This is a genomic window from Pseudomonas sp. GM25 (assembly GCF_000282255.1).
GTDB classification, from domain to species: Bacteria; Pseudomonadota; Gammaproteobacteria; order Pseudomonadales; family Pseudomonadaceae; genus Aquipseudomonas; species Aquipseudomonas aphyarum.
Genome location: NZ_AKJQ01000006.1, coordinates 1 through 57,671 on the forward strand (window position 1 = coordinate 1; position 57,671 = coordinate 57,671).

Consider the following 57,671-nt stretch of genomic DNA (forward strand, 5'->3'; position numbering starts at 1 on the left):
TCCCGGAGGGAGAGGGAGCCGATTGGGGGATGCTTCAGAGATACATCGACCTGAAAGTGTTTTGCTGAATCCATAATCGACTGGCTTTTTCAGGTCGATGTAGAGCGTGAGACAGCTCGGTCAGTCCCCTCTCCCTCCTGGAGAGGGCTAGGGTGAGGGAAAGCTTTTGATCCCGGCGCCTTCCGTCACCCCACCCAAAATATCCCTTGCCCGCTCCAGCCCGTTTCGGTTATCACTTTGTACATGATTAGACAGGTACGATTTGACAAGAAACAACGGGTGGTCGACGAGCTCGTCCGACGCATCGAAAGCGGCCTCATGGAGGACGGCTTTCTGTTGCCCGGCGAGCATCAGTTGGCTCAGGAATTCAACGTCAGCCGTGGCACGTTGCGCGAAGCGCTGGCCGAACTGAAGCGGCGCAATTACATCGCCACGCAAAGCGGGGTCGGCTCCATCGTCACGTTTGACGGTGTGGTGCTCGACCAGCGCAGCGGCTGGGCCCAGGCCCTGGCCGACAGCGGGGCGCTGATCAATACCGATGTGCTGCGTCTGGAAGCCGTGACCCGCGAGGATCTGCTTCCGCGTTTCGGCTCCGATCAATTCATTCTTCTCGAGCGCCGCCGCCGTTCCAACGACGGCACGGCGGTGTCCCTCGAACGTTCTCTGATGCCCGCCACCGGAGGCCTGGAAAGCCTGCCGAGGGTCGGCCTGATCGACAATTCCCTGACCATCACCCTGGCCGCCTACGGCTACGTCGGCGAGCGCGGCGATCAATGGATCGGCGCCGAACCGCTCAACGCCGTGGACGCCGAACTGCTCGGCCGCCCGGAAGGCACGGTGTTCCTCAAGGCATTGCGCACCACCTACGACCGGCAGAACCGTTTCATGGAACAGGTCGAAAGCCTGCTCGACCCGGTGCATTTCCGCCTGCACCTGCAATTTGGAGAATCGAAATGACCGCCCTCGACCGTGCCCTGGGCGCGTTTTACGGCCTGGCCCTCGGCGACGCGCTGGGCATGCCGACCCAATCCCTGAACCGCGAAACCATCAAGCAGCGCTTCGGCCAGATTACCGATCTGCAGGACGCCGGCCCCTTGCAGCCGATTGCCGCGAACATGCCCAAAGGCTCGATCACCGACGACACCGAACAGGCGATTCTGGTCGGCGAGTTGCTGGTTGAAGGCAAGGGCCGGATCGAACCGGCGGTGCTCGCGCAACGGCTGATCGAATGGGAAGCCGAGATGCAGGCCAAGGGCTCGCAGGATTTGCTCGGCCCGTCGACCAAACGTGCGATCGAAATGATCCTCGCCGGCCATTCGCCGGAAGAGGCCGGGCGTTATGGCACCACCAACGGCGCAGCGATGCGCATCACCCCGGTGGGGATCGCGGCGGATGTCGCCGACCCCGAGCGTTTTATCGCGGCGGTGGTGCAGGCCTGTCAGGTCACTCACAACACCACGCTGGGCATTTCCAGCGCGGCGGCGGTGGCGGCGGTGGTTTCGGCCGGCATCAACGGTCTGGATCTGGGCGAGGCGCTGAACCTCGGCCAGCAGATCGCCCAGCAAGCGGAGTCTCACGGTCACTGGGTGGCCGGTGGGCGCATCGCGTCGCGGATCAGTTGGGCGCGCAGCATCAGTGTCGAAAGCGACCCTGTGTTGCTCGCGGATCTGCTGTACGACGTGATCGGCACCTCGGTGGCCTCGCAGGAATCGGTGGTGGTGTCGTTCGCCCTCGCGCAGCAAGTCGCGGTCGGTGAAATGACGCCGTTCGATGCGCTGTGCATGGCCGCGAGCCTCGGTGGCGACACCGACACCATCGCCGCGATTCTCGGCGCCATGCTCGGGGCCTGCCTGGGCCTGCAGAGCTGGCCGGCGCCGATGATCGAGACGGTGAAGGCCGTCAATGGTCTGGAGCTTGAACCGTTGGTGACAGGGCTGTTGGCCTTGCGTTGACCGGGCTGACGCCATCGCGAGCAGGCTCGCTCCCACAGGGGTAACGCCGTACTTGTGGGAGCGAGCCTGCTCGCGATGGGCGCACCACAAGTCTTGAATATTCACCCGCAATGGATCGCGCAGACAGGCCCAGGAAGGGCGGGATGTCTTGTCGTTCTGCGTCATTGCCACAACCACAATAAAGGCAAACAGGAGCATTTTTCATGAGTTCATCGAACGCCGGGCAAAGCGCCGGGCAACTGGAAACCCGGGGCATCGAACCGGTGCCGGAAGGCGAGTGCAACGGCCATCCGCTGCAACTGTTCTGGGTCTGGTTCGCTGCCAACATTTCCATCCTCGGCCTGCCGCTGGGCGCCACGCTGGTTGCGTTTCGCGGCCTGGCGATCTGGCAGGCGATCATCGTCGCCATCCTCGGCGCTGCCGGTTCGTTCGCGGTGGTGGGGATCATCTCGATTGCCGGCCGTCGCGGTCGTGCGCCGAGCCTGACCCTGTCGCGGGCGATCTTCGGTGTGCGCGGCAATATCGGCCCGACGCTGGTGTCGCTGATGTCGCGCCTGGGCTGGGAAACCGTCAACACCACCACGGCTGCGTTCGTGCTGTTGTCGTTGTGCTCGATCCTGTTCGGCTCGCCGGTGGAAGCCAAAAGCGCGCCGGTGCTGACCCTGATCTTCATCGCGATTTTCGTGCTGCTGACCCTGTCGGTGTCCGGCCTCGGCCACGCCACGTTGCTGGTGATCCAGAAGTGGGCGACCTACGTGTTCGGCGCGTTGAACATTCTGGTCGGCGGCTTCCTCTGCGCGACCATCGACTGGAGCGCGGTGTTCAGCGCCACACCGGCGCCGATGAGCGCAATGATCATCGGCATCGGCACCATGGCCGCCGGCACCGGGATCGGCTGGGCGAATGCTGGCGCCGACATGTCGCGCTATCAGCATCGCAGCGTCAAAGCCGTGCGCCTGGTCGCTTCGGCAGCGTTCGGCGCGGGGATTCCGCTGGTGCTGCTGATCACCCTCGGCGGCCTGCTGTCGGTGGGCAACAACGACCTTGCTTCGGCGACTGACCCGATCGTGGCGATCCGCGACATGCTGCCGACCTGGATGGCCGTGCCGTACCTGATCACCGCATTCGGCGGCCTGCTGCTGTCGAATAACCTGTCGGTGTACTCCGCCGGCCTGACCACGCTGACCCTCGGCCTGAAGGTCAAACGCGTGTACGCGGTGGTGGTCGATATCGTTGCGATCTTCGCCGGTTCGATCTACTTCATGCTGATCGCCGACAGTTTCTACGGCCCGTTCATTACCTTCATTTCCCTGCTGGCGGTGCCGATCACCGCGTGGGTCGGGATCTTCGTGGTCGACCTGATTCACCGTCACTACTACAGCCCGAAAGACCTGCTCGACGTCAGCCCGAGCAGCGCCTACTGGTACAGCGGCGGCATCGAATGGCGCGCGTTCGGCGCGTGGGCAATCGCGATCGTGCTGGGCTTCAGTTTCACCACCATCGGCACCACCGCCGAGAACGTCTGGTTCAAGGGCTTCCTGTCCGACTCGTGGCTGGGCCACAACGGACTCGGCTGGATCGTGACGTTCGTGGTCGCCGGCGGCATTTACTTCGTACTCGGCGGGGCGAGAGATCGCCGCGCTGCGCAATCCGAGAATGCTCATGCCTAAGATGTTGCACACCGGCCAGGTCATCATCGACCTGGTCATGGCCGTGGAGGCGCTGCCGCAAATCGGCGGCGACGTGCTGGCGCAGTCCGCCAGTTTCGAAGCTGGCGGTGGCTTCAATGTGATGGCTGCCGCCGCGCGAAACGGCTTGCCAGTGGTCTACCTCGGTCGCCACGGTAACGGTCGTTTCGGTGATCTGGCGCGGCAGGCGATGAACGTTGAAGGCATCCGTATCGGCATCGAACAGCCTGCGGAACGCGACACCGGGATCTGCGTGGCGCTGACCGATGCGTCGGCCGAGCGCAGTTTCATTTCCTACATCGGCGCCGAAGGCGAGGTCACTGCGACTGAACTGAACAGCGTTGCCGCCGAGGCGGGAGATTACGTCTACGTCAGCGGCTACAGCCTGCTGCACAGCGGCAAGGCCCAGGCGTTGCTGGACTGGACGCTGGCGCTGCCGAAGACGATCAACGTGGTATTCGATCCGGGCCCGCTGGTGGAATCGCCGGACTCACCGATGATGCAGGCGCTGCTGCCGCGCATCGATGCGTGGACCAGCAACAGTGTCGAGGCGCTGCGTTTCACTGGCGCGGCTGACATTGAAACCGCGTTGGACCGGTTGACCGTGCACCTGCCACAGAATGTGCTGATGGTGGTGCGCGACGGCCCGCAGGGTTGCTGGATTCATCAGCGCGGCGAGCGACAGCATGTGCCGGGCTTCAAGGTGCAGGCGGTGGACAGCAACGGCGCAGGTGACGCGCATGCAGGCGTGTTCGTGGCCGGGCTGGCGCAAGGACTGACGGCTCACGAAGCCGCCCGGCGCGCCAACGCCGCCGCCGCGTTGGCCGTCACCCGTTGGGGCCCGGCGACTTCACCGGGCACGGCCGAAGTCAATGCGCTGATCCGCGAATCTTCCGCCTACTGACCAGCCCCCTCGGAACCCGAGCCACCGGTGGTGGTTTTCGAGCCCATGCCGGAGCCGGAGTTATCCGGCGGAACCGGGTTGCCGGAAGTACCGCCCTGGCGTCCTGGGTCATTGCCCTGGGTGCGCGGGTCGGTACCGGTGGCGGGCGGCAGAGCGTTCTCGACGCCTGAGCCGTCGGTGTTCATGCCCGGGGCACTCTGGATGGCCGGAGCTTTCGGGCGCTCGACCGGATCGGTGGGGCCAGTTCCGGTGGCCGTCGCAGCGAAGGCCACGGGAGAGAGCAGGGCGGCGAAAACGAGAGCAGTCAACCTTGACGAGATCATGGGGTTTCTCCAGTGATTGGAATCCTTACCTGATCTTGGGCCGCCCTCGCGTCGCATAGGTGCCGGATGAGCGACGAACGGTTCAGTTCGTCAGCGCGTTTTCTACCGTGATCCGCCGCCACATCAAGCGGCCGACGGTGATCATCCAGTTCAACGCCGCTACCGCCAGCACCGTCAGCAACAGCGTCGGCATGCCGTGCTCGACGATGATTTTTCCGGCCAGAAGCGGGAAGCCGAACACGCCGATGAAGTACGAAAGGCTGAACAGCAGCAACGCCTGCGACGTGGTGCCGGCCGGGGCTTCGTTAGCCGCCAAACCGTTGATCACCGAGTAGGTGAGGCCGTAACCGACACCGAGCATCACCGCCGCCAGCAGATAGCTGAAACCGCTCTGCACGCCGAACGCGAACAGCACGATCGAGCCCAGCATCAATCCCGACAGCAGGCACGACGCGCGCAGCGGATCACGCTTGACCACATAACCTGCGATCAACATCCGGCTGCTGATCGCAGCGCTCATGAAGCCCAGAAAGAACAGCGAATAGTCCAGCGAACGGGCGGCGGCATAGCTGGTCTGGAAGCTCGACAGCCCGCCGAACACGCAACCACCGAGGCAGACCATGATGATCGGAAACACAGCGCGTGAGCCGAGCACCTGTGTCGTCGCGCGCCAGCTGATTTTTGCCGCTGACGCGACTTGTGTACTTTTCAGACGGGCACCGAGACGCCAGAACAACAGCACGCCGATCAGGCTCGCCGCAGCCGCCAGATAGAACGCCGACGTCACCGGCAAACCCAGCGCACTCGCCGCACGTCCGAGCAGCGGGCCGCTGCCGATCCCGGTCATCATGCTGCCGGACAGCAGCGCAAAGTATTTCGCCCGCTGTACCGGGCTCACCAGACTGGCGACGATGATCGGCCCCAGTGTGTAGAACACGCCCCAGCCCAAACCAAGCAGCAATCCGAAAAACAGCAGCCAGTGGCCGAACCCCGGCGTCATCGCAAACCCCAGACTCGCCGCCACCAGCAACAGCCCGAACAACGCAATCGAACGCGCCGCGCCCAGCCAGTCGGACAGGTGCCCGGACACCAGCACCGCAACGAAGGTGCTGAGCATCGCCACACTGATTACGCTGCCGGCGTCGTGCTCGTTGCCGCCGCGAGAACCGATCAGCAACGAAAGCAAAAACGTCGCGCCATAGGACAGCGACAACAGATAACTGGCGAGGCAGAACAGGCCGAACAGTTTGCCCGAGACCTGGGGTGTTGCTTGAGGCATGACGCGGTTCCTTGACCGGAAAAATTGAGCGTCATCTATCTAACACGTCATGCCTGCGGCTTAGGTCTGAGCTTGGTGATCTCAGGATCGTGAATGACCGGAGTAACGCCGTCAGACCACGCCGATCTCTTCCTTGAATTGCTCCATGAAACCCTTCAGGCGTTGATGACGAATCTGTGCCAGACGTTGTCCGGCAGCGGTCTGGAAACCGTCGGCGAGGTGCAGCAGTTTGGTCTGGAAATGGTCGAGGCAGAATCGCTTGTCGTCGTAGTCCCTTTCCCGGGCCTCGGGATCATGCGGGTCGTACAGCGCACTGCCCATGCGCCCGGCGATGTAGAAGGTGCGGGCGACGCCGAGCATGCCGAGGGAGTCGAGGCGGTCGGCGTCCTGCATCAGTCGGGCTTCGAGGGTTAGCGGGGTGATGTTGGCGGAAAAGCTGTGGGCTTCGATGGCGTGGGTGACGGCGCCGATTCTGGCTTCGGGCCAGTTCAGGTTCTTCAGCACCTTTGACGCTTTTTCCGCTGCCAGGCGTGATGCTTGTGAACGCAGCGGCGAGTTCTTTTCCACGGCCACACAATCGTGCAGCAACACTGCCGCCAGCAGCACCTCAAGGTCGCCACCTTCCTCGGCCTGCAAGGTGCGCGCGTTGTGCCAGACCCTTTGCAGGTGCGAAAGGTCATGGGCGCCATCCTCCGACGGTTCCAGGGCGTGGGGCAGCAGTTCGGCGGCGAGTTCCGCGAGGGGCGAGAAAGCGAAGTTGTTCATGGGCGTCCTTTCGATTGTTCGGCGGCGCTAGCCTAATCTGTGGATTGCCATGTGACGAGCGCCGCGCGGCGCCTTAGTATGGCGTTTTCCTTTTTCCGACAAGGCCCGTCCATGACGATCGAAATCCGCCCGGCGACCCCCAGCGATGCTCCGCAAATCCTCGCGTTCATCACCGAATTGGCAGACTTCGAAAAGGCCCGTCACGAAGTCATCGCCAGCGTCGCCGACATCGAGCGCAGCCTGTTCAGCGAAGGCGCCACCGCCCACGGTCTGATCTGCCTGCGCGACGGCGTACCGATCGGTTTTGCGGTGTTCTTCTTCAGCTATTCGACCTGGCTGGGCAGCAATTGCCTGTACCTCGAAGACCTCTACATCACCCCCGAACAACGGGGCGGCGGCGCCGGCAAAACCCTGCTGCGCCACCTCGCGAAAATCGCCTGTGCCAACGACTGCGGCCGCTTCGAATGGAGCGTGCTGGACTGGAACACCCCGGCCATCGAATTCTACAAATCCCTCGGCGCCCAGCCGCAGGAAGAGTGGGTGCGTTACCGCATGGATGGCAAGGTGTTGCGCGAGTTTGCCGAGGGCAACTGAGCCGCGCCAGAAATATCGCAGCCCGAGACGGTTCCTGCAGGGAAGGTGAATTTCTCTGAAGGCGCTGTTTCTGTCTGCGGTATTTTTTTGCCATCGTCCCATAATATGGGAATGATATTTATATATTGAGATTTTGCGTTCGCCGGGTTTATAGTCCGTTTCACTCACTGCCAATAACAAAACAGGTGAAGCGATGCTGGCGCAATTGATCGCGCTCGATTGGGGGACGACCTCTCTACGTGCTTACAAACTCGCGGCGGGCGGGCAGGTGCTGGCGCAGCGGTCGCTGTCGTTCGGGATCATGCAGTTGCCGAAGACGCCGCGGGTCATCAACGGTCGTGAATGCGCCGATGGTTTTGAACTGGCGTTCGACGAGGCGTGCGGCGACTGGCTCGACGCGCAGCCCGATTTGCCGGTGATTGCCTGCGGCATGGTCGGCAGCGCCCAGGGCTGGCGCGAAGCGTCCTACCGCGATACGCCGGCCAACGTGGCCGATCTCGGAAAATCCCTGCAAACCGTTCGCAGTATTCGCGGTGTCGACGTGCATATCGTGCCGGGTGTGATTCAGCGTTCGACGCTGCCGAACGTGATGCGCGGCGAGGAAACCCAAGTCCTCGGCGTTTTGCAGAACCTGCCGGTCGAGGCGGGCAGTGATCTGCTGATCGGCCTGCCGGGCAGTCATTCGAAATGGGTGGAAGTGGCCGACGGCTGCATCACCCGTTTCGACACCTTCATGACCGGCGAAGTGTTCGCCGTGCTGAGCGAACACAGCATTCTCGGCCGTACCCAACAGCACAGCGCGACGTTCGACGCCGAGGCGTTTGATCGCGGCGTGCAGGTGGCGTTGTCGGCTGAAGGCGAGATTGGCGTGCTGTCGACCCTGTTCAGCGCCCGCAGCCTGGGCCTGACCGGTGAACTCAGCGCCACCGCGCAACCGGACTATCTGTCCGGCCTGTTGATCGGCCATGAACTGACGGCGCTGGCCGCCGTGCAACGACGCCGGCGCAACAGCACACATCTTCCTTCGATCATCCTCATCGGCAACGTGCAGTTGTGCGCCCGCTACAGCCGGGCCCTCGACGCCTGCGGCTTCGCCCGGGTGACCCTGGCCGAGCAGGCCACCGAACGTGGTCTGTGGCAACTGGCGCTCGCCGCCGGACTGATCGATTCCTCATCCCGTTAACCCTGACTGGAGGCCTGACATGCTCAAGCAAGCACTGGCGCAAAACGGTCTGATCGCGATTCTGCGCGGCCTGCATCCGCAGGAAGCCGCCGCTGTCGGAGAAGTCCTGTATGCGGCCGGATTTCGCGTCATCGAAGTACCGCTCAATTCCCCCGCGCCGTACGAAAGTATTCGCATCCTGCGTAAGACCCTGCCGGCCGATTGCCTGATCGGTGCCGGCACGGTGCTGACCCCGGAACAAGTGGAATTGGTGAAGGAGGCCGGCGGCCAGGTCATCGTCATGCCACACAGCGATGTCAAGGTGTTGCGGGCAGCGAAAGCGGCGGGGTTGTACCTGTCGCCGGGCGTTGCCACACCGACCGAAGCCTTCGCGGCGCTGGAGGAGGGCGCGGATATTCTCAAGCTGTTCCCGGCCGAGCAGATGGGCCCGGCGGTGGTGAAAGCCTGGCTGGCGGTATTGCCGGTCGGAACGATTCTGGCGCCGGTCGGTGGCATCACGCCGGACAACATGCAGGCGTTCATCGACGCTGGCGTCAAAGGCTTCGGCCTCGGGTCCGGGCTGTTCAAGCCGGGCATGACGACTGAACAAGTGGCGGCCAATGCCAAGGCCTACGTGGCGGCCTGGAAAGCCCTTCGCTAAGACTTTTCCGGCGCTGCGTGCGCTGCATCTAACAAGAGAGACAAGCAGATGAAAATCACCAAACTCACCACCTTCATCGTCCCGCCGCGCTGGTGCTTCCTGAAAGTCGAAACCGACGAGGGCGTGACCGGTTGGGGCGAGCCCGTGGTCGAGGGCCGTGCCCACACGGTTGCTGCAGCGGTCGAGGAATTGTCCGACTACCTGATCGGCAAAGACCCACGCAATATCGAAGACATCTGGACCGTGCTGTATCGCGGCGGCTTCTACCGGGGTGGCGCGATCCACATGAGCGCACTGGCCGGCATCGATCAGGCGCTGTGGGACATCAAGGGCAAGGCGCTGGGCGTATCGGTCAGCGACCTGCTCGGCGGTCAGGTGCGGGACAAGATCCGTGTGTATTCGTGGATCGGCGGCGACCGTCCGGCGGACACCGCGCGGGCCGCGAAAGAGGCGGTGGGCCGTGGTTTTACGGCGGTGAAAATGAACGGCACCGAAGAGCTGCAATTTCTCGATACCTTCGAAAAAGTCGATCTGGCGCTGGCCAACGTTGCCGCCGTACGTGATGCGGTCGGGCCGAACGTCGGCATCGGCGTCGACTTCCATGGCCGGGTGCACAAACCCATGGCCAAGGTGCTGATGAAGGAGCTCGACCCGTACAAACTGATGTTCATCGAAGAGCCGGTGCTCAGCGAAAACTACGAAGCGCTGAAGGAGTTGGCGCCGCTGACCAGCACGCCGATTGCCCTCGGTGAGCGGCTGTTTTCGCGCTGGGACTTTAAACGGGTGTTGAGCGAAGGTTACGTCGACATCATCCAGCCGGATGCCTCCCACGCCGGTGGCATCACCGAGACCCGCAAGATCGCCAACATGGCTGAAGCCTACGACGTGGCGCTGGCGCTGCATTGCCCGCTGGGGCCGATCGCGCTGGCGGCGTGTCTGCAACTGGACGCCGCTTGTTACAACGCGTTTATCCAGGAACAGAGCCTGGGCATCCATTACAACGAGAGCAATGACCTGCTCGACTATGTGAAGGATCCACGGGTGTTCGACTACGACAAAGGCTTCGTGAAAATCCCCAACGGCCCGGGCCTGGGGATCGAGATCAACGAGGAATACGTGATCGAACGCGCGGCGGTCGGCCACCGCTGGCGCAACCCGATCTGGCGCCATGCCGATGGCAGTTTTGCCGAGTGGTGAGTCGCTGACTCTCTGCCGCATCCAGTAAGTCAGATCTCCAGGGAGCGGAGATCTGCATACCCTCGACCTCAATAAACATAAGAAGAGGCGCTCCCCATGCAACCGCAAACCCTCACCGGGCAAGCGACGTTAGTCACGCCCAGCCGCAAGCGATTTTTCATCATGGTGTTGCTGTTCATCACCGTGGTCATCAACTACCTCGACCGCAGCAACCTGTCGATTGCCGCCCCGGCACTGACGACGGATCTGGGCATCGACCCGGTGCACGTCGGGCTGATCTTCTCGGCGTTCGGCTGGACCTACGCCGCCATGCAGATTCCTGGCGGCTGGCTGGTGGATCGGGTGCCGCCGCGCATCCTTTATAGCGTCGCGCTGCTGCTGTGGTCGCTGGCCACGGTGATGCTCGGTTTCGCCGCCAGTTTCATCGCACTGTTCGTGCTGCGCATGGCGGTCGGTGCGCTGGAAGCACCGGCGTATCCGATCAACAGCCGCGTGGTGACGACCTGGTTCCCCGAGCGTGAGCGGGCCACGGCCATCGGTTTCTACACTTCCGGGCAGTTTGTCGGGCTGGCGTTCCTGACTCCGGTGCTGGCCTGGTTGCAACATGAATTTGGCTGGCACATGGTGTTTGTCGTGACCGGCGCGGTGGGCATCGTGTGGGCGGCGATCTGGTACGCGGTGTATCGCGAACCGCGTGATTTCAAAGGCGCCAACGAAGCGGAAATCGACCTGATCCGCGAGGGCGGTGGGCTGGTGGATATCGCGGCCGAAACCGCCAAGGTGAAGGCGAAATTCAGTTGGACCGATCTCGGCATCGTCCTGAGCAAACGCAAGTTGTGGGGGATCTACCTCGGCCAGTTCTGCCTGAACTCGACGCTGTGGTTTTTCCTGACGTGGTTCCCGACTTACCTGGTGAAATACCGCGGCATGGACTTCATCAAGTCCGGTCTGCTGGCGTCGCTGCCGTTTCTCGCCGCGTTCATCGGTGTGCTGTGTTCCGGGTTCTTTTCTGACTTCCTGATCCGTCGCGGCTGCACCGTCGGGTTTGCGCGTAAGCTGCCGATCATTGGCGGGCTGCTGATTTCCACCTCGATCATCGGTGCCAACTTCGTCGAATCGACGCCATTGGTGATTGCCTTCCTGGCGCTGGCTTTTTTCGGTAACGGGCTGGCGTCGATCACCTGGTCGCTGGTCTCGACACTGGCGCCCGCGCGGTTGCTGGGCTTGACCGGTGGGGTGTTCAACTTCATCGGCAACCTGTCGGCGATTGCCACGCCGATTGTCATCGGCTTCCTCGCCAGCGGCGATTCGTTCGCACCGGCGATCACCTACATCGCGGTTCTGGCATTGATTGGTGCTTTGTCCTACGTGCTGCTGGTGGGCAAGGTCGAGCGCATCGAGTTGTAGTCGGCCATGCCGGGCGACCATAATGCCGCCCGTTCCCTCGCTCAACGCTAAAGGCTGGATATGCAGGAAGACGCCCCAAAAACCGCCAAGGACGCCGCGCCGACCGGCACCCAGACCCTGCTTCGCGGGTTGGGTGTGGTGCAGGCCGTCGCCAGTGGCGCCCGCGATCTCAAAGAGATTGCCCGCCTGATCGGCACCACGCGCAGCACCACTCATCGTCTGGCCAGTTGCCTGGTGGACGAGCGCTACCTGCGCGTCGTGCCGCAAGTCGGTTATCTGCTGGGGCCGAAGCTGATCGAACTGGGGTTTCAGGCGCGCGAAGAGTTGCCGTTGGTGACGTTGGCCGGGCCTTATCTGGACGAGTTGTCGGCGCTGACCGGCGACACCGTTCACCTGGGAATTCGTGAAGGCGACGAGGTGCTTTATTTGCTGAAGAATCCGGGACGCAACGGTCCGGAAATGCGCTCGCGGGTCGGCCATCGCATGCCGTTGGCGCGGACCGGGATCGGCAAGGCCTTGATGCTGGATGACGCGCCGCAGGACTGGCAGCGTCTGTACGACATCAGTCTGCCGGCGGGTGGGAAAAGTCAGTTCTGGCCGCAGCATCCCCAGCAGTCGTGGGAGCAGCTGGAGCAACGGATGACCGAATACGTGGCCGGCGGTTACGCGTTCGATCTGGAAGACAACGAGCCGTCGATCCGCTGCGTGGCGGCGCCGATCCGCGACGCGAGCAAGCGCATTGTCGCGGCGATCAGCATCGCCAGCACCGTGCCGTACATGCCGCTGGAAAAAATGGCCGAGCTGATTCCCCTGATCAAAGGAGTCACAGCCCGGCTCTCGGCGGAGCTAGGCTTGAAGGTCTGAGGAATCAGAGCTTCAAAGTCGCCATATCGATCACGAAGCGGTACTTCACATCACCGGCGATCATGCGGGCGTAGGCTTCGTTGATCTGGCGGATGTCGAGCATTTCGATGTCGCAGCTGATGTTGTGCTCGGCGCAGAAATCCAGCACTTCCTGGGTTTCGGCGACGCCACCGATCAACGAACCGGCCAATACGCGACGACCCAGCACCAATTTCGCGGCGTGGACCGGCGGATCGATCGGTTCGATCAGGCCCACCAGAATGTGCACGCCATCGAAGCGCAGGGTGTCGAGGTACGGGTTCAGATCGTGCTGCACCGGAATCGTGTCGAGCAGGAAGTCGAAACGACCGGTCGCGGCTTTCATCTGATCGTCGTCGGTGGACACGATCACATGATCGGCGCCCTGACGACGACCTTCCTCGGCCTTGCTCGCCGAGCGGGTGAACAACGTCACTTCAGCGCCCATGGCCTTGGCGAACTTGATGCCCATGTGGCCGAGGCCGCCCATGCCCAGAATCCCGACCTTGTCGCCGGCCTTTACGCCGTAGTGCTTGAGCGGCGAGTAGGTGGTGATGCCGGCGCAGAGAATCGGTGCGGCAGCCGCCAGATCCAGCTTCTCTGGAATGCGCACGACGAAGTGCTCGCTGACCACGATGCTGTCCGAATAACCGCCCATGGTGTTGCTGCCATCGACCCGGTCTGGAGTGGCATAGGTCATGGTCGGGCCTTCGAGGCAGTATTGCTCGAGGTTCGACTGGCAGGCTTCGCAGGTGCGGCAGGAGTCGACCATGCAGCCGACGCCGACCAGATCGCCGACCTTGTGCTTGGTGACATTCGCACCGACGGCGGTGACTTTTCCGACGATCTCGTGGCCGGGCATCAACGGGTAAACGGCGATGCCCCATTCGTTGCGCGCCTGGTGGATGTCGGAGTGGCAGACGCCGCAGTACAGAATTTCGATGGCGACGTCGTCGGCCCGTGGGCTGCGGCGTTCGAACTTCATCGGGGCGAGGGGCGTGGTGGCCGTTTGAGCGGCATAGCCGATGGCGGTGTACATGTGAAACCTCGCAAAAGCAGTGACAGGTGAGGCGGCGCATTCTGGGCGCCGTCCGCTCGTCCGGCCATGGCGATTCCTCCGGGTGTCATGCCTAATCCTCCGGCATGCGGGGTTGATCGGTCGCATTGGCAAAAGGATCTGCGATGATGCTTTCATCCCTTTTTCCGTGATTTTTTCTGAAGAGCCACCCGATGCAATTGACCCGTCACCTTGATGCCAACGCCACCCTGGTTTCGCTGATCGAACCGCTGGCGCTGCGCGATGGTTACAGCCAGACCGGGCTGCCGGGCGTGCAGGTGTTGCGCGCCAGTTGCGACGTCGCCCGTGGCCCGCACATTTATGAGCCGAGCCTGATGATCATCGCCCAGGGCAGCAAACTGGCGTATCTGGGGCCGCGCACTATGGAGTACGGCGCCGGGCATTACCTGATTCAGGCGTTGCCGGTGCCGTTCGAGTGCGAGACCTACGCGTTGCCGGACGCGCCGTTGCTCGGCGTGTCGGTGGCGATCGATCGGGTGCTGCTCGGTGAACTGGTGCTGGCCATGGGGCTGGCGCCGGGACGGCATATTCCGGCGCAGACACCGGAGTCGATGACTTCGGTGGTGCTCGACGATGACATGCGCGGTTGCGTCGAACGCCTGCTGCGCTGTCTGCACGATCCGCTGGAATGCCAGATTCTCGGGCCAGCACGGGTGCGGGAGTTGCTGTTCGTCGCGTTGCGCGGACCTCAGGCTGATGTATTGCGGGCACTGGTGGAGCAGCAGGGGCAGTTTGCCCGGGTCGCGGCTTCGATCAGCCATTTGCACTCGCACTACACCGAACCGTTGAACGTCGAGACGCTGGCCAGTTGCGCGAACATGAGCGTTTCGACCTTTCATGAGCATTTCAAACGCAGCACGTTGCTGTCGCCAGTGCAGTATCTGAAGCGTTTACGTTTGTTGAAGGCGCAGACGTTGTTGATCGCCGAAGGACTGGGAGTGGCGCAGGTGGCGCATCGGGTGGGGTATCAGAGCACGTCGCAGTTCAGTCGCGAGTACAAACGCTATTTCGAGCGCAGTCCGGGGGATGAGCGAGCGGCTTGATTTTCACCAAATCGCAGGCAACAAAAAGGCCCCCATAAAGGGAGCCTTGATGTTCAGCAGATCGACTTACATGTTCGGGTAAGTTGGGCCGCCGGCGCCTTCCGGCGTCACCCAGGTGATGTTCTGCGAAGGGTCCTTGATGTCACAGGTCTTGCAGTGCACGCAGTTCTGGGCGTTGATCTGGAAGCGCTTCTCGCCGTCTTCCTTGGTGATCACTTCATACACGCCGGCCGGGCAGTAGCGCTGCGCCGGCTCGTCATACAGCGGCAGGTTCTTGCTCAGCGGGATGGTCGGGTCGGTCAGTTTCAGGTGGCACGGCTGTTCTTCTTCATGGTTGGTACCGGAGATGAACACCGAGCTCAGCTTGTCGAAGCTGATCTTGCCGTCGGGTTTCGGGTAGTCGATCTTCTTGCAGTCGGCCGCGAGCTTGAGGCAGGCGTAGTCAGGCTTGGTGTCGTGCAGGGTGAACGGCAGTTTGCCGCCGAAGATGTTCTGGTCCAGCCAGTTGAAACCGCCGCCGACGATAGCGCCGAACTTGTGGATCGCCGGGCCGAAGTTGCGGCTGGCGAACAGTTCTTCGTAGAGCCAGCTCTTCTTGAACGCGTCGACGTAGGTGGTCAGCTCTTCGGTGCCATCCTTTTCTGCGAACAGCGCGTCGGCCACGGATTCAGCGGCGAGCATGCCGGACTTCATCGCGGTGTGGCTGCCCTTGATCTTGGCGAAGTTCAGGGTGCCGAGATCGCAACCGATCAGCGCGCCGCCCTTGAACACCATCTTCGGCAGCGAGTTCAGGCCACCTTTGCAGATTGCACGTGCGCCGTAGCTGATGCGCTTGCCGCCTTCCAGATATTGCTTCAGCACCGGGTGATGCTTGAGGCGCTGGAATTCGTCGAATGGCGACAGGTAGGTGTTGCTGTAGGACAGATCGACGATCAGGCCGACTACAACCTGGTTATTTTCCAGGTGATAAAGGAAAGAACCGCCGGTGTTCTCGGTGCCCATGATGTCCATCGGCCAACCGGCGGTGTGCACCACCAGGCCTGGCTGGTGTTTGGCCGGGTCGATTTCCCAGATTTCCTTCAGGCCGATGCCGTAGTGCTGGGCGTCGGCATCACTGTCGAGGTTGTAGCGCTTGATCAGTTGCTTGCCGATGTGACCACGGCAACCTTCGGCGAACAGCGTGTATTTGCCACGCAGTTCCATGCCCGGGGTGTACAAGCCTTCTTTAGGATGGCCTTCGCGGTCGACGCCGAGGTCACCGGTGATGATCCCGCGCACCACACCGTTTTCATCGATCAGCGCTTCCTGAGCAGCGAAGCCCGGGTAGATTTCCACACCCAGGTTCTCGGCCTGCTGAGCGAGCCAGCGGCACAGGTTGCCGAGGGAGATAATGTAGTTGCCTTCGTTGTGCATGGTCTTGGGCACAAAGAAGTCAGGAATTTTTTGCGCGCTTTCGGCGTTTTTCAGCACGAAAATGTCATCGCGGGTGACTGGCGTGTTCAGCGGAGCGCCGAGTTCTTTCCAGTCCGGGAACAGTTCGTTCAGGGCCCGTGGTTCGAATACGGCACCGGACAGGATGTGCGCGCCGACTTCGGAGCCTTTTTCGACCACGCAGACGCTGATTTCCTTACCGGCTTCGGCGGCCTTCTGCTTCAGACGGCAGGCGGCGGACAGGCCAGCGGGGCCGGCACCGACGATGACCACGTCGAATTCCATGTATTCGCGTTCCACAGGCTATCTCCTACTCAAGGCTCAACAGTTTTTTTTCTAATTTGGAGGTTCGGTGTCGTATCCGTTATTGCCTTTACGTTAACGTCAAGGCTAATAATGGGCAAACCACCTTTCTCTCTAGGCGGCGCATTATATCTACACCACTCTTAGCGTCCAATACAAACGTTTGTTTGAATCGGCTCCAGCCCAGAGAAATCAAAGAAGCGCGGCTTATGACAGGGCATTTTGGCGTATTGACCAGAATGGGCGTTCCGGTCAAGATACGGGCGGTTTTGCGCTCGCCGTAGGCTGAATGGTGGTTTCAAGAGCACCTCTAAAGACAGGGCGTAGGCGGTAACCGGTGATGCGCAGCGCAGGTTCGGCGCGCAGTTTACACACCGCGAAGCGGCATGACTCGTCGGTCACGACTGACGAACGGTCATCCCGCTCAGCCGGCGTTTTTAGAGGTGCCCTTGTGCCCGATGAGCATCAACCGCCAGGTTCGCCTAGGCGACTTTCTTTTCACCGGAGAGTAACGAGGAATCCATGAAGGTTCTTGTAGCTGTCAAACGCGTTGTGGATTACAACGTCAAGGTTCGCGTCAAGGCGGACAATTCCGGCGTAGACCTCGCCAACGTCAAGATGTCGATGAACCCGTTCTGCGAAATCGCAGTGGAAGAAGCCGTACGCCTGAAAGAAAAAGGCGTTGCGACTGAAATCGTCGTCGTCTCCATCGGCCCGTCCACCGCTCAGGAACAGCTGCGTACCGCACTGGCTCTGGGTGCCGACCGCGCCATCCTCGTCGAATCCGCTGAAGACCTGACTTCCCTGGCCGTGGCCAAGCTGCTCAAGGCCGTGGTCGACAAGGAACAGCCTCAACTGGTGATCCTGGGCAAACAGGCCATCGACAGCGACAACAACCAGACCGGCCAGATGCTCGCTGCACTGAGCGGCTACGGTCAGGGCACTTTCGCCTCGAAAGTCGAAGTCTCCGGCGACAGCGTTGCCGTGACCCGCGAAATCGACGGCGGCGCGCAGACCGTTTCCCTGAAACTGCCAGCGATCGTCACCACCGACCTGCGTTTGAACGAGCCGCGCTACGCGTCCCTGCCAAACATCATGAAAGCCAAGAAGAAGCCTCTCGAGACGCTGACTCCGGACGCTTTGGGCGTTTCCACCGCCTCCACCAACAAGACCCTGAAAGTCGAAGCGCCGGCTGCACGCAGCGCTGGCATCAAGGTCAAGTCGGTGGCTGAACTGGTCGAGAAACTGAAAAACGAAGCGAAGGTAATCTGATCATGACTATCTTGGTAATCGCTGAACACGACAACAAGGTGCTGGCTCCGGCCACCCTGAACACCGTGGCTGCCGCTGCCAAAATCGGCGGCGACATCCACGTTCTGGTTGCAGGCCAGGGCGCTGGCGCCGTGGCTGAAGCCGCCGCGAAAATCGCTGGCGTGAGCAAAGTCCTGAACGCTGACAATGCTGCCTACGCGCATCAGCTGCCGGAAAACGTTGCTCCTCTGGTAGCAGAGCTGGGCGCTGGCTACAGCCACATCCTGGCTGCCGCCACTTCCAACGGCAAAAACATCCTGCCGCGCGTTGCCGCTCAGCTGGACGTTGACCAGATCTCCGAGATCATCTCGGTAGAAAGCGCTGACACCTTCAAGCGTCCGATCTACGCCGGTAACGCCATCGCTACCGTGCAATCGACCGCTGCGATCAAAGTGATCACCGTGCGTGCCACCGGTTTCGATCCGGTTGCCGCTGAAGGTGGTTCGGCTGCCGTTGAATCGGTTGCCGCTGCTCACAACGCCGGCACTTCCAGCTTCGTCAGCGAAGAACTGGCCAAGTCCGATCGTCCTGAGCTGACCGCTGCCAAGATCGTCGTTTCCGGCGGCCGCGGCATGCAGAACGGCGACAACTTCAAACACCTGTACGCTCTGGCCGACAAGCTGGGCGCTGCCGTCGGTGCTTCCCGCGCCGCGGTCGACGCAGGTTTCGTACCGAACGACATGCAGGTCGGTCAGACCGGCAAGATCGTTGCGCCACAGCTGTACATCGCCGTCGGTATCTCCGGCGCGATCCAGCACCTGGCCGGCATGAAAGACTCCAAAGTGATCGTTGCGATCAACAAGGACGAAGAAGCGCCGATCTTCCAGGTGGCCGATTACGGCCTGGTAGCGGATCTGTTCGAAGCCGTACCTGAGCTGGAGAAGCTGGTCTAATCCGGCCGCTTCACTTATAAAGAGCCCGACCTTTTGGTCGGGCTTTTTTTTGTCTCGGATTTGAGTGGGAGCGTTTCGCCATGGATCTGCATCGTCGGTTGGGCTGCTTGTGGTTGCTGGGGCTGGCATTGTTGCCGGGCCTGTCGGTGGCGGCGGGCAAGTGCGAGCGGCTGGTCGTCACCGGCAGCCCGGATGCACCGCCGTACCTCTGGCAGGATCCGCAGAACCCCAAACAACTGATCGGTGCCAGCGCCGACCTGTTGCAACAGGTGGCGAAAGAGCTGGGGATCAAAGTCGATCTGCTGTACGCCGGCAAGCGTTCTCAGGCCCTCGACGAAGTGCGCAGCGGGCGCATGGACATGTTGGCCGACGCACCGCTGACCTTCAACGAGCTGGAAAACCTCGATTACATTCACCCGCCGTTGCTGGAAAACGACTATCTAGTTTGGACCCGCAAGGGGTCGACTCTGGTCTACAGCGAAGCGAAGGATCTCCAGGGCCATCAAGGAGGCTTGTCGGAAAAGTCTCGAATGACCCCGGCATTCGGCACTTTCGCCGAGCAGCAATTGACCCTGACCCGTACGGCAAACCTGACCCAGGCGTTTCAGAAACTTCTGCTGGGCGAGGTGGAATATGTACTCGCCGGTCGCTACTCGGGCATGGCGGCCGCGCAGGCACTGGGCATGGCCAATGATCTGCTGGCCTTTGAACAACCCATCGACCGCCCCGGTCTGTTCCTCGCGGTTTCGCACAACTCGGCTTGCAACGATCCGTGGTTGCGCGGACAGCTGGCCAAAAAGATGACAGAATTGCCCGCGTCCGGCCTGACGGAAGCCGCGCTGCAACGCAACATCGAGCGCTGGAAGGCGCAGCAGCAACAGCCGCCGCAACAACCTGTCAGCGCCCCAAAACAGTAGGGATTCTTAGTGAGTAATCGACTTCTTTTCGCGGCCATGGCCGTTCTGGCCCTGGCCGGTTGCGCCAGCGATCCGGCACCCAACGAACAAATGCGCCTGACCGAGCAGGCCCTTGAGCAAGCCAAAGCCGTGGGCGCCACCGCTGAAGACGTGCCGGAAATGAAACTGGCAGAAGACAAGTTCAACCGGGCCAAAGGCAGCATGGCGGGTGAGTCCTACAAGAATGCGCGGATGCGATTCGAACAGGCTGAACTCGACGCACGTCTGGCGGAAGCCAAAGTGCTGACCCAGAAGAGCGAAGAGCAAGTGAATGTGCTCAACACCCGCATCGTCCGACTGCGCAAGCAACTGGGGGATGCCCAATGAGCCTGAAGTCCAAAGCCCTCGGCACTCTGATCCTCGCCGGTTGCGCCAGTCTTTACGGCTGCGCCGGTCAGCACAGCGAATCCGCATTGCAGCAGGCCAGCACCGACTTCCAGAAGGTCAAGGAAGATTCCAACGTGCTGCGTATTGCGCCGAAAGACGTGATCCGCGCCGGTGAGTCCCTGGCCCGTGCCGATCGTCTGTCGACGTACTGGGGCAGCGGCTCGGACGTGGTGCATTACGCCTATCTGAGTCAGCGCTACAGCGAAATCGCCCGTGAGCACACCAATCAGGTGCTCAACGAAGAGCGTGTGGCGAAGCTGGAACTTGAGCGTCAGCGCCTGCAACTGGCCTTGCGCGAATCCAAACTGCTGAGCGTGCAACAGCAGGGCAAATGGCTGGAAGAGCAGATCGTTGCGCTGGCCACCACCCAGACCGATCGTGGTCTGGTGATGACCCTCGGTGATGTGCTGTTCGATACCGGTGAAGCCGAGCTGAAAAACTCGGCCAACCGCGTGGTGCTGAAAATCGTGCAGTTCCTGCAACTCAACCCGAAACGCATCGTGCGCATCGAGGGCTACACCGACAGCACCGGCGGCAAGCAGGAAAACCTCAAGCTGTCCCGTGATCGCGCGCAGTCGGTAGCGGACGTGCTGACGGACCTGGGCATCGACGAAAAACGCATTCAGGTCGAAGGCTACGGCGACGAATATCCGGTGGACGCCAACGCTTCCGAGCGCGGGCGTGCGCAGAACCGTCGGGTGGAAATCGTGTTCTCCGACGAAAAAGGCCAGCTCGGCGCCGCCCGCTGAGGGTGGCGTTACTGGAAAGCCCGGGCTGTCAGGCAGCGCCGGGCTTTTTTACGTCTGTCGATTACCTCACAAAGCAGTACAGATTTAACCGACACAGCACTGTATGGTTGACTAATATGGCAACTGTCCCAGTACACTTCCAAACTGTTCCGGTATTGTTTCACACAAGAATAAAACGCCCGTGAAATCGAGTGCTGCGTCATGACCAATCTCTTGCTCTACCAACGTATTGCTCAACAGCTGGCCGAAGATATCCGCCGTGGCGTCTATCAACCGGGCGAGCGCGTGCCTTCGGTGCGCAAGATGAGTTCGCAGCTCAACGTCAGCCATGCCACCGTGTTGCAGGCTTACGCCAACCTCGAGGATCAGGGCCTGATCCGCGCGCGGCCGCAGTCCGGTTACTATGTCCACCAGACTCCCGCACTGACGGCGCCCACGCCGGACATTGCCCGGGTCGAGCGGCCAGGCCTGGTCACCCGCAGCAGCATCATTCAACAAGTATTGGTCGAGTCCCGTCGCGAAGGCGTGTTCCCGCTGGGGGCGGCGGTGCCGAGTGTCGATTACCTACCGGTGCGCGCCCTGCATCAGCAACTGGCCAAGGTCACTCGCTTTCACAGCCCTCGGGCGTTCAGCTACATGTTCAGCCCCGGTTTCGAACCGCTGCGCCGGCAGGTGGCGATTCGCATGCGCGATGCAGGTGTGGTGGTTGACCCGTCGGAAGTGGTGATCACCCACGGCTGTGTCGACGCATTGCAGATGTCGTTGCGAGTGCTGACCCGCCCCGGCGACCTGATCGCCGCCGAATCGCCAACCTATTACGGTTTGCTGCAACTGGCGGATCTGCTGGGCCTGAAAGTCATCGAGATCCCCAGCGACCCCGCCACCGGCATGAGCCTCGAAGCCCTGCAACTGGCGGCCAATCAATGGTCGATCAAGGCGCTGGTGCTGACCACTCGCCTGAGCAATCCACTCGGCGGCACCATGCCCGAAGAGCGGCAGAAACAACTGCTGCGCCTGGCCTCGGACTTCGATATCCAGATCGTCGAAGACGACATCTATGGCGAGTTGATGTTCGAACAGGGTCGCACCAAGTCGCTCAAGGCCTACGACCGGCTCGACCGGGTGATCTACTGCTCGAGTTTTTCCAAGACGTTATCGCCCGGTGTACGCATCGGCTGGATGATCGCCGGCAAGTACCAGCAGGAAATCCAGCGCTTGCAGACTTTCAGCACCCATTCGGCGTGCAGCGTCACGCAAATGGCCATCGCGGCGTACCTGGAAAACGGCGGCTATGACCGGCATTTAAGGTACATCCGCCAGGAGTACCGAAAAAATCTCAGCGCGTTTCAACTGGCAGTTCAGCAGTACTTTCCCGAAGGCACACAGATGACCCGGCCCACCGGCGGATTCATTCTGTGGGTCAGTCTGCCGGGGCGGGTCAACACCCAGGAATTGCACGTGCGGGCGCTGCAACAGGGCATAAGCATTGCGCCGGGCCTGATCTTCAGCAACACCGAACAGTTCAACCACTGCATCCGGTTGAACTGTGGCATCCCGTGGAATCGCGAGGCGGAACGGGCGCTGATGACCCTCGGAATGCTGGCGACACAGCTCTGCCAGGAGATGGCCGGCGGATTTTGAAACAATGGCGGAGCTTGTCATGTGGCGTCCAACAGGCGAGCATATGGCCCTCTGCCGTTAGCTTCGTTGGGTTCATGAAAGCGAAATTTTCTGCCGTCTGGGTTGTGCTCTGCCTGTTGATGATGGGTCATGTGCCTGGCGCCATGGCGGCCGCGGCTCAGGAAAAGACGCCGGCCGCTGCCGCCGCGAAAAAACCGGTCACGGCCAAGAAAACCGTTCCAGCGAAAAAAGCTCCGCAGAAAAAGGCTGCTGCCGCCAAGAAGCGCGCTCCGGTCGCTTCCAAGTCGAAGTCGGCGAAAGAAGTGGCCAAGACGCCATTGCCGTCCGCGAAGCTCGATTTGAGTCTTCCCAAAGACATGGTTCAAGAGTTGAAGCCGCCCGGCTCAGTGACGCTGCCCAAGCGCGAACCGATCCTGCCGCAGATGTTCGGCGACAAGAACAGCGGGTTCCAGCTCAACGGCCGTTTGCTCAGCAACGAAATGCAGTTGCAGCTGCGTAACGAAGAGCGCCGGGAAGTCGAAGGCGCGGCGCTGGATTTCGAGTTCAAGCAATAAATCGTCCCCGTCGGTGACCCGCAGACCAGACGCTTTGTCGGAGACTGGTCAGTCACTTTCGTTTCTGCGTAAAAACCCCGGTTCAGGCAATTTAAAACAGCCGTTTAAGCGGTTACCCTGTTCCGCGTCCCTTTAACACATTGCCCGCTGCGAGGAACGCGTCGTCATGAAATGCCGTGAAGGCTGTGGCGCCTGCTGCATTGCCCCTTCCATCAGTTCGCCGATTCCAGGCATGCCCGATGGCAAACCTGCCGGTGAACGCTGCGTTCAGTTGTCGGTCGATAACCTGTGCAACATTTTCGGCCGACCGGAACGTCCGGCGGTCTGCTCAGGATTCAAGGCCGATCCCGAAGTCTGCGGCAGCAGCCAGGAAGACGCGATCAGACTGCTCGGCTGGTGGGAGCAGATGACGGCGGCGTGATGTGTCAAACGAACGGAACTTCAACAATAAGGAATAAGACTATGGGTTCGCTGCATCGTATCGCTGTGTTGTGTGGTTTGACTGCCGTGCTGGCCACCTCGGCCGCCCAGGCTGAAGACTGGAAAGTCGCCAAGAACGAGGACGGCATCAAGGTCTCCCTGAGCGAAGTGCCGGGTTCGGACTACAAGTCCTATCAGGGCGTGACCGTGATGAAGACCACCATCGCCAAACTGCGCGCCTTGCAGGAAGACGTTTCCGGTGCGTGCGCCTGGATTCACGAATGCAAGACCCAGAAACTGCTCAAGCACGAAGGCGACCAGAGCTGGACCTACACCCAGTTCAACACCCCATGGCCGGTGACTCCGCGCGATTCGATCCTGCATGTCACCACTGTTGAAGGCGCCGATGGCAGCCTGACCCGTAACCTGGAAGGCGTGCCGAAGTACCTGCCTGAAGAAAAGGGCTTTGTGCGGGTCGCGCAGGTCAAAGGCTTCTGGAAGTTCGTGCCAAAAGGCGACCAGGTTGAAGTGACCTATCAGGTTCACACCGAGCCGGGCGGCAGCGTGCCGTCGATGATCGCCAACAAGTTTGTGGTCGACGCACCGTTCAACACCCTGAAAGCCTTGAAAGAACGCGCCGAGAAGTAACTGTCGCGTTCATCTGTAAACGCCCCGAAGAACTCGGGGCGTTTTGTTTTCCAGGTTTATTGTGTTTCCGGATATGCGTTGAACGAAATTTTCACAAAGTCTCCAAGACAATTCGCCCGCGCTGTCTGCACCTGTCCCGGTGCGCCGTGCCTTGAATGAAAGCGTCCGGCAGCGGGCACTAATCAATGGCAATGCCGCCGGTGATCGTGCAACATTTGCGCTCCGCGCAAGCCCCGGGGCCTGGATAGGCCAACAGAGGGCAGGGCGCAGCTGAATTTTTGCAACTTCAACTTCCAATGGGTCCTAAAACGACATGGCAAACCCGGACGCCCTGAGTCAGCAGCGATCTTCCAGTCGCCTGCTGCAACCGACCGTCAAATCGCATCTGGCCTACACGCTCCTGTGCGCGCTGGTCATGATGGTGATGTTTTCCGTGCTGCGCCTCGCGCTGCTGGTCTACAACCGCGAGATGATCCTCGACACCCCGGCCTCGACTTTCCTCGAAGCCTTCGCCAACGGCCTGCGCTTCGATATTCGCCTGGTGGTGTATGTCTGCATTCCGCTGGTGCTGGCGCTGTTCAGTGCCCGGGCCATGGCAGCGCGCGGGTTCTTCCGTCTGTGGCTGACCGTCGCTTCGAGCATCGCGCTGTTCCTCGGCCTGATGGAGATGGACTTCTATCGCGAGTTCCACCAGCGCCTCAACGGCCTCGTGTTCCAGTACGTGAAGGAAGACCCGAAAACCGTGATGAGCATGCTCTGGTACGGTTTCCCGGTGGTGCGTTACCTGCTGGCGTGGGTCGTGGGCACCTTGATCCTGACCCTGGCGTTCAAGGGCGCTGATCGTCTGACCCGTCCGCGTGGCCCGTTCAGCGGTGGCAACGTCGGCACCCGTCAAGTGGCGCCATGGTATGCGCGTCTGGCGGTGTTCGTGGTGTGCCTGCTGATTTGTGTGGTCGCCGCTCGCGGCACCCTGCGTCAAGGCCCGCCGCTGCGCTGGGGTGACGTATACACCACCGATTCGAACTTCGCCAACCAGCTCGGCCTCAACGGTACGCTGTCGCTGATCGCAGCGGCCAAGGACCGGATGGGCGAGGATCGCGACAACATCTGGAAAGCCACGCTGCCGCAGGATCAGGCGCAGAAAGTGGTTCGCGAAATGCTGATGACGTCGGACGACAAACTGGTGGATGCCGATATCGCTGCCGTGCGTCGTGAATACACGCCGCCTGCCGACAAGACCCTGCCGATCAAGAACGTCGTCGTGATCCTGATGGAAAGCATGGCCGGTCACTCGGTGGGCGCACTGGGCGCGCCGGGCAACATCACGCCGTACCTCGACAAGCTGTCGAAGGAAGGCCTGCTGTTCGACCGTTTCTTCTCCAACGGCACCCACACCCACCAAGGCATGTTCGCCACCATGGCGTGCTTCCCGAACCTGCCGGGTTTCGAATACCTGATGCAGACCCCGGAAGGCAGCCACAAGCTGTCCGGCCTGCCGCAGTTGCTCAGCGCTCGTGACTATGACGACGTGTACGTCTACAACGGCGACTTTGCCTGGGACAACCAGTCCGGTTTCTTCAGCAACCAGGGCATGACCAACTTCGTCGGCCGCAACGACTTCGTGAACCCGGTGTTCTCCGATCCGACCTGGGGCGTGTCCGACCAGGACATGTTCGACCGTGGTCTGGTGGAGCTCAAGGCTCGGGAAAACGGCAAGCCGTTCTACGCGCTGCTGCAGACCCTGTCCAACCACACGCCGTACGCCTTGCCGACGCCGTTGCCGGTCGAACGCGTCACCGACCGTGGCCCGCTCAACGAGCACCTGACCGCCATGCGTTATTCGGATTGGGCGCTGGGCCAGTTCTTCGAGAAGGCCCGCAAGGAGCCGTACTTCAAGGAAACCCTGTTCGTCATCGTCGGCGACCACGGCTTCGGCAACGAGCGTCAGATCACCGAAATGGACCTGGGCCGCTTCAACGTGCCGATGCTGATGATCGCACCGGGCATCCAGGAAAAATTCGGTACCCGTGACCACACCGTGGGCACCCAGATCGACATCGTGCCGACCATCATGGGTCGCCTCGGTGGCGAAGTGCGCCATCAGTGCTGGGGTCGCGATCTGCTGAACCTGCCGCAGGGTGACACCGGTTTCGGTGTGATCAAGCCGTCGGGCAGCGAGCAGACCACCGCCATCGTCACCGCCGACCAGATCCTGGTGCTGCCGAAAGAGAAGGAAATGGCACCGAAGATCTATCAGTACGAACTGGGCGCCAACCCGCACGCCGAAGTGGTACCGGATGCACCGCGCACTGCCGAGCTGAAACTCAAGCTCGAAGCGTTCCTGCAAACGGCCACCAAGAGCCTGATCGACAACACCGCCGGTGTGATTAACGGCAAGCCGGACTGATCATTCGGCGCAATAAAAAAGAGGCCCTTCAAGGGCCTCTTTTTTTTGTCGGTCAAACAGTCATATCCGACCGAGTAACAACAGCACCAACAGTACTACCAGCACCACACCGATAATGCCCGAAGGGCCATAACCCCAACTTCTGGAGTGCGGGAAGACCGGCAGACCACCGATCAGCAACAGGATCAGGATAATGATTAGAATTGTGCCCATGTCTATTTCCTTGTTGATAGTGTCTGTGAAGTCTTGGTGTTCAAGGGCGGCTGGAAGTTGAACTAAATCCAGACGGCTTACAAATTCCGACTGGTGAGCATGAAAGAAAATTCAATGTTTTTTTAAGGTATTTGGCTCGCGTGCTTATTTCGTTTGTTGTCGCGGTTTGCCCTCGCCATTCAGCAATCTGATGGAGCGTGGGTCGCTGCGGATCCTTCGCTACACTCCGCGCATCTTCCCCGGAACAACAAGGCTGTCTGCTATGCAAAATCGCATGATGATCACTGGCGCGGGCTCAGGCCTGGGTCGCGAAATCGCGCTGCGCTGGGCGCGTGAAGGCTGGCAACTGGCCTTGTCCGACGTCAGCGAGCCCGGTTTGCAAGAGACCCTGAAACTGGTTCGCGAGGCCGGCGGCGACGGCTTCATCCAGCGCTGCGACGTGCGCGATTACAGCCAGCTCACCGCGTTCGCCCAGGCCTGCGAAGTGAAACTTGGCGGCATCGATATCATCGTCAACAACGCCGGTGTGGCCTCGGGCGGTTTCTTCAGCGAGTTGTCGCTGGAAGACTGGGACTGGCAGATCGCGATCAACCTGATGGGCGTGGTCAAGGGCTGCAAGGCGTTCCTGCCGCTGCTGGAACAGAGCAAGGGCAAGATCATCAACATCGCCTCGATGGCCGCGCTGATGCAGGGCCCGGCGATGAGCAACTACAACGTGGCCAAGGCTGGAGTGGTGGCGCTGTCGGAGAGCCTGTTGATCGAACTGGCTCAACAGGAAGTCGGGGTTCATGTGGTCTGCCCGTCATTCTTCCAGACCAATCTGCTGGATTCTTTCCGTGGCCCGACGCCGGCGATGAAAGCCCAGGTCGGCAAGTTGCTGGAAAGTTCGCCCATCACCGCCAGCGATATTGCCGATTACATCTATAAGCAAGTCGCAGCCGGCGAGTTCATGATTCTGCCCCACGAACAAGGGCGCATGGCCTGGGCGCTCAAACAGAAGAACCCGCAGTTGCTGTACAACGAAATGACCGCGATGGCCGAAAAGATGCGCGCCAAGGCCAAACAGAACAACGGCTGAACTTGCCCGGGGTTCGTCGCATCGTTAGGGTGGCCGCAACAGTCACCCTGACGAGATGTCTTGCATGCTCAACTACCTGTGGTTCTTCCTCGCCGCGCTGTTCGAAATCGCCGGCTGTTTCGCGTTCTGGATGTGGTTGCGCCAGGGCAAGAGCGCCCTGTGGGTGATCCCGGCGCTGATCAGCCTCACCCTGTTCGCGCTGCTGTTGACGCGCGTCGAAGCGACCTACGCCGGTCGCGCCTACGCCGCTTATGGCGGCATCTACATCATTGCTTCGATTGGCTGGCTGGCGGTGGTCGAGCGCATCCGCCCGTTGGGTTCGGACTGGATCGGTGTGGCGCTGTGCGTGATCGGGGCGAGTGTGATCCTGTTCGGACCACGGTTTTCCGCGAGCTGAATCTTGCAGGCCTGAAGGAAATGTCTGAAGGCTTGCGCGACCTGATGCGTAGGGAATGACTGAATTGCCCGGCGTGCATTGTAGGGCGGTCGAAACCCGCGCATCTTCAAGGCTCGCAAACCTTGAAGGACACCTCCCATGCTTGTACTCAGCCGTGTTGTCGGTGAACTGATTTCCATCGGCGACAACATCACTCTGCGCGTTCTGGCGGTCAACGGCTCCAGCGTGCGGTTCGGCGTCGAAGCGCCGGAGCAGGTCGGCGTGCATCGCGCCGAAGTCTACGAACGGATCCAGCGCAAGCAGGCCAGCGGCAAGGGCCGCTGACCGTTTTCAGTCGAACAGATGCTTGGGTACGTCGTGCTTGAGCATCAACTGGCATTGCTCGCTTTCCGGATCGAAAACGATGAGCGCCTGGCCTTTGGTCAGCGCCTGGCGAACCCGCAGTACGCGGGTTTCCAGCGGCGTATCGTCACCGTTGTCGGTACCGTCGCGGGTGACGAAATCCTCGATCAGGCGGGTGAGGGTGTCGACTTCGAGCACGTCGTAGGGAATCAGCATGGGCACCTCGGCTAAATCAATGTCGGGATGCTACGGCGAATGATCGCCGAGGGCCAGACTCAACTGTCCGAGCGTTGCCCCACCAGGCTGTCCACCGACGGCACACGGGTGTCGCTCTCCATCTGCGTCTCGTGTTCGATCTGGTGACTGAAGCGGTCCAGTGATCCGGTGGCCGGTTGCGCATCGCTGGCAAATACCGGCGGACTCAGAATGTACGCCCCCAACAAGCGACTGAGCGCCGCGAGGCTGTCGATGTGCGTGCGTTCGTAGCCGTGGGTTGCGTCGCAGCCGAACGCGAGCAGGGCGGTGCGAATGTCGTGACCGGCGGTGACGGCCGAATGGGCGTCGCTGAAGTAATAGCGGAACAGGTCGCGGCGCACCGGCAGTTCGTGCTCACCGGCCAGACGCAACAGGTGCCGCGACAGGTGATAGTCGTACGGCCCGCCGGAATCCTGCATCGCCACGCTCACCGCGTGTTCGCTGGAGTGCTGGCCCGGCGCGACCGGGGCAATGTCGATGCCGACGAATTCGCTGACGTCCCACGGCAACGCCGCCGCTGCGCCGCTGCCGGTTTCCTCGGTGATGGTGAACAGCGGGTGGCAATCGATCATCAACTCCTGACCGCTGTCGACGATGGCTTTCAGCGCTGCCAGCAGCGCGGCGACACCGGCCTTGTCGTCCAGATGTCGGGCGCTGATATGGCCGCTCTCGGTGAACTCGGGCAAAGGGTCGAAGGCCACCACATCGCCGACGCTGATGCCCAGCGAATCGCAATCGGCACGGGTCGCGCAGTAGGCGTCCAGACGCAGCTCGACGTGATCCCAACTGATCGGCATCTCGTCCACGGCCGTATTGAAGGCATGCCCGGACGCCATCAGCGGCAACACGCTGCCGCGAATCACACCGTTGTCGGTGAACAGGCTGACGCGGCTGCCCTCTGCAAATCGGCTCGACCAGCAGCCCACCGGCGCCAGGGTCAGTCGCCCGTTGTCTTTCACCGCGCGCACGGCGGCGCCGATGGTGTCCAGGTGTGCCGAGACCGCCCGGTCGGGGCTGTTTTTCTTGCCCTTGAGGGTGGCGCGGATCGTGCCGCGACGGGTCATCTCGAAGGGAATGCCAAGTTCCTCCAGACGTTCGGCGACGTAACGCACGATGGTGTCGGTGAATCCGGTAGGGCTGGGAATGGCGAGCATTTCCAGCAGGACTTTCTGCAGGTAGTTCAGATCCGGTTCGGGAATTTGGGTGGTCATGGAAACTCCTGATGAGTTGGGCGCATCGATGGTTTCGATGAGAAAGATTGGTGAAGTCTGCCAGGCCGTCATCGCCAGCAGGCTGGCTCCCACAGAGGAAACGCGGTCACTTGTGGGAGCCAGCCTGCTGGCGATGGGGGTTGGTCAAACGGCCGGCTGACTGTGCGGAAACAACAGATCGACAAACCGCTCGGCCGTCGGTTGCGGCTCATGGTTGGCGAGCCCCGCCCGTTCGTTGGCTTCGATGAACACGTACGCCGGTTGATCCGCCGCCGGCACCATCAGGTCGAGGCCGACCATCGGGATCTCCAGCGCCCGGGCCGCGCGCACGGCAGCGTCGGCCAGGGTCGGGTGCAGAATCGCCGTGACGTCTTCCAGCGTGCCGCCGGTGTGCAGGTTCGCCGTACGCCGCACGAACAGATGCTCACCGGCCGGCAGGATGCTGCTGTAGTCGTAACCGGCCGCGTGCAGGGTGCGTTGGGTTTCTTGGTCCAGCGGGATTTTGCTTTCGCCGCTGGTGGCTGCTTGTCTGCGTCGGCTCTGCGCTTCAATCAACGCGCCGATGGAATGGTGACCGTCGCCAACCACTTCCGCCGGCCGGCGGATCGCCGCTGCGACCACCTCGAAACCGATCACCAGAATCCGCAGGTCGAAGCCCTCGTGGAAGCTTTCGAGCAGCACGCGAGTGTCAAACTGTTTGGCGGCTTCGATGGCCTGCTGCACGTCCTCGATGGTTTGCAGATCCACCGCCACGCCTTGGCCCTGTTCGCCATCCAGCGGTTTGACCACCACGCGCTGGTACTCGTCGAGAAACGCCAGATTGTCGTCCGCATTCCCCGCCAACTGTTGTGACGGCACATTCAACCCGGCGGCTTTCAGCACGTTATGGGTCAGGCTCTTGTCCTGGCACAGGTTCATGCTGATGGCGCTGGTCAGGTCGCTGAGGGATTCGCGGCAACGCACCCGGCGCCCGCCGTGACTGAGGGTGAACAGCCCGGCGTCGGCGTCATCCACTTGCACGTCGATGCCGCGCCGATGGGCTTCCTCGACGATGATTCGCGCGTAAGGATTGAACTGCGCCTCCGGCCCCGGACCAAGGAACAGCGGCTGATTGATGCCGTTCTTGCGCTTGATGGCGAACGTCGGCAGGTTGCGGAAGCCGAGTTTGGCGTAGAGGTTTTTCGCCAGGCGGTTATCGTGCAACACCGACAGATCGAGGTAGCTCAGACCGCGACTCATGAAGTGCTCGATCAGATGGCGCACCAGCACTTCGCCGACACCGGGGCGCGAGCACTGCGGGTCGACCGCCAGGCACCACAGGCTGCTGCCGTTTTCCGGGTCGTTGTAAGCCTTCTGGTGATTGAGGCCCATGACGCTGCCGATCACCGCGCCGCTGTCGTCGTCTTCGGCCAGCCAGTACACCGGGCCGCCCTGATGGTGCGGAGTGAGCAGGGTGGCATCGATCGGCAGCATGCCGCGCGCCTGATACAGCTGATTGATAGCCTGCCAGTCCGCGTCACTTTGTGCACGACGGATGCGGAAGCCGCGAAACACCCGGGTGGCCTGACGATAATCGCTGAACCACAAGCGCAGAGTGTCGGACGGGTCGAGAAACAATTGAGTCGGTTCCAGCCCGAGAATCTGCTGCGGCGCGGCGACGTACAAGGCAATGTCGCGCTCGCCCGGCTGTTCGTTGAGCAGTTCCCGGGCAAGGCTCACCGGATCGGGAAAAGTGTGGCCAATCAACAACCGGCCCCAGCCGCAATGCACCGCAATCGGCTCGGCGGCCGGCTCGCTGCCGTCCTCGGCCAGACGCGCCTGCAAGCGTTCGTAGGACGGTGTCTGACCGCGCAGTAGCCGTTGGCTGTAAGCCGTGGCGTGAGGTTTCATCGATCAGATTCCTTGTTCGCTGAGCCAAAGGTTCAGGGCCGCCAGTTGCCACAGCTTGGAGCCGCGCAGCGGGGTCAACTGGCCTTGTGGATCGGTCAGCAATTTGTCGAGCATGGCGGGGTTGAACAGGCCGCGATCCTGACTCGGATCGAGCAACAGCTCGCGCACCCAGTTGAGGGTATCGCCCTGCAAGTGTTTGAGGCCGGGCACCGGGAAGTAACCTTTCTTGCGGTCGATCACTTCGCTCGGAATCACCAGTCGCGCGGCTTCTTTCAACACCTGCTTGCCGCCGTCCGGCAGTTTGAATTTGCCCGGAACACGGGCCGACAATTCCACCAGTCGGTAGTCGAGAAACGGCGTACGCGCCTCCAGGCCCCAGGCCATGGTCATGTTGTCGACGCGTTTGACCGGGTCGTCCACCAGCATCACTGTGCTGTCCAGACGCAGGGCCTTGTCGACCGCTGCATTGGCGCCGGGCTGTGCGAAATGTTCCTTCACGAAGTCACCGGCAGCGTCATTCGCTGTCAGCCATTTAGGCTGCACCGTGGCGGCGTAGTCGTCGTAGCTGCGGTCGAAAAACGCCTCGCGATAGGCCGCATACGGATCGGCCGCGCCGTCGACTTGCGGATACCAGTGATAACCGGCGAACAACTCGTCGGCGCCCTGGCCGCTCTGTACAACCTTGCAGTGCTTGGCCACTTCGCGGGACAGCAGATAGAAGGCGATGCAGTCGTGGCTCACCATCGGCTCGCTCATGGCGCGGAACGCGGCCGGCAGTTGTTCGATGATCTCTTTTTCGTCGATGCGCAGTTGATGGTGCTGGGTGCCGTAGTGCTTGGCGATCAGGTCGGAATACTGAAACTCGTCACCGCGCTCGCCGCCGGCATCCTGGAAACCGATGGAAAAGGTCGACAGGTTTTCCACGCCGACTTCGCGCAGCAGACCGACGAGCATGCTCGAATCGACGCCGCCGGAAAGCAGTACACCAACATCCACCGCCGCCCTTTGGCGGATCGCCACGGCTTCGCGGGTGCTGTCGAGCACGCGGTCTCGCCAGTCTTCGAGAGTCAGGTTTTTCTCGTCGTCGTGTGGGCCGTAGGGCAGGGTCCACCAGGTTTTCTGCTCGGTGGTGCCGTCCGCTTCAATGCGCATCCAGCTCGCTGGCGGCAACTTTTCAATGCCCGCCAGCAAGGTGCGCGGCGCAGGCACCACGGCGTGGAAATTCAGGTAATGGTTTAGCGCCACCGGATCGAGGATCGGGTTGATGTCACCGCCCTTGAGCAGCGCGGGCAGAGCCGAGGCAAAACGCAAACGCTGGCCGGTGCGCGACAGGTACAGCGGCTTCACACCGAGACGGTCGCGGGCGATGAACAGGCGCTGGGCATCGCGCTCCCAGATGGCGAAGGCGAACATGCCGTTGAGTTTCGGCAGCAGCGCTTCGCCCCAGGCGTGATAACCCTTGAGCAGCACTTCGGTGTCGCCGCCGGAGTAGAACGCATAACCGAGCGCTTCGAGTTCGGCGCGCAGTTCCGGGAAGTTGTAGATCGCGCCGTTGAAGGCCAGGGACAGGCCCAGTTGGCTGTCGATCATCGGCTGCGCCGAGCCGTCCGACAGGTCCATGATTTTCAGGCGTCGATGGCCCAGGGCAATCGGCCCCTGAGCATGAAAGCCCCACGCGTCGGGGCCGCGAGGCGCCAGGTGATGGGTGATTCGCTCGATGGCTGCAAGGTCTGCAGGTTGTTGATCAAAACGTAACTCGCCAGCTAATCCGCACATAAAGTCCTTACCGGTTTTTCCGTTGGGGAGGGTGTCGCTGCACCGCGCCGAAATGGCCGGTACCCAGAAACTGACCCGGTGCGGATGTGGGAGTTTTAGAACGATCAGTTATAAGCGTGTTGGCCTGACCGGTGGCCCATTAACAGCTTGGGTGAAGGGGGAGGTAGTAGATTAGTATTCGAAACATACGGATTGCTGGTTGTTTCCCGGCCCGAACGGGCAGTTATTCGTATTTTTTATTCGGCGGCGGGATCGATAGGGTGGAAGGGACTCAACAGCAATAAAGGAATATTGCCCATGTCCACTACACCCGCGTCGATCGCACCGATCGCCCTGACGGAAAAACAGAAACTGAGCTTTTTGCTGGAAGCCACTGGCGATCTGGACACTGCCAAGGCATTGCAGAAAAGCTTCCCCCCTGTGCTGTTCAAAGCCAGTGCCGACACATTGGCAGCGCTGGACAACAGTGCGCGTGACTTGCATACCACCCAGGCTCAGGTCGAGACAGACTTGAGCCGGCTGCAATCGCTGAAAAGCTTTTGCATCGCGCAATTGAACTGCGCCCTGACCAAACGCTGGTCAGCTGTGTTCGATGTCGAGAAAGACCACCTCGAGTTACCGGGAAGCTATTGCGGTTGCGAGCCGGTAACGCCACCGGGCGGCGGAGCGAAGGTCATGCCGTCCGCTACCCCGACTCTGCTGGAAGCGGCGATGCAGAACTTCACGCAAGACGAGGCGCAGGCCGGTTATTTCCCCGAGGGCAGCGTTGTACGGATTGCCAGCACGCCTGACGGTTTACCCGGCCTGACCCCGGCGGCGTTCGCCGCGCTCTGTCGGGAGCTGGATCTGGGGCAGCAATACCAGGCGCATTTTCAACAGGTGTTTGGCGTCAAGGAGGTCGATGGCAGCAGGGTCGCCACCGGTCCGATGGTTCGCAATATCACTGTGATGAAAAAGCAGATGCTGCAACTGGATCTGCACCTGGCGCTGATGAAGGAACACGTCTCCCGGGACGGTTTTCAGACGGTTCAGCGCCTGATCGACGCCGGTGGCATAGCTGATGCCAAAAGCCTTCAGTTCAAGGGCCGGCCGCTGATCATGCAGGGCATTGAAGCGCTGGACAGTTGCCTCTGGGGTGTTGTGGTCTTCTCCGAAAAATCGGTCGAGCTGGATCCGGATCAATGGTGTCTGGTGTACATGCCCGGGAAACCCGACCAGCCCCTCTACGAGTACGCGAGTTTCACGGCGTTCATCGCATATCTGGAGTTCAAACTGGGAGTCGGCAGTTACAAAAGCTACTTCACCCACTGCATCGGCGAGGTCGACAAGGTCGAGTTTTTCAAAACGTTGGCCGACACCCGAAGTCTGGGGCACGTCAAACAGTTGGAAATGCCCGGCCCGCTGTTCGATTTCATGCTCAAAAGTCATGTCGGCAAACTGCAACTCGACGCCCGTGCGCTTGCCGTGCCGACTGCCGATGTCGATGAGGAAGAGCGCAAGAAGCGTTTGATCCAATACCTGGAAATCGGCATGACGGTCGCCAACGTGGCGGGGTTCGTCGTCCCGGTATTGGGGCAACTGATGATGGGTGTCGCGATCGGGCAAATGCTCGCGGAAGTGTACGAAGGGGTCGAGGACTGGAATCGCGGCGACCGCCAGGAAGCTTTTTCGCATTTGCTCAGTGTCGCGGAAAACCTTGCCCTGATGGCCGCCGTGGGTGCCGGCGTCAAGGTCCTGAAGTCACTGGCGATCAAGACCGTTCAAAAACACCCGGATTTCTTTCAACCCTTTACCGCCATTCTCGACCGCAGTGGTCAGTCCCGATTATGGAAGCCGCAACTGAGCGCCTATGAACAGCCTCTGCCTGTCGAGGAAGGCCTCGAACCGGACGCAACAGGCTTGTATCAGGCCGACGGCAAGACTTTCGCCCGCATTGACGACCGCACCTATGCCGTGGCGCTGGATCCGGCTTCGAAGACCTGGCGGATTCAGCACCCTGTCCGTCCACAGGCGTATGCGCCGACGCTCAAGCCCAGCCGACACGGCGGCTGGCGTCATGCCTCGGAGCCGAGCGAGCAATGGTCCGGCGCCTATACCCTCAAACGCATCGATCCGCAGTTGGCGCGTTTCGAAGACAGTCGCCTGGAGATGATCCGGCGGCTGACCGACACCCGCTTCGACGAACTGCATCGCCTGAGCGATGACAGCCTGCCACTGACTCCCCGTTTGCGGGACACTCTCGAACGGTTCGGCCTTGAGCGCCGGGTGCGTGACTTCGTTGCCGCCATGGAGCGTGGCGAGGCGACCGAAGCCCGTCATGTCCAGGAACAGTTAAATGCGCTGCCAAGGCTTTCCCGCTGGCCTCAGGATCGCTACATCGAAGTCGTTGATGACAGTGGAAACATCACCGAGACCTTTCCGCCGGGTTCGGTTGAAGATGACACCCTGAGCGTCGTCGTCAGCACCACCCAACTGCAAAAGGGCGAGTTGTTGCAGACCGTCATCGACGGACTTTATCCCAAAGAAGTCGAGGCTTTGATCGGTCCGAATGTTGCGTCGGCCGACCGAGGGGCGGAGTTGGCAAAAGTCATTGGAAGGGCCGTCAAGGCGGATAGTCGTTCAACCTTCGACCACCTCTATCGGCGCTATGACCTGACCCTGGACAGTGAGGTGCTCAAGACCAGAGCGGCTTATCCCGACGTACCGACGCGTTACGCACAGGAACTGATCCGTCAGGCTTCGAGTGTCGAACGCGCGCTTCTGCGCACCACCGGACGAGTGCCAATGGGCCTGGCGCAGCGCTTGAGCGAGGCCGCGAACAATGTTCGCCTGGATCGGGCGCTGACCGGGTTCTACCTGGCTGAAGTCCCCAACGCCGATACCGAAAAACTGGCCATCGGCTTGTTGCCGCAACTCGAGGGTTGGGATCCGCAGCTTTACCTGGAACTGCGGGCTCAGTCACTCAAGGGAGACCTGCTTGAGACCCTCGGCAAGAAGCCTCTCACTGCCGGGAACTCGCTCACACTGGTCAGGCTCGACAACGGCTTCGAGGTGTTCGACAGCCAGGCCAGGTCTCTCGGAAAAGCGCTGGGGCCGGACAGTCTCTATCAGTCGATCCTGAAGGGGCTTTCACCTCGTCAGCTGAAGTCCATCGGGCTGGAAGGCATCAACCCCGAGGATGGCTGGCGTCTGCGAAGCAAGTTACTCGACAGTGCATTGGATGAACGGGAAGGATGCAACCGGTTGTTAAGCGGCGAGCGGTTCGAGCCACCGGCCCCCGAGCCGGCATGCAGGCTTTCCGATCCACCCGCTGAAGCCACGCATCATCCGCAACGCCTGTTGCGCAAGGTGAAAAAACTCTACCCCTTGTTTTCCGATATTCAGGCCCGGGAGTTTCTTGATCAGTTGGGCGCAGACCATCTGACACGCGCACTTCGGGTCAGGCAATTGCAGGATGACCTGGCGCGCTTGCGAGAGGTGCTCGATACCTGGATGGACGATGCCGCGGCCATCAAGGCTCAGGGCGGGATATCGACTGAAGTGCGCGAATGCCGGCATCTCGTGGCGTACGAGATCGAAGACAGTTTTCGCCTGCTGGTTTTCCTGCCCGACGAGTATTACCGTCCGGCCTATGGCCTGAAGCTCGATGGCATGCGGTTCGGAAAGCTGCCGATCCTGCCGCCCGGGCTGAGCTTCGATCACGTGAGGCATCTGTCACTGCAAAACATGCAGCTGGACAATGATGTCGCGTATTTCCTCAAAGCCTTCAAAAACCTCGAGACACTTGAGCTGGGTCACAACAGGCTCACCCAGTTACCGGAGGCGGTCACGCTCATGCCGAACCTCAGGCGTTTGGGCCTGATGCACAACCGGCTCCAGCTGACCGAACATGCCCTGGTGAAATTGTCGCGAATGCGCAATTTGCAAAGCCTGGACCTCAGCGAAAATCCTTTGGGGGCGACGGTTGATGTCAGCGGGATGTTCGAACTGTCTGACCTGAGCGTGCGCAATACCCGCACCACGGAACTACCCAAGGGGTTGCACCATTTGCCGAACCTGGATCGGGTAGATCTGCGCGACAATGACATTCGCGATTTACCACAGTGGCTGTTTGAAACACCGCGGCGCTTCAGTGAAACGATCAATCTGCGCAACAACCCGATTTCCGCTCTCAGCAGTACTCATCTGGAGAACTACCGCAAGAAAGTCGGGGTCGGCATGGGGTATCTGGAAAACGATATCGCGCGCCTGGATGAACACCAGGCACGTTCGATCTGGCTGACCGAAACCGGAGGAACGGTGGGTTCCAGGCGGCTGCAAACATGGAACGCGATCAACGACGATCCGATGGCTGAAGGCCTGTTTCATTTGCTGGCGGAGCTGGGCAATACCGCTGACTCCGAGTTCGTGCGAGAGGATATGTCCAGGCGGGTCTGGGCGGTGCTTGAGGCGACGCAGGCCAACGCCGAACTGCGCGAGCAGATTTTCAATCTGGCGGCCAACCCGATCAATTGCACGGATAGCGCAGCGCTGAACTTCAGTCATCTGGAGGTCGCCGTGCATGTGCGCAATGTATTGCGCTTTGCCGGTGAGAGGCAGGTCTCCCCGACGGTCCTGATGAAGCTTGCCCGAAGCTTGTTCCGGCTTGAGCAAATCGACTTGATAGCGGCGGAACACGCCCGGGATCAAGGATCCTCCGACCCTCTGGAAGTGACCCTTGCGTATCGCACGGGGCTGGCACGGGCGTTCGACCTGCCTGGGCAGGCGGCGCATATGCGTTACAGCGAACTGGCTGATGTGACGGGTGATGAATTGATAGCGGCGCTCCACCGAATCCAGACGGCTGAACTGTCCTCCAGCTGGGTGAAGTTTCTGGTTCGCCAGCCGTTCTGGAGTGACTACCTGAAAACCCATTTCGCGCAGCAGTTCGAAGACGCCATTGCCCCTCACCATGAGGAAGTTCAGGCACTGTTCGAAAAAGCTGAGGAGCTCACTTCTGCCGACTACCTGAGTGAAATGGGTCTGTGCACCTCGCGTAAGCAACAGACCGAGAACGCCCTGTTGCAACGCTTGACCCAGCGTATCGCGGAGCAGATCGAGCGGGGCACCTGCATCGTGCCCGGTGACTGACGGCGACCGAACGGTGCGCCCGGTTCACTTGCCGCGAATCAACTGGCGCAGGGCGAAGCGGTTGGGGTGACAAGCCTCGGCCACGGCTCTGGGCAGCGGCAGCGGTTCGTTGTCCAGCCACGCGGCCAGCAGCTCGCCAGACAGTGGCGCGGTGATCAAACCGCGTGAACCGTGACCGCTGTTGACGTACAGGCCGTCCAGCCACGGGCAGGGAATGTCCGGCACTTGCCGGGCATCCTTGCTCAAGGCGCGATAGGCCTCGGTGAAGGCTTCGCGATCGGCGAGCGGGCCGACAATCGGCAGGTAGTCGGGGCTGGTGCAACGGAACGCGGCGCGACCCTCAAGGCTGTCGGTGTCGAGTTCGCCGATGTGCAGGCGCGCGACCAGATCCGTGGAGATCTCTTCGAGCATCGCCAGATTGCCCAGGTGTTCGGCGGTGGTCGGTGTCAGGTCGTCGCTGTTGAAATCGAAACTGGCGCCGAGGGTGTGTTCGCCCAAGCGTGCCGGTGCGACATAACCTTCGGCGCACACGACGGTGCTCAGCGCCTGGCTTTGTGTGGTCTGCGCCAGCCGGGTGATCTGCCCGCGAATGCGCTTGAGGGGCAGGTCGGCACTCTGGGCAAAACGCTTGATTTCGGCAGCACCGGCCAGCACCACGACGGGTGCTGTTGCGATCAATTGTTCACCGTCGAAGGCTTGCCACTGACCATCGATTTTGCGCAGCTCCACGGCTTCCTGATGGGTGAGCAGCGTGACGCCCGGTTGTGCGGATTGCGCCTGACACAGCGCCGGCGGATGCACCCAGCCGCCCTCGGGATAATACAAACCGCCATGGGCCAGACCGATGCCGGCGCGGGCCTGCGCTTCGGGTTGATCGAGCCATTGCAGAAGGTCTTCGGGAAACGCGGCCGCCAGTTGCGCCTGACGCTCACGTTCCTTTTCATTGAACGCCAGTTGCAGCACGCCGCAGTCGTCCCAGTCGGTGCCGCGTTGCAGGGTTTCCAGCAGACGTCGGGTGTAGCCGAAACCGTTGACGATCAGCTGCGACAGTGCGGTGCCGTGGGCGGACAGTTTCAGGTACAGCACGCCTTGCGGGTTGCCCGAAGCTTCCTGGGCCACCGCGTCATGCCGTTCCAGCAGACTGACCTGCCAGCCCCGCGCCGCGAGGCTGGCAGCGGTGGCGCAACCGGCCAGACCGGCGCCGATCACCAATGCCCGTCGCTCACTGCTCAATGGAGCCGGGCGGGCGAACCACGGTTTTTCGGCGGCGGGGGGCTCAACGTCCTCGGGCCAGCCGAGAAATTGGCCGCGCAGGATCTCCCACTTATGGCCGATGCCCGGCGTGCGCTTCATCTTGAAGCCGGCGGCGTTCAGCAGGCGCCGTACCCAACCGGTGCTGGTGAACGTGCTGATGGTCGAACCGGGCGCCGCCAATCTCGCCAGTTCGGCGAACAGTTCGGCAGTCCACATCTCCGGGTTTTTCGCCGGGGCGAAACCGTCGAGAAACCAGGCGTCGATCTGGCCGTCCAGTTGCGGCAACTGCTCCAGTGCATCACCGATCAGCAGCGTCAGGGTCACACGACCGTTATCCAGAACAATGCGCTGGAAACCTTGATGAATTGCCACGTAATGCTTGAGCAACTGGTCGGAGAAATGCTTCAGGTCGGGCCACAACGCCAGCGCCCGCTGCAGGTCGGCAGGGCTCAACGGAAATTTTTCGACGCTGACAAAATGCAGCCGCGCACCGGCCACCGCATGCTGTTCGAACAACTGCCAGGCGCAGAGAAAATTCAGCCCGGTGCCGAAGCCGGTTTCACCGATCACCAGTCGCCCATCCGCCGACAGCGCGGCAAAACGCTCGGCCAGACGGTTCTGTTCGAGGAACACGTAGCGGGTTTCATCCAGCCCCGACTGGTCGGAAAAATACACATCGTCGAACACTCGCGAGCGCGGGCGTCCCTGGTCATCCCAGTCGAGTTGGGCGTGGGGCATTACAGGTTTCATGGCAGGCTCGGCAACGACAAGGCGGCCATTCTAGCCGATCACGCAGGCGGCGCTTGATCCATGGCAAGCCTTGCCGACGATCACTCAAGGACAATCCGCCGCCGGCGGGAATTTCTGTGCCGCGTCAGAGCCCAATCCGCTAGTCTTGCTGAATCCTGGAAGGAGCCGTCCCTATGTTCGAATCCGCTGAAATCGGTCACGCCATCGACAAAGACACCTACGAAGCCGCCGTGCCCGCCCTGCGTGAAGCGTTGCTTGAAGCCCAGTTCGAGTTGCAGCAGCAGAAGCGCTTCCCGGTGATCATTTTGATCAACGGCATCGAAGGCGCCGGCAAGGGCGAGACGGTGAAGTTGCTCAACGAGTGGATGGACCCGCGATTGATCGAAGTGCGCACCTTCGATCAGCAGACTGATGAAGAGCTGGCACGGCCACCGGCCTGGCGTTACTGGCGGATGCTGCCGGCCAAGGGGCGGATGGGGATTTTCTTCGGCAACTGGTACAGCCAGATGCTGCAGGGCCGGGTGCACGGGTTGTTCAAGGATCCACGTCTGGATCAGGCGATTGCCGGCGCCGAGCGCATGGAAAAGATGTTCTGCGATGAAGGCGCGCTGATCTTCAAGTTCTGGTTCCACCTGTCCAAGAAACAGATGAAGGCGCGGCTCAAAGCTTTGGCCGATGACCCGTTGCACAGCTGGCGCATCAGTCCGCTGGACTGGCAGCAATCGCAGACCTACGACAAGTTCGTCAAATACGGCGAGCGCGTGTTACGTCGCACCAGTCGCGATTACGCGCCGTGGCATGTCATCGAGGGTGTCGACCCGTACTACCGCAGCCTGACGGTCGGCAAGATTCTGCTCGAAGGCCTGCAAAACGCGCTGAAGCGTCCCGATGTGCACCCGCACGATGTCAGTGCCCAGCCGCTGGGCTCGTCGGTGGATCAGTTAAATCTGCTCGACAGCCTCAACCTGACTCAGCGTCTGGAAAAGAAAGATTACGAAGAGCAATTGATCACCGAGCAGGCGCGGCTGTCCGGCCTGATGCGTGACAAGCGCATGCGCCGTCATGCGCTGGTGGCGGTGTTTGAAGGTAATGATGCCGCGGGCAAGGGCGGTTCGATTCGTCGAGTGGCGGCGGCGCTCGATCCGCGCCAATACAGCATCGTGCCGATTGCCGCGCCGACCGAAGAGGAACGGGCGCAGCCGTATCTTTGGCGTTTCTGGCGGCACATCCCGGCGCGGGGCAAATTTACCGTGTTCGACCGTTCCTGGTACGGCCGGGTGCTGGTGGAGCGGGTCGAAGGCTTTTGCAGCACCGCCGACTGGATGCGTGCCTATGGCGAAATCAATGACTTCGAGGAGCAACTGGCCGATGCCGGGGTGATCGTGGTCAAGTTCTGGCTGGCGATCGACAAGGACACGCAGATGGAGCGCTTTCAGGAGCGCGAAGAAATCCCGTTCAAGCGTTTCAAGATCACCGAAGACGACTGGCGCAACCGCGACAAGTGGGATGCCTATCGCGCCGCCGTGGGCGACATGGTCGACCGCACCAGCACCGAAATCGCGCCGTGGACCCTGGTCGAGGCCAATGACAAGCGCTGGGCCCGGGTCAAGGTGCTGCGCACGATCAACCGTGCGCTGGAAGATGCTTTCGAGAAGTCCGACAAGCGAGCCAAAAAGCACAAGGACTGAACCGATGGGCCCGCATACGCGAGGTGAATGATTGTCGCGGTCGGCGATTGGGTGGACTTATGCTCGGTCCACTCTCAACCGACTGCAACAATGAGGTATGCCATGCGTGAAGTGGTGATCGTCGACAGCGTACGGACCGGCCTGGCCAAGTCCTTTCGCGGCAAGTTCAACCAGACCCGTCCCGATGACATGGCGGCCCATTGCGTCAATGCGTTGCTCTCGCGCAACGACATCGACCCGGCCAGCGTCGAGGATTGCATCGTCGGCGCCGGCTCCAACGAAGGCGCCCAGGGCTACAACATCGGCCGCAACGTGGCGGTGCTCTCGCAACTGGGCACTGGCACTGCCGGCATGACCCTCAACCGGTTCTGTTCGTCGGGATTGCAGGCGATTGCGATTGCCGCCAACCAGATTGCTTCGGGTTGCAGCGACATCATCGTCGCCGGCGGCGTCGAGTCGATCAGCCTGACCCTGAAAAGCGTCAACACCGATCACTTGATCAACCCGTTGCTCAAGCAGCAGACCCCGGGCATCTACTACACCATGGGCCAGACCGCCGAGGTGGTGGCGCGCCGTTATGGCGTCAGCCGCGAGGCGCAGGATCGTTACTCGCTGCAAAGTCAGATCCGCACCGCTCAGGCGCAGGCAGCCGGCCTGTTCAACGATGAAATCGTGCCGATGGCGGTGAAGTACCGCGTTGAAGACAAAAACAGTGGTGAAGTGCAGATCCTCGACGGCATCGTCGATCACGACGACTGCAACCGCCCGGACACCACCTTTGAAAGCCTCGCCGGGTTGAAACCGGTGTTCGCCGAGGACGGTTCGGTGACCGCCGGCAACTCGTCGCAGTTGTCCGATGGCGCCTCGATGACGCTGGTGATGAGCCTGGAAAAAGCCCTGCAACTGGGGCTCAAGCCGAAAGCGTTTTTCCGTGGGTTCACCGTGGCCGGTTGCGAGCCGGATGAAATGGGCATCGGTCCGGTGTTCTCGGTGCCGAAACTGCTCAAGGCCAAAGGCTTGCAGGTGGCGGATATCGATCTGTGGGAATTGAACGAAGCGTTCGCCTCGCAGTGCCTGTACGCCCGTGATCGTCTGGAAATCGACAACGAGAAGTACAACGTCAACGGCGGCTCGATTTCCATCGGTCACCCGTTCGGCATGACCGGGTCACGCCAGGTCGGGCATCTGGTGCGCGAGTTGCAGCGGCGCAATCTGCGTTACGGGATCGTGACCATGTGCGTGGGCGGCGGGATGGGCGCGACCGGGTTGTTCGAAGCGGTGCGTTAAACCGGCCTGCCGGAATCCATCAATCGCATCCGCGCGATGTACGCGCGGATTTCCTGCTCGGCTTTCTCGGGGCTGTCGAACGGCCCTTCGAGGGTGTTTTCCCGGGTGCTGAAATACAGTTCGCCGTTGACCCGGCACACGCGGTCGCTGCGAAAGTGCGTGGCGGGGGCGGGGTCCTGGGCGCGCATGCCTAACATGACGGGGTCTCCTTGGTGAGTGATGTCCCGGGCTGGATCCAATCAGCTTATGCCTGAACCACTTACCTTGCCCGGGCAGCCGATCAACGGCCCATCGTCAATTTTTTGCTGCGACCTGCACAGTTTCATTTGCGGCTGGAGCGCAACTGTCCCTGTGTCGGGCAGGGTCTGTGCGCCTAGAATGAGCGCTCCTGTCTCTGGCGCTTGGGGTTCTCATGCACGTTTCATCGGGTCGTTGGGTGTACGGCATGTTCCTGGCGTTGTTGACGGCGTTTCTGTGGGGAATCCTGCCGATCAAGCTCAAGCAGGTGCTGGTGGTGATGGACCCGGTCACGGTGACCTGGTTTCGCCTGCTGGTGTCCGGCGGCTGTCTGTTCATTTATCTGGCGGCGACCAAACGCTTGCCGAGTCGCAAGGTGCTCGGGCCGAAGGGCGGCTGGCTGGTGCTGATGGCGGTGCTCGGGCTGGTAGGCAATTACGTGCTTTATCTGATGGGCCTGAACCTGCTCAGCCCCGGCACTGCGCAACTGGTGGTGCAGATGGGGCCGATCATGTTGCTGATCGCCAGTCTGTTCGTGTTCAAGGAGCGCTTCAGTATCGGTCAGGGCATTGGCCTGGCGGTGCTGTTGATCGGGTTTGCACTGTTCTTCAATCAGCGTCTGGCTGAATTGCTCACCTCTTTGTCTGACTACACCGCCGGCGTGTTGCTGGTGCTGTTGGCGTCGACCGTCTGGACCTTCTATGCGCTGGGGCAGAAGCAACTGCTGACGGTATGGAATTCGTTGCAGGTGATGATGGTGATCTACCTGTTTTGCGCCATGTTGCTGACGCCTTGGGTGCATCCGCTCGAAGCGCTGTCACTGAATCCGTTGCAGGGCTGGCTGCTGCTGGCGTGCTGCATGAACACCCTGATCGCCTACGGCGCCTTTGCCGAGGCGCTGGCGCATTGGGAGGCTTCACGGGTCAGCGCGACGCTGGCGATCACGCCGTTGGTGACGTTCGGTGCGGTGGCCGTGGCGGCGGGGGTGTGGCCTGAATATGTGCATGCCGAGCAAATCAATCTGCTGGGGTATGGCGGGGCGGTGCTGGTGGTGCTGGGGTCGGCACTGGTGGCGCTGGGGCCTTCGCTGATTGCCGGGCTCAAGGCCCGGCGGGCGAAACTGTTGGTCGGATGACCTTCCCGTGCCGGGCACGGGAAGGATCGGGATGACTCAACCCTTGGCCCCGGCCTCGATCATGTTCTCCGGCCGCACCCACGCATCGAACTCTTCATCGGTCAGATAACCCAGCTCCAGCGCCGCTTCGCGCAAGGTCTTGCCTTCGCCGTAAGCCTTCTTGGCGATTTCCGCCGACTTGTCGTAGCCGATATGCGGATTCAGCGCCGTCACCAGCATCAAGCCGCGTTCCAGATGTTTCGCCATGACTTCGGCATCCGGTTCCAGCCCGGCAATGCAGTGCTGCTGGAAGTTGCTGCAACCATCGGCCAGCAGGCGGATCGATTGCAGCAGGTTATGGATGATCACCGGTTTGAACACGTTCAGTTGCAGGTGACCCTGGCTGGCGGCGAAACCGATCGCTACGTCGTTGCCCAGCACCTGACAAGCCAGCATCGACAGCGCCTCGCACTGGGTCGGGTTGACCTTGCCGGGCATGATCGAGCTGCCCGGTTCGTTGGCCGGCAGGCGCACTTCGGCAAAACCGGCACGCGGACCGGAACCCAGCAGGCGCAGATCGTTGGCGATTTTCATCAGCGCCACGGCGAGGGTTTTCAGGGCGCCGGAGAGGGTGGTCAGCGGCTCATGACCGGCGAGGGCAGCGAACTTGTTCGGCGCAGTGACGAACGGCAGGCCAGACAGCGCGGCCAATTCAGCAGCAATCGCTTCGCCGAAGCCGTGGGGCGAGTTGAGCCCGGTACCGACGGCGGTGCCGCCCTGTGCCAGTTCGCAGACTGCCGGCAGCGCCGCGCGAATTGCCCGTTCGGCGTAATCCAGCTGCGCTATGAAGCCGGAGAGTTCCTGGCCGAAAGTGATCGGCGTGGCGTCCATCATGTGGGTGCGCCCGGTCTTCACCAGTTTCATGTGCCGCGCCGACAGTTCGGCCAGACCGCCCGACAGCTCGGCGATGGCCGGCAGCAGTTGGGCCTGCACCGCTTGCGCGGTGGCGATGCTCATCGCAGTGGGGAAGCAGTCGTTGGAGCTCTGCGAGCGGTTGACGTGATCGTTGGGGTGCACCGGCGTCTTGCCGCCGCGCGGGTTGCCGGCCAGTTCGTTGGCGCGGCCGGCAATCACTTCGTTGGCGTTCATGTTGCTTTGGGTGCCGCTGCCGGTCTGCCAGACCACCAGCGGGAACTGGTCGTCATGCTGGCCGTCGAGCACTTCGTCGGCGGCCTGTTCGATCAGGCGGGCGATGTCGGCGGGCAGGTCGCCGTTGCGGTCGTTGACCCGGGCCGCGGCTTTTTTAATCAGGGCCAGAGCGTGCAGTACCGGCAATGGCATGCGTTCCTGACCGATGGCGAAGTTGATCAGCGAGCGTTGCGTCTGAGCGCCCCAGTAAGCGTCGTCCGGGACCTCGATCTGGCCCAGGCTGTCGGTTTCGATACGGCTCATCGTGCACACTCCTGTTGGTCTGTTTGCGCAGTTTAGGCCGGTGTCGGCCCCGGTGGTTCCCTCCAGTCGATTGTTGACCGGCAAATCCCCGCCAATCAAGCGCGGCAAGGCCCGGGGGTTGAGCCGCAGCGTTATTCAGGCGCAGAATGGTCGCCCTTGGGGTTTTACCTCGCCTAGCTGAAAAGGAAACTCGATGACTCGTCTTCGTGCCATCTGCACCGCGGTTGCCCTGGTTTGCGCCAGCGGCCAGGTGCTTGCCGATACCGCCAGCCACAACGCCAGTGCCGAAGCTTTCCTGACCCTGGCACACGCTGACAAGCTGGGCACTCCGGTGTACATGCAGGTTCAGCAGATGTTCGCCCAGCGTTTTGAACAGACCAAGGCGCCGGAATCCAAGAAAGCCGTTCTGGATACCTATCAGGCAAAGGCCAACGCCGCTCTGGACCAGGCCATTGGCTGGAACAAGCTGAAACCGGACATGGTCAAGCTCTACACCAGCAACTTCAGCGAATCCGAGCTCAAAGACCTGGTCGCGTTCTACCAGTCGCCACTGGGCAAGAAAGTCCTGGAAAAAATGCCGCAGCTGACTCAACAATCGGCCCAGATGACCCAGGCCAAGCTGGAAAGCGCCGTACCGGTGGTCAACAAGCTGCTGGACGACATGACCAACGAGCTGGCACCGAAAGGCGCGGCTCCGGCCAAGAAGAAGTAAGCGGAGTTCGTGATGACCATGCAACAACGCATCGAATCGACGCTGGCGCTGCTTCAGCCTGAGCATCTGCAAGTGCTGGACGAAAGCCACATGCACAGTCGCGGGTTGCAGACCCACTTCAAGGCAGTGGTGGTCAGTGCGCAGTTCGAAGGTCTGAACCGGGTCAAGCGCCACCAGAAAGTCTACGGCACGCTCGGTGAGCTGATGGGCGAGTTCCATGCGTTGGCGCTGCACACCTACACCCCGCAGGAATGGGCAGAGACAGGCGTCGCTCCGGCGTCGCCGACCTGTGCCGGCGGCAGCAAGCATTGAGCCTTGCAGCAATGGACTGAGGTTTTTTGCTAGAATCCGCAACGCGCCGCTCACCCGGCGCGTTTTTTTTCGCATCCGGTTCACCCTTTACGAGGGTAGCCACCTGGAGAAATACCCATGACACAACCGATTGTCGTGGCGGCACTGTACAAGTTCGTCACCCTCGAAGATTACGTCAACCTGCGCGAGCCGCTGCTGCAAGCGATGGTCGACAACGGCATCAAAGGCACCCTGCTGATCGCCGAAGAAGGCATCAACGGCACGGTTTCCGGCAGCCGCGAAGGCATCGACGGCCTGCTGGCCTGGCTGCGCAACGATCCGCGCATGGTCGATATCGATCACAAGGAATCGTACTGCGACGAGCAGCCGTTCTATCGCACCAAGGTCAAGCTCAAAAAAGAGATCGTGACGCTGGGCGTCGAAGGCGTCGACCCGAACAAGAAGGTCGGCACCTACGTCGAACCGCAGGACTGGAACGCGCTGATCAGCGATCCGGAAGTGCTGCTGATCGATACCCGCAACGATTACGAAGTGTCGATCGGCACCTTCGAAGGCGCCATCGATCCGAAAACCACCAGTTTTCGCGAATTCCCCGACTACATCAAAGAACACTTCGATCCGGCCGTGCACAAGAAGGTCGCGATGTTCTGCACCGGCGGCATTCGCTGCGAAAAAGCCTCGAGCTACATGCTTGGCGAAGGTTTCGAAGAGGTTTACCACCTCAAGGGCGGCATCCTGAAGTACCTCGAAGAGGTGCCGCAGGAAGAGACCAAATGGCAGGGCGACTGCTTTGTCTTCGACAACCGCGTGACCGTACGCCATGACCTGAGTGAAGGCGACTACGATCAGTGCCATGCCTGCCGCACCCCGGTCAGCGTAGAAGATCGCGCTTCTGAGCATTACGTGGCCGGCATCAGCTGCCCGCACTGCTGGGACACTCTGAGCGAGAAGACCCGCCGCAGCGCAATCGACCGCCAGAAACAGATCGAACTGGCAAAAGCGCGCAACATGCCGCACCCGATCGGCTACAACTATAAGCAAGCATCCACCGAGGCTTAATCATGTCTGCACGCCTGCTCTATGTGATGGATCCGATGTGTTCGTGGTGCTGGGGATTTGCCCCGGTCGCCAAGGCATTGGTGGAGCAGGCGCAGGCAGCCGGGGTGGAACTGCACCTGGTGGTCGGCGGGTTGCGCACCGGCAGTGGTGCGGCGCTGGAGCCGACTACCCGGCGCTACATTCTCGAACACTGGCAGGCGGTCACCGAGGCCACCGGCCAGCCGTTCAAGCTGGAAGGCGCGTTGCCGGAAGGCTTTGTCTACGACACCGAGCCAGCCTGCCGGGCCATCGTCACCGCGCGCAGTCTGGCACCGGATTGCGCGTGGAAACTGGTCGGGTTGATCCAGCACGCGTTTTACGCCGAAGGTCGCGATGTCACTCAGGCCAGCGTTCTGGTGGAGCTGGCGGAGCAGGCCGGCGTCCCGCGCATCGAATTTGCTGCCCTGTTTGATCATGCCGATCAACACAAGGCGACCCAGGCCGATTTCAGTTGGGTGCAGGATCTGGGCATCGCCGGATTCCCGACCCTGCTCGCCGAGCGCAACGGCCAACTGGCGTTGCTGACCAACGGCTACCAGCCGCTCAGTGACCTGTCGCCGTTGCTCGGTCGATGGCTGGAGCGCGCGGCCTGTGTCTGACCCGGCCGATGACACGCCAGCCGTCAAGCGTGTCGACCGGCTGAGCTGGGCTGAAGTCCGGCGACTGGCACTTCATCACAAAAAATCCCTGTGGATCGCCAACGGCGTGGCCGTACTGGCGACGCTGTGCAGCGTGCCGATTCCGCTCCTGTTGCCGTTGCTGGTGGACGAAGTCCTGCTCGGCCACGGCGATGCCGCGCTGAAAGTCATGAACCATGTGCTGCCCTCGATGTGGCAGCAGGCGGCGGGTTACATCGGCCTGATGCTGGTGGTGACGCTGACCCTGCGCTGCAGCGCCCTGTGTTTTGGCGTGTTGCAGGCGCGGTTGTTTGCGCGGCTGGCCAAGGACATCGTATATCGCATTCGCGTGCGTTTGATTGAACGACTCAAACGGATCTCCCTCGGCGAATACGAAAGCCTGGGCAGTGGCACGGTCACCACGCACCTGGTCACCGACCTCGATACCCTCGACAAGTTTGTCGGCGAAACCCTCAGCCGTTTTCTGGTGGCGATGCTGACCCTGGTCGGCACTGCCAGCATCCTGATGTGGATGCACTGGAAACTGGCGCTGCTGATCCTGCTGTTCAACCCGCTGGTGATCTACGCCACGGTGCAGTTGGGCAAACGGGTCAAGCACCTGAAGAAACTGGAGAACGACAGCACCTCGCGCTTCACCCAGGCGCTGAGCGAAACCCTCGATGCGATCCAGGAGGTGCGCGCCGGCAACCGCCAGGGCTTCTTCCTCGGACGGCTGGGTTTGCGCGCGCAGGAAGTGCGCAACTATGCGGTCAATTCGCAGTGGAAGACCGACGCCTCGAACCGCGCCAGTGGTCTGCTGTTCCAGTTCGGCATCGACATTTTCCGCGCAGCGGCGATGCTCACGGTGCTGTTCTCCGACTTGTCGATCGGCCAGATGCTCGCGGTGTTCAGCTACCTGTGGTTCATGATCGGCCCGGTCGAACAACTGCTGAACCTGCAATACGCCTATTACGCGGCGGGCGGTGCGCTGTCGCGGATCAACGAACTGCTGGCCCGCGCCGACGAGCCGCAATACCCCGGCGGCGTCGACCCGTTCAAGGGCCGCGATACCGTCGCGATTCAGGTGCAGGGTCTGAGCTTCGGTTACGGCGACGAACTGGTGCTGGATCAGTTGAACCTGTCCATCGCCCCCGGGGAGAAAGTGGCGATTGTCGGCGCCAGCGGTGGCGGCAAAAGTACCCTCGTGCAATTGCTGCTGGGCCTGTACACACCGTTGGCCGGGACGATCCGTTTCGGCGGATCGTCCCAGCAGGAGATCGGCCTGGAAACGGTTCGGGAAAATGTCGCGGTGGTGCTGCAACATCCGGCGCTGTTCAACGACACCGTGCGCGCCAACCTGACCATGGGCCGTACCCGCAGCGATGAAGCCTGCTGGCAGGCACTGGAAATCGCCCAGCTCGAACCCACCATCCGCGCCTTGCCGGACGGGCTGGACAGCATCGTCGGCCGCTCCGGCGTGCGTCTGTCCGGCGGTCAGCGGCAACGTCTGGCCATCGCCCGGATGATCCTCGCCGAGCCGAAAGTGGTGATCCTCGACGAGGCGACGTCAGCCCTCGATGCCGCCACCGAATACAACCTGCACCAGGCCATGGCGCGCTTTCTCCATGGCCGCACCACGTTGATCATCGCCCACCGCCTGTCAGCGGTGAAGCAGGCAGATCGGGTGCTGGTGTTCGATGGCGGGCAAGTGGCCGAAGACGGCGACCACCAGCAACTGATTGCCGATGGCGGGTTGTACGCCAAGCTTTATGGGCATTTGCAGAGGTTGTAGATCATTTCCATAGCACCTCCAGTGCGTTGGCCGTGCCGTCGTAGCCAAACTCTTTGACGATCACTGAACAACTGGTGCATGGAGGCATGGTTGTAGCCACGTCGACCGAAGCGATCATGTGGTTTTCGGGGTATTTCTTGCGAAGCACACTGATCAGTTTGGCCTCGCTGTCCAGAGAGGTCGGCCGACGGGTCAGCGCAGGCGTGTAGGTGTCGATGTCCTTTATCGTATGGGGAATCGCCACCAATTGCCCTTTGCTCGAGACTTCCAGTGAGGTTCTGTTGAAGGGCTTGTCGAAGTCGATGTTGAAGTAGGTGGTGTCGCCGATAATCACTTTGTCCGGCGCGAATGGAGGCTTGAACAAAGGCAGTTCCCCGGTCAGTCCTTGCGCTCCGGAAACGCTGACGTAAACCTCGCGCTTGCCGGTCGAAGTCACGATGTCGGCGTAGGCGATGTTTCTCGGATTCTGTCCCTGTAAACGAGACGGGAGCAGCGCCTGCAACTTGTCCATTGTCCGATTGATTTTCAGGTCGGCGCTTTGTTGGATATTGATGGTTTTCTCGCAAAACAGCGTATCGAAGATATCGGCGGTTCGTTGGCGAAAGCTGTCTGAAGCATCCCTGCTACGTGACCAGGATGCTGCACCGTCCGGCAGCCGGCTGACGATCATGCGTGTGGAATGATCGAACAACACCGCTTCACCGGGGCTGGTATCGACTTTAAGCAGTTTGAGCGTGTCGGGCGGGTTCGCATGGCCACCAATGCGAATAGCAATTTTCTCCATGGTTTCGAGGGCGCGTTCTACGGCTGGAATACCGTAGATTCTCGCCATGTTGTTGGCGTTGAGAGACCCGGTGTACACCGTCATCAGCTCACCCTTCAGATTGGCAGGCAGGGTATTGGCCTTGCGCAGCGTCAACCGAGTGGTGAGGCTCTGACCTTTGGGCAGTTCGGCGACGTAGAAGGATCCGGCGTCCAGTCGGGTGAACACATAGTGCCTTGAGTCGTCGATAGCGGGGACGATGATGGCGCCGGTCTCGAAGGTGTCGAACTGATTCCGGGTGCCGAAGGGAATATCCACTTTGATCCTCCCGTAAATCCCTTTTTGAAACGCTATCGCCGCCGGGTGTCTGCTTTTCTTTTTCAGGGATTTGAGCAGCATCGCTCGACCCGCTGTGGCCGGGGTGTAAATGCTGTCCCCGAACCAGGGTGCCCAGCCTTTATCCGTATCGTAAGTGCCGTTGGCTGGCGTGGGGGCCGGATTGCGGGTGACATAGCTCGTTTTACAGGCGTCCGACCCCGGCATGCGCCGCACCCTGCAGGGCAGGGCTTTGAGTAGCGACTGATCATCGATCAGGTCGGCGCGGCGCAGTTGGTTGCCGTCCGGTCGATAAGGGATGTCATCAATCAGCAGCGTGGTTCGACCATCGACCTCAAGCATTTCACGAACGTGGGCGTGTTCCGGAACTTGCGCAACGACGTGGGTTTCGCTCGGGGGCAATGTCTTGAAGCCGGATCGACCTTGCGCGAGATTTTTGCCGTTGTTGCGCAGGCGCGGGCCGTAGGGCAGGGAGGTCATCGGGTCGACCAGATGAAAGCGTTCCAGTCCCGAAGAGTCTGTATGGCGCAGGAGTACATCATCAATACCGTTGACCGTCGCGAGCTGATCACCGTTCGTCAGCGGCTTCCAGTCCCCGGGATCGATGGCTTGTGGCAGATTCTGGACCAGGCGGAAGCCATCGGCCTTTCCCGTCAGTTTTCTGATGCCGACAACGCTCATTCCGCCGATGAAGAGCAGCCCTTTTCCGGCACCGCTTCCCAGACCCTTGAGCAGCGAGGGAATGCCGTCCAGTGGGTTGAGGTTCGCCAGTGAGCGGGTGAGGAGATGGCGGGCCAATGTCGAAAACGGCGGCAGCGTTGCATTGACGACCATGCGAGTGGTGCCGGCAGCGGCGCGGAGCAGGCGCACCGAACCCGAGATGAATTTGCCGATCGGGCAAAGGAACGAAGCCAGGTCGAACAGGAGTCCGACCCCGGCCAGGGCTTTGCTTTTGACATCGTCGGAGAGCAGGTCCTCGATGCTGCCCCAGAAAGGAACGAACCCTTTGACGATCGTCACGAATACTTCCAGCCGTTTCTCGATCTTCGCCCTGTGCCGGTCGAAGATTGTCATGCCTCGGGCTTGCTGGCGCAGGTGTTCTTCATCGACGTAGAGGTAGTTTGTCGCGATGTAGTTGGCCAGTGCGTCCAGTCGTGATGTCAGCGTCGCAGCATCGGTCCCGGTATCCACGGAGGCTGCGGCTATAGTGCCCACGGTGTCGAGGTAGCCGATGTAGGCCCCCCGGGCGGCAGGTGTCCTGCCGTGGAGATGGGCCGACCAGTCGAGCAGCAACGAAGTACTGATGTCACGCTCGGGTGAATAGGTTTGCCCGGGGATGGTGGCGTGCAAGGCAAACTCGGTCCGAACGCCATTGACGGTTGAAAACCTCAAGGTGGGTCGAAGGCGAATGACACCGGCACTCGGGATCAGCTCGTAGTAGGCAATATTTCCCTGGTGGGTCACTTTTATAACGAAGCCCTTCCTGGCCCGGGTCAGATCCGGCGGTTCGTTGGGTACTGATTTTCGACGCATCCCCAACAACTCGATTTCACCCATTGCCAATGCCTGGCGTTCGCTCGCTGGCAGTGAAGTCAGCAAGCTGGCGATCAAGGTCTGATAGGGCGGCCTGATCGTCGCCAGATATTGGTTGAAGGCGCTTTCAAACTGCGCATTGATATCCGGCAAGGACTTGCCGGCCCAACTGTAGTCATCTGCATTTACCCGTTCATAACCACCCCGCGAGTTTTCACGCTCGGCGTAGAGGACGCGCTGCTCATCCAGCCGGAGTGCTGTGGTAGATCGCGTTGTGCCGTCGGGCATGGAGACAATCCATCGCTTTTCGCCATCGAGCTGGCCGTCTGCATAGACATCCAGAAAGTCGTGGCCCTGCTGATTCTTCTGGTCCAGTGGTGCTCTTGAATGACTATGGCTCGGATCGGCAGACATCAACTTGCGTCCGTCCTTGTTGAATGTAAAACCACTGAACCGGTCAGCCAGCACGTCCCTGGCCATCTGTATCCGGTCAGGCGGGGTTGAATCCAGCGTCATCACGGCCTTGTTCAGGTTTTCGCTTTGTTCTTCCAGCGCAGTCAGCGCTCGCTTGATGTCTTCCTGATCGTGACCGGATGCCGCTCGCGCCGGGATGACGCCAGTGCACACCGCCCATTCAAGGGCGGGGCCTATTCGCAGTCGTGCAATTGTTTCCAGCTCTGCGGGGGAGGCGCCAGCACTGCGTTCCAGAGCCAGACTGACCAATTGCTGGAAAGACAAGGGTTGCGACTGATCCAGGCCAAGCACCTCGGCCAGCAGCACGCCGTGCATGAAGTTCACCCACACGATCGACGTCTTGTAACGAAGCTCGGGCGGGATATCGCGCACGGCAAAGTCTTTCGACAGGCGATGTTGAAACACCTGGGCCAGCAGGATCGCCTCTTTGGTAGTGGCAACCCGTCGGGTACGCAGCAAATGCTGTTCGAAATCGCGGCGCAGGGTCTGGTAGCTTTTGCCCCAGTGAGCAGGGTCTTGCCAGTGGAATCCGGCGAGCTCCTGCGACTCGTCGGGAGACGGCGCATGCAAATGCAGGCAGATGGCTTTGCATGACAACTGATAGCGCACGGACGACGGCGTCTGTTCGCCGGGGGATGCACCGAACCATTTGAGCCTTTTCAGCAGCCGTTCTGTCAGGTCCAGTGATTCGGGGGAATTCAGTACTCGCTGGAGGAAAACCGAAGGGGTCGCGCGCAGTTCATCCGTGTCGGCGAGCCGCAGGATATCGCCACTCAAATGACGGATCAGCGAAGGTTTGCCGATCAAAAAGGTTTTGACCGTGTCGAGCATTCGTTCATTGATGCGTTGTGCCAGGTACTGTTCGAGGCTCATGGCGGGTGTAATAGCCGGTGTTGCGACTCGGGCTGCCTTGAACCTTTTGCGGTCCCGGCCGGTCGGTTGGGGAATCAGGGATTCGATATCCGGGCCGGTATCCAGTCCAAGCGCCTCGATGGCGCTGGTTTCTGCGGTTGTCGATAGATCGGTTGAAGCCGAAGACGTCGAGGGCATGTCACACTCCTTGTGAAGGCATTCCCGTTACAGAGGGGGGAGACCTGAAGTGCCCAGTAAATCGATGCCGCCAGCGACCGTGGCTGTACATATGTCTATCCGGCGTTTGTCCTGAACTGAGGCGGATCCGCCGCTTGCCGGAAACCCGAACGCCTCCTAGTCTTTGGGGGTTGGTCTGATAGAGACGGACAATCAGGCAGTGACCACGCAAGGAACTCCATGAAGCAAAAGCGGACTCTCGGAACGCCTCGGTTGCTGGGCATCGTCTGGCCATTTATCGCCGTCGTGTTGTTTCAAGCCTTGTTGGGGGGCGTGAGTCTTTACGTCCTGTCGGCCGTTCGCGGCTATGTCGCTGGTGAAAGCCTTTGGTCCAAGGGCCAGAAAGACGCGATCTATTACCTCAATCTCTACGCGGACAGTCGCGACGAGGCGATTTACCTTAAATACCAGAACGCCATTGCCGTGCCTCAGGGCGGCCATCAATTGCGCCTGGCGCTGGACAAGCAACCGCCCGACCTGCAGGCGGCGCGGGAGGGCATTCTCAAGGGCGGCAACCACCCGGATGATGTTTCCAGCCTGATCTGGCTGTATCTGAACTTTCGTCATTTCAGTTATCTGGAAACCGCCATCGACCGCTGGACGCTGGGCGACGCCTATCTGGTGGAACTCGACGGCGTGGCGCAGGAGATGCATCAACGTATCACTGCCAATGCCGCCACCGAGGCTGATATCCACCGCTGGAAAGACCGGATCTTTGCAATCAATGACGGCGTGACCCCGGCCGCCAAGGCGTTCAGCGATGCCTTGGGTGAAGGCTCGCGGATGATTCTGCGGCTGCTGCTGTTCACCAACCTCGCCACCGCGCTGGGCCTGATCGTGCTGGCGCTGCTGCGTACCCGCAAGTTGCTCAAGCAACGGCATGCCTTCGCCGAAGCGCTGCAACTGGAAAAGGATCGGGCCCACGTCACCCTGCACTCGATTGGCGATGGGGTGATCACCACCGATGTCAGCGGGGCGATCGACTACATGAACCCGGCGGCCGAGGCGTTGACTCACTGGAAGGCCGAGCAGGCTGCCGGTCTGCCGTTGGCGGCGTTGTTCAACTTGCTGGATGACAACGCCCAGACCGAAGGGCTGACCCTGATCGAACACATTCTCAGCGGCCAGCTCACCGGCGGCAGCGAACACTCGAAGCTGATTCAGCGGCTGGACGGCAGCACCGTGTCGGTGACCCTGGTCGGCGCGCCGATCCGCAATGCCGGCAAGGTCAGCGGTACGGTGCTGGTGCTGCATGACATGACCCAGGAGCGGCAATACATCGCCAATCTGTCGTGGCAGGCCACCCACGATGCGCTGACCGGCCTGGCCAACCGTCGCGAATTCGAATACCGCCTCGAACAGGCCCTGCATAACCTGACGCGGCAGGCCGGGCGACATGCGCTGATGTTCCTCGATCTCGATCAGTTCAAGCTGGTCAACGACACCTGCGGGCACGCGGCAGGCGATGAGTTGCTGCGTCATATCTGCGCGTTGCTGCAATCGGGCTTGCGTGAGGGCGACACCCTGGCGCGGCTGGGCGGCGATGAATTCGGGATCCTGCTGGAGAACTGCGCACCGGAGGCGGCCGAGAAGATCGCCGAGAGCTTGCGCCAGACCGTACAGAACCTGCATTTCGTCTGGAAGGGACGGCCGTTCCTGACCACCGTCAGCATTGGTCTGGTGCACGTCGCACAGAATCCGACCACCCTCGAAGCCTCGCTGCGGGCCGCCGACATGGCCTGCTACATGGCCAAGGAAAAGGGCCGCAACCGGGTGCAGGTCTACCATGCCGACGACTCGGAACTGTCCCTGCGTTTCGGCGAAATGGCCTGGGTGCAGCGCCTGCACATGGCCCTAGAGGAAAACCGGTTCTGTCTCTACGCCCAGGAAATCGCCCCACTGGGTTCGGTTGCCGGTGGCACCCGCGGACACATCGAAATTCTGCTGCGTCTGCATGACGAAGCGGGCCGGATGATTCTGCCGGACAGTTTCATACCGGCGGCAGAACGTTACGGTTTGATGACGTCGCTGGATCGCTGGGTTGTGCAGAATGTATTTAAGGTAATTGCCCAATGTATTAACGAAGAGTGCGAAGGCCCTCTGGCAATGTGTGCGATTAATCTTTCAGGCATTACTATCGGAGATGACGCGTTTTTGCACTTTCTACGCGAGCAGTTTGATAACTATGGCGTACCGCCTGAAATGATTTGTTTTGAAATTACAGAAACCAGTGCCA

At 61.1% G+C, this 57,671-nt stretch carries 48 protein-coding genes (1 of these 48 running past the window's edge); 34 read left to right on the forward strand and 14 right to left on the reverse strand.

Annotation, left to right across the window (positions count from 1 at the left end; all coding sequences use genetic code 11):
• Positions 1-243 precede the first annotated feature (243 nt).
• From PMI24_RS01660 to PMI24_RS01675, 4 genes are all read left to right on the forward strand, one after another.
• Complete coding sequence (locus tag PMI24_RS01660; RefSeq protein WP_007950828.1) at positions 244-957, forward strand: GntR family transcriptional regulator; 714 nt, start codon at positions 244-246, stop codon at positions 955-957.
• On the forward strand, positions 954-1,952 hold the full coding sequence (locus PMI24_RS01665; RefSeq protein ID WP_007950831.1) for an ADP-ribosylglycohydrolase family protein: 999 nt from the start codon (positions 954-956) through the stop codon (positions 1,950-1,952). The genes PMI24_RS01660 and PMI24_RS01665 overlap by 4 nt, the downstream gene beginning before the upstream one ends.
• Positions 1,953-2,155: 203 nt before the next feature.
• Positions 2,156-3,622, forward strand: coding sequence for a purine-cytosine permease family protein (locus PMI24_RS01670; RefSeq protein WP_007950833.1), 1,467 nt, complete (start codon positions 2,156-2,158; stop codon positions 3,620-3,622).
• Positions 3,615-4,544: a PfkB family carbohydrate kinase gene (locus tag PMI24_RS01675; protein ID WP_007950834.1), complete on the forward strand. Its 930-nt coding sequence runs from the start codon at positions 3,615-3,617 to the stop codon at positions 4,542-4,544. The genes PMI24_RS01670 and PMI24_RS01675 overlap by 8 nt, the downstream gene beginning before the upstream one ends.
• On the opposite strand, the gene PMI24_RS01680 is transcribed toward PMI24_RS01675, so the two are convergent.
• The 3 genes from PMI24_RS01680 to PMI24_RS01690 form a co-directional block, all read right to left on the reverse strand.
• A complete protein-coding gene (locus PMI24_RS01680; RefSeq protein ID WP_007950836.1) occupies positions 4,538-4,867 on the reverse strand; it encodes a hypothetical protein in 330 nt (109 codons plus the stop codon). The genes PMI24_RS01675 and PMI24_RS01680 overlap by 7 nt on opposite strands.
• An 82-nt stretch (positions 4,868-4,949) precedes the next feature.
• Positions 4,950-6,146, reverse strand: a complete 1,197-nt coding sequence (locus tag PMI24_RS01685; protein ID WP_007950838.1) for an MFS transporter — start codon at positions 6,144-6,146, stop codon at positions 4,950-4,952.
• Positions 6,147-6,257: 111 nt separating this feature from the next.
• A complete protein-coding gene (locus PMI24_RS01690) occupies positions 6,258-6,911 on the reverse strand; it encodes an HD domain-containing protein (protein WP_007950840.1) in 654 nt (217 codons plus the stop codon).
• Between the two features lie 111 nt (positions 6,912-7,022).
• Here PMI24_RS01690 and PMI24_RS01695 point away from each other — a divergent pair, with 111 nt between their 5' ends.
• The 6 genes from PMI24_RS01695 to PMI24_RS01720 all read left to right on the forward strand — a co-directional run bounded on the left by PMI24_RS01695 (position 7,023) and on the right by PMI24_RS01720 (position 12,796).
• Entirely contained in the window at positions 7,023-7,505 is a 483-nt protein-coding gene (locus PMI24_RS01695) for a GNAT family N-acetyltransferase (RefSeq protein ID WP_007950842.1), read from the forward strand.
• Between the two features lie 193 nt (positions 7,506-7,698).
• A complete protein-coding gene (locus PMI24_RS01700) occupies positions 7,699-8,688 on the forward strand; it encodes a 2-dehydro-3-deoxygalactonokinase (RefSeq protein ID WP_007950844.1) in 990 nt (329 codons plus the stop codon).
• 19 nt (positions 8,689-8,707) lie between these two features.
• Complete coding sequence (locus tag PMI24_RS01705; protein WP_007950848.1) at positions 8,708-9,328, forward strand: 2-dehydro-3-deoxy-6-phosphogalactonate aldolase; 621 nt, start codon at positions 8,708-8,710, stop codon at positions 9,326-9,328.
• Positions 9,329-9,376: 48 nt separating this feature from the next.
• Positions 9,377-10,525, forward strand: coding sequence for a galactonate dehydratase (dgoD, locus tag PMI24_RS01710; RefSeq protein ID WP_007950849.1), 1,149 nt, complete (start codon positions 9,377-9,379; stop codon positions 10,523-10,525).
• Between the two features lie 96 nt (positions 10,526-10,621).
• On the forward strand, positions 10,622-11,932 hold the full coding sequence (locus PMI24_RS01715; protein WP_007950850.1) for an MFS transporter: 1,311 nt from the start codon (positions 10,622-10,624) through the stop codon (positions 11,930-11,932).
• 60 nt (positions 11,933-11,992) lie between these two features.
• Positions 11,993-12,796: an IclR family transcriptional regulator gene (locus PMI24_RS01720; protein ID WP_007950852.1), complete on the forward strand. Its 804-nt coding sequence runs from the start codon at positions 11,993-11,995 to the stop codon at positions 12,794-12,796.
• A 4-nt stretch (positions 12,797-12,800) separates the two neighbouring features.
• Here the strand turns inward: PMI24_RS01720 and PMI24_RS01725 are convergent, their stop codons facing one another.
• Positions 12,801-13,853, reverse strand: a complete 1,053-nt coding sequence (locus PMI24_RS01725; protein WP_007950854.1) for an NAD(P)-dependent alcohol dehydrogenase — start codon at positions 13,851-13,853, stop codon at positions 12,801-12,803.
• 191 nt (positions 13,854-14,044) lie between these two features.
• On the opposite strand from PMI24_RS01725, the gene PMI24_RS01730 reads away from it, so the two are divergent.
• Positions 14,045-14,935: an AraC family transcriptional regulator gene (locus PMI24_RS01730; RefSeq protein WP_007950856.1), complete on the forward strand. Its 891-nt coding sequence runs from the start codon at positions 14,045-14,047 to the stop codon at positions 14,933-14,935.
• Positions 14,936-15,001: 66 nt separating this feature from the next.
• On the opposite strand, the gene PMI24_RS01735 is transcribed toward PMI24_RS01730, so the two are convergent.
• Positions 15,002-16,666, reverse strand: a complete 1,665-nt coding sequence (locus PMI24_RS01735; RefSeq protein ID WP_007950858.1) for an electron transfer flavoprotein-ubiquinone oxidoreductase — start codon at positions 16,664-16,666, stop codon at positions 15,002-15,004.
• Between the two features lie 525 nt (positions 16,667-17,191).
• Between PMI24_RS01735 and PMI24_RS01740 the strand changes: the two genes are divergently transcribed.
• The 10 genes from PMI24_RS01740 (at position 17,192) to PMI24_RS01785 (ending at position 26,635) form a co-directional block, all read left to right on the forward strand.
• The gene (locus PMI24_RS01740) at positions 17,192-17,941 is read left to right on the forward strand and encodes an electron transfer flavoprotein subunit beta/FixA family protein (RefSeq protein WP_007950859.1); all 750 of its coding nucleotides are present in this window, start codon (positions 17,192-17,194) and stop codon (positions 17,939-17,941) included.
• Positions 17,942-17,943: 2 nt separating this feature from the next.
• Positions 17,944-18,873, forward strand: coding sequence for an electron transfer flavoprotein subunit alpha/FixB family protein (locus PMI24_RS01745; RefSeq protein WP_007950863.1), 930 nt, complete (start codon positions 17,944-17,946; stop codon positions 18,871-18,873).
• Positions 18,874-18,953: 80 nt separating this feature from the next.
• Positions 18,954-19,790, forward strand: coding sequence for a substrate-binding periplasmic protein (locus tag PMI24_RS01750; RefSeq protein WP_007950864.1), 837 nt, complete (start codon positions 18,954-18,956; stop codon positions 19,788-19,790).
• 9 nt (positions 19,791-19,799) lie between these two features.
• Positions 19,800-20,156, forward strand: a complete 357-nt coding sequence (locus PMI24_RS01755) for a DUF4398 domain-containing protein (RefSeq protein WP_170929392.1) — start codon at positions 19,800-19,802, stop codon at positions 20,154-20,156.
• A complete protein-coding gene (locus tag PMI24_RS01760) occupies positions 20,153-20,965 on the forward strand; it encodes an OmpA family protein (RefSeq protein WP_007950867.1) in 813 nt (270 codons plus the stop codon). Before PMI24_RS01755 ends, PMI24_RS01760 begins: the two co-directional genes overlap by 4 nt.
• A gap of 201 nt (positions 20,966-21,166) precedes the next feature.
• The gene (locus PMI24_RS01765) at positions 21,167-22,606 is read left to right on the forward strand and encodes an aminotransferase-like domain-containing protein (protein ID WP_007950868.1); all 1,440 of its coding nucleotides are present in this window, start codon (positions 21,167-21,169) and stop codon (positions 22,604-22,606) included.
• A 74-nt stretch (positions 22,607-22,680) separates the two neighbouring features.
• Positions 22,681-23,160, forward strand: coding sequence for a hypothetical protein (locus PMI24_RS01770; protein ID WP_007950869.1), 480 nt, complete (start codon positions 22,681-22,683; stop codon positions 23,158-23,160).
• Between the two features lie 166 nt (positions 23,161-23,326).
• Positions 23,327-23,581: a YkgJ family cysteine cluster protein gene (locus PMI24_RS01775; RefSeq protein WP_007950870.1), complete on the forward strand. Its 255-nt coding sequence runs from the start codon at positions 23,327-23,329 to the stop codon at positions 23,579-23,581.
• 41 nt (positions 23,582-23,622) lie between these two features.
• Entirely contained in the window at positions 23,623-24,228 is a 606-nt protein-coding gene (locus tag PMI24_RS01780; protein WP_007950871.1) for an START domain-containing protein, read from the forward strand.
• Positions 24,229-24,541: 313 nt separating this feature from the next.
• Positions 24,542-26,635: an LTA synthase family protein gene (locus PMI24_RS01785; protein WP_007950872.1), complete on the forward strand. Its 2,094-nt coding sequence runs from the start codon at positions 24,542-24,544 to the stop codon at positions 26,633-26,635.
• Between the two features lie 60 nt (positions 26,636-26,695).
• Here PMI24_RS01785 and PMI24_RS28650 read toward each other — a convergent pair whose 3' ends face one another.
• Positions 26,696-26,854 carry a DUF3309 family protein gene (locus tag PMI24_RS28650; RefSeq protein ID WP_169432680.1) on the reverse strand — a complete coding sequence of 53 codons (159 nt, stop codon included), beginning with the start codon at positions 26,852-26,854 and terminating at the stop codon, positions 26,696-26,698.
• Between the two features lie 256 nt (positions 26,855-27,110).
• On the opposite strand from PMI24_RS28650, the gene PMI24_RS01795 reads away from it, so the two are divergent.
• From PMI24_RS01795 to csrA, 3 genes are all read left to right on the forward strand, one after another.
• Positions 27,111-27,926, forward strand: a complete 816-nt coding sequence (locus PMI24_RS01795; RefSeq protein WP_007950873.1) for an SDR family oxidoreductase — start codon at positions 27,111-27,113, stop codon at positions 27,924-27,926.
• A gap of 64 nt (positions 27,927-27,990) precedes the next feature.
• A complete protein-coding gene (locus tag PMI24_RS01800) occupies positions 27,991-28,323 on the forward strand; it encodes a YnfA family protein (protein ID WP_007950874.1) in 333 nt (110 codons plus the stop codon).
• Between the two features lie 138 nt (positions 28,324-28,461).
• Positions 28,462-28,647: a carbon storage regulator CsrA gene (gene csrA, locus PMI24_RS01805; protein WP_007950875.1), complete on the forward strand. Its 186-nt coding sequence runs from the start codon at positions 28,462-28,464 to the stop codon at positions 28,645-28,647.
• 6 nt (positions 28,648-28,653) lie between these two features.
• On the opposite strand, the gene PMI24_RS01810 is transcribed toward csrA, so the two are convergent.
• From PMI24_RS01810 to PMI24_RS01825, 4 genes are all read right to left on the reverse strand, one after another.
• A complete protein-coding gene (locus PMI24_RS01810) occupies positions 28,654-28,881 on the reverse strand; it encodes a YheU family protein (protein ID WP_007950878.1) in 228 nt (75 codons plus the stop codon).
• Positions 28,882-28,940: 59 nt separating this feature from the next.
• Complete coding sequence (locus PMI24_RS01815) at positions 28,941-30,131, reverse strand: osmoprotectant NAGGN system M42 family peptidase (protein WP_007950879.1); 1,191 nt, start codon at positions 30,129-30,131, stop codon at positions 28,941-28,943.
• A gap of 144 nt (positions 30,132-30,275) precedes the next feature.
• Positions 30,276-32,021 (reverse strand): N-acetylglutaminylglutamine synthetase, encoded by a 1,746-nt coding sequence (gene ngg / locus PMI24_RS01820; protein WP_007950880.1) that lies wholly within the window; start codon positions 32,019-32,021, stop codon positions 30,276-30,278.
• Positions 32,022-32,024: 3 nt separating this feature from the next.
• Complete coding sequence (locus PMI24_RS01825) at positions 32,025-33,797, reverse strand: N-acetylglutaminylglutamine amidotransferase (RefSeq protein ID WP_007950882.1); 1,773 nt, start codon at positions 33,795-33,797, stop codon at positions 32,025-32,027.
• Positions 33,798-33,989: 192 nt separating this feature from the next.
• On the opposite strand from PMI24_RS01825, the gene PMI24_RS01830 reads away from it, so the two are divergent.
• On the forward strand, positions 33,990-38,927 hold the full coding sequence (locus PMI24_RS01830) for an NEL-type E3 ubiquitin ligase domain-containing protein (protein ID WP_238553804.1): 4,938 nt from the start codon (positions 33,990-33,992) through the stop codon (positions 38,925-38,927).
• A 24-nt stretch (positions 38,928-38,951) separates the two neighbouring features.
• Here PMI24_RS01830 and mnmC read toward each other — a convergent pair whose 3' ends face one another.
• On the reverse strand, positions 38,952-40,931 hold the full coding sequence (gene mnmC, locus PMI24_RS01835; RefSeq protein ID WP_007950887.1) for a bifunctional tRNA (5-methylaminomethyl-2-thiouridine)(34)-methyltransferase MnmD/FAD-dependent 5-carboxymethylaminomethyl-2-thiouridine(34) oxidoreductase MnmC: 1,980 nt from the start codon (positions 40,929-40,931) through the stop codon (positions 38,952-38,954).
• A gap of 173 nt (positions 40,932-41,104) precedes the next feature.
• Between mnmC and pap the strand changes: the two genes are divergently transcribed.
• Positions 41,105-42,619, forward strand: coding sequence for a polyphosphate:AMP phosphotransferase (gene pap / locus PMI24_RS01840; protein ID WP_007950889.1), 1,515 nt, complete (start codon positions 41,105-41,107; stop codon positions 42,617-42,619).
• Between the two features lie 102 nt (positions 42,620-42,721).
• Entirely contained in the window at positions 42,722-43,906 is a 1,185-nt protein-coding gene (locus tag PMI24_RS01845) for a thiolase family protein (RefSeq protein WP_007950890.1), read from the forward strand.
• Here the strand turns inward: PMI24_RS01845 and PMI24_RS01850 are convergent.
• A complete protein-coding gene (locus PMI24_RS01850) occupies positions 43,903-44,103 on the reverse strand; it encodes a DUF6316 family protein (protein ID WP_007950891.1) in 201 nt (66 codons plus the stop codon). The genes PMI24_RS01845 and PMI24_RS01850 overlap by 4 nt on opposite strands.
• A 215-nt stretch (positions 44,104-44,318) precedes the next feature.
• Here PMI24_RS01850 and PMI24_RS01855 point away from each other — a divergent pair, with 215 nt between their 5' ends.
• Entirely contained in the window at positions 44,319-45,278 is a 960-nt protein-coding gene (locus PMI24_RS01855; RefSeq protein ID WP_007950893.1) for a DMT family transporter, read from the forward strand.
• 36 nt (positions 45,279-45,314) lie between these two features.
• Here PMI24_RS01855 and PMI24_RS01860 read toward each other — a convergent pair whose 3' ends face one another.
• Positions 45,315-46,709 (reverse strand): class II fumarate hydratase, encoded by a 1,395-nt coding sequence (locus PMI24_RS01860; protein ID WP_007950894.1) that lies wholly within the window; start codon positions 46,707-46,709, stop codon positions 45,315-45,317.
• Positions 46,710-46,902: 193 nt separating this feature from the next.
• On the opposite strand from PMI24_RS01860, the gene PMI24_RS01865 reads away from it, so the two are divergent.
• The 5 genes from PMI24_RS01865 to PMI24_RS01885 all read left to right on the forward strand — a co-directional run bounded on the left by PMI24_RS01865 (position 46,903) and on the right by PMI24_RS01885 (position 51,240).
• Positions 46,903-47,421 (forward strand): DUF2059 domain-containing protein, encoded by a 519-nt coding sequence (locus PMI24_RS01865; protein ID WP_007950895.1) that lies wholly within the window; start codon positions 46,903-46,905, stop codon positions 47,419-47,421.
• 12 nt (positions 47,422-47,433) lie between these two features.
• Entirely contained in the window at positions 47,434-47,733 is a 300-nt protein-coding gene (locus PMI24_RS01870) for a BolA family protein (RefSeq protein WP_007950896.1), read from the forward strand.
• Between the two features lie 117 nt (positions 47,734-47,850).
• Positions 47,851-48,792: an oxygen-dependent tRNA uridine(34) hydroxylase TrhO gene (gene trhO, locus PMI24_RS01875; protein WP_007950897.1), complete on the forward strand. Its 942-nt coding sequence runs from the start codon at positions 47,851-47,853 to the stop codon at positions 48,790-48,792.
• A 2-nt stretch (positions 48,793-48,794) separates the two neighbouring features.
• Positions 48,795-49,430, forward strand: coding sequence for a DsbA family protein (locus PMI24_RS01880; protein ID WP_007950898.1), 636 nt, complete (start codon positions 48,795-48,797; stop codon positions 49,428-49,430).
• Entirely contained in the window at positions 49,423-51,240 is a 1,818-nt protein-coding gene (locus PMI24_RS01885) for an ABC transporter ATP-binding protein (RefSeq protein ID WP_007950899.1), read from the forward strand. The genes PMI24_RS01880 and PMI24_RS01885 overlap by 8 nt, the downstream gene beginning before the upstream one ends.
• Position 51,241: 1 nt before the next feature.
• Here the strand turns inward: PMI24_RS01885 and PMI24_RS01890 are convergent, their stop codons facing one another.
• Positions 51,242-55,396 carry a hypothetical protein gene (locus tag PMI24_RS01890; protein ID WP_007950900.1) on the reverse strand — a complete coding sequence of 1,385 codons (4,155 nt, stop codon included), beginning with the start codon at positions 55,394-55,396 and terminating at the stop codon, positions 51,242-51,244.
• Between the two features lie 219 nt (positions 55,397-55,615).
• On the opposite strand from PMI24_RS01890, the gene PMI24_RS01895 reads away from it, so the two are divergent.
• Positions 55,616-57,671, forward strand: the 5' portion of a protein-coding gene (locus tag PMI24_RS01895; protein WP_007950901.1) for an EAL domain-containing protein. It continues 407 nt past the right edge of the window; 2,056 of the gene's 2,463 nt are visible here — the first part of the coding sequence; it begins with the start codon at positions 55,616-55,618; the stop codon falls past the right edge of the window.

What these genes read in the sequence shown, in the direction of transcription:
- PMI24_RS01660 (WP_007950828.1), top strand. Translation starts at nt 244, where the DNA reads ATGATTAGACAGGTACGATTTGACAAGAAACAACGGGTGGTCGACGAG.
- PMI24_RS01665 (WP_007950831.1), top strand. Translation starts at nt 954, where the DNA reads ATGACCGCCCTCGACCGTGCCCTGGGCGCGTTTTACGGCCTGGCCCTC.
- PMI24_RS01670 (WP_007950833.1), top strand. Translation starts at nt 2,156, where the DNA reads ATGAGTTCATCGAACGCCGGGCAAAGCGCCGGGCAACTGGAAACCCGG.
- PMI24_RS01675 (WP_007950834.1), top strand. Translation starts at nt 3,615, where the DNA reads ATGCCTAAGATGTTGCACACCGGCCAGGTCATCATCGACCTGGTCATG.
- PMI24_RS01680 (WP_007950836.1), bottom strand. Translation starts at nt 4,867, where the DNA reads ATGATCTCGTCAAGGTTGACTGCTCTCGTTTTCGCCGCCCTGCTCTCT.
- PMI24_RS01685 (WP_007950838.1), bottom strand. Translation starts at nt 6,146, where the DNA reads ATGCCTCAAGCAACACCCCAGGTCTCGGGCAAACTGTTCGGCCTGTTC.
- PMI24_RS01690 (WP_007950840.1), bottom strand. Translation starts at nt 6,911, where the DNA reads ATGAACAACTTCGCTTTCTCGCCCCTCGCGGAACTCGCCGCCGAACTG.
- PMI24_RS01695 (WP_007950842.1), top strand. Translation starts at nt 7,023, where the DNA reads ATGACGATCGAAATCCGCCCGGCGACCCCCAGCGATGCTCCGCAAATC.
- PMI24_RS01700 (WP_007950844.1), top strand. Translation starts at nt 7,699, where the DNA reads ATGCTGGCGCAATTGATCGCGCTCGATTGGGGGACGACCTCTCTACGT.
- PMI24_RS01705 (WP_007950848.1), top strand. Translation starts at nt 8,708, where the DNA reads ATGCTCAAGCAAGCACTGGCGCAAAACGGTCTGATCGCGATTCTGCGC.
- dgoD (WP_007950849.1), top strand. Translation starts at nt 9,377, where the DNA reads ATGAAAATCACCAAACTCACCACCTTCATCGTCCCGCCGCGCTGGTGC.
- PMI24_RS01715 (WP_007950850.1), top strand. Translation starts at nt 10,622, where the DNA reads ATGCAACCGCAAACCCTCACCGGGCAAGCGACGTTAGTCACGCCCAGC.
- PMI24_RS01720 (WP_007950852.1), top strand. Translation starts at nt 11,993, where the DNA reads ATGCAGGAAGACGCCCCAAAAACCGCCAAGGACGCCGCGCCGACCGGC.
- PMI24_RS01725 (WP_007950854.1), bottom strand. Translation starts at nt 13,853, where the DNA reads ATGTACACCGCCATCGGCTATGCCGCTCAAACGGCCACCACGCCCCTC.
- PMI24_RS01730 (WP_007950856.1), top strand. Translation starts at nt 14,045, where the DNA reads ATGCAATTGACCCGTCACCTTGATGCCAACGCCACCCTGGTTTCGCTG.
- PMI24_RS01740 (WP_007950859.1), top strand. Translation starts at nt 17,192, where the DNA reads ATGAAGGTTCTTGTAGCTGTCAAACGCGTTGTGGATTACAACGTCAAG.
- PMI24_RS01745 (WP_007950863.1), top strand. Translation starts at nt 17,944, where the DNA reads ATGACTATCTTGGTAATCGCTGAACACGACAACAAGGTGCTGGCTCCG.
- PMI24_RS01750 (WP_007950864.1), top strand. Translation starts at nt 18,954, where the DNA reads ATGGATCTGCATCGTCGGTTGGGCTGCTTGTGGTTGCTGGGGCTGGCA.
- PMI24_RS01760 (WP_007950867.1), top strand. Translation starts at nt 20,153, where the DNA reads ATGAGCCTGAAGTCCAAAGCCCTCGGCACTCTGATCCTCGCCGGTTGC.
- PMI24_RS01765 (WP_007950868.1), top strand. Translation starts at nt 21,167, where the DNA reads ATGACCAATCTCTTGCTCTACCAACGTATTGCTCAACAGCTGGCCGAA.
- PMI24_RS01770 (WP_007950869.1), top strand. Translation starts at nt 22,681, where the DNA reads ATGAAAGCGAAATTTTCTGCCGTCTGGGTTGTGCTCTGCCTGTTGATG.
- PMI24_RS01775 (WP_007950870.1), top strand. Translation starts at nt 23,327, where the DNA reads ATGAAATGCCGTGAAGGCTGTGGCGCCTGCTGCATTGCCCCTTCCATC.
- PMI24_RS01780 (WP_007950871.1), top strand. Translation starts at nt 23,623, where the DNA reads ATGGGTTCGCTGCATCGTATCGCTGTGTTGTGTGGTTTGACTGCCGTG.
- PMI24_RS01785 (WP_007950872.1), top strand. Translation starts at nt 24,542, where the DNA reads ATGGCAAACCCGGACGCCCTGAGTCAGCAGCGATCTTCCAGTCGCCTG.
- PMI24_RS01795 (WP_007950873.1), top strand. Translation starts at nt 27,111, where the DNA reads ATGCAAAATCGCATGATGATCACTGGCGCGGGCTCAGGCCTGGGTCGC.
- PMI24_RS01800 (WP_007950874.1), top strand. Translation starts at nt 27,991, where the DNA reads ATGCTCAACTACCTGTGGTTCTTCCTCGCCGCGCTGTTCGAAATCGCC.
- csrA (WP_007950875.1), top strand. Translation starts at nt 28,462, where the DNA reads ATGCTTGTACTCAGCCGTGTTGTCGGTGAACTGATTTCCATCGGCGAC.
- PMI24_RS01810 (WP_007950878.1), bottom strand. Translation starts at nt 28,881, where the DNA reads ATGCTGATTCCCTACGACGTGCTCGAAGTCGACACCCTCACCCGCCTG.
- PMI24_RS01815 (WP_007950879.1), bottom strand. Translation starts at nt 30,131, where the DNA reads ATGACCACCCAAATTCCCGAACCGGATCTGAACTACCTGCAGAAAGTC.
- ngg (WP_007950880.1), bottom strand. Translation starts at nt 32,021, where the DNA reads ATGAAACCTCACGCCACGGCTTACAGCCAACGGCTACTGCGCGGTCAG.
- PMI24_RS01825 (WP_007950882.1), bottom strand. Translation starts at nt 33,797, where the DNA reads ATGTGCGGATTAGCTGGCGAGTTACGTTTTGATCAACAACCTGCAGAC.
- mnmC (WP_007950887.1), bottom strand. Translation starts at nt 40,931, where the DNA reads ATGAAACCTGTAATGCCCCACGCCCAACTCGACTGGGATGACCAGGGA.
- pap (WP_007950889.1), top strand. Translation starts at nt 41,105, where the DNA reads ATGTTCGAATCCGCTGAAATCGGTCACGCCATCGACAAAGACACCTAC.
- PMI24_RS01845 (WP_007950890.1), top strand. Translation starts at nt 42,722, where the DNA reads ATGCGTGAAGTGGTGATCGTCGACAGCGTACGGACCGGCCTGGCCAAG.
- PMI24_RS01850 (WP_007950891.1), bottom strand. Translation starts at nt 44,103, where the DNA reads ATGTTAGGCATGCGCGCCCAGGACCCCGCCCCCGCCACGCACTTTCGC.
- PMI24_RS01855 (WP_007950893.1), top strand. Translation starts at nt 44,319, where the DNA reads ATGCACGTTTCATCGGGTCGTTGGGTGTACGGCATGTTCCTGGCGTTG.
- PMI24_RS01860 (WP_007950894.1), bottom strand. Translation starts at nt 46,709, where the DNA reads ATGAGCCGTATCGAAACCGACAGCCTGGGCCAGATCGAGGTCCCGGAC.
- PMI24_RS01865 (WP_007950895.1), top strand. Translation starts at nt 46,903, where the DNA reads ATGACTCGTCTTCGTGCCATCTGCACCGCGGTTGCCCTGGTTTGCGCC.
- PMI24_RS01870 (WP_007950896.1), top strand. Translation starts at nt 47,434, where the DNA reads ATGACCATGCAACAACGCATCGAATCGACGCTGGCGCTGCTTCAGCCT.
- trhO (WP_007950897.1), top strand. Translation starts at nt 47,851, where the DNA reads ATGACACAACCGATTGTCGTGGCGGCACTGTACAAGTTCGTCACCCTC.
- PMI24_RS01880 (WP_007950898.1), top strand. Translation starts at nt 48,795, where the DNA reads ATGTCTGCACGCCTGCTCTATGTGATGGATCCGATGTGTTCGTGGTGC.
- PMI24_RS01890 (WP_007950900.1), bottom strand. Translation starts at nt 55,396, where the DNA reads ATGCCCTCGACGTCTTCGGCTTCAACCGATCTATCGACAACCGCAGAA.